We start from the raw sequence: 55,584 nt of genomic DNA, 5'->3' as shown, positions 1-55,584 counted from the left end.
ATAGGAATCTTATCACTCGGTGGCCAGTGGACTGGAAACGAGCAGTTCTTGGTAGCTGCGGCACTTTTGAGTTTAATCCCGATTCTCGTTGTTTTTTGGTTCGCTGAAAAATACTTTGTTCATGGAGCGAATTCATCTGGCGTAAAATAAGTGTCTTATTCAGAAAAAAGGAAAAAAAGGGTGATCCAATGATGTATACTGTCGCTCTCATCGGAGCTGGAAGCATTGCAGAATGGCATTTAAAAGCGATTCCGAAAATAAAAGAGCTGAAGTCCATTGCCATCGCTGATGCGGCATATGAGAAGGCAAAAAAACACTCAGCAATTTACGGATTGACTGCTTATCATGATTACAAAAACATGATTAAATTTGAAAAACCAGACATTGTGGTTATATGTCTCCCCCATTATTTACATAAAGAAGTAGCCGTCTGGTGCGCACAACAGGGTTGTCATCTGCTGTTGGAAAAACCTATGGCCCTCAATGTACAGGAATGCGATGAAATCATTAAAACGGCAGCCTCTCATAAGGTAAAGCTAATGGTAGGCCATATACAGCAATATCAAGCCGTTAACCAAAAGGCAAAGGAAATCATTCAAAGCAGCGAGCTAGGACAGCTGGTTATGATTAATGATTCACGCCATCTCAATTACTTTGCGAAAGAACGTCCTTCCTGGTTTTTTGAACGAGAAAAGGCAGGAGGCGGTATCTTAATGAATATCGGTGTACATTCGGTAAATAAAATCCAATGGTTAACCGAAAGTATGATTACAGGAGTAAAGGCCGCCATAACCTGTTTCGGTGATCGAGGCAATATTGAGGGGAGTGGATTAATCTTTCTGGAAATAGACGGAGGCATTACAGCCACCATCTCTCAATCCGGCTATAAAGGAGCCGCCAAAGATGAAACAGAATTTATCTTCACTAACGGTATGATGAAACTGGTTGGCGGTAAGGAAATTCATGTGAGTAGGGGCGGACCTTATCGCGAGGTATTATTGGAAAAAACAGAAGATCCGTTTTTTCTGCAGTTTAATGACTTATTAAAGTGTATCCAAAAAGACCAGGAACCCGGATGCTCAGGAAGGGACGGGAGAAACGTAGTCGCTGTGATGGAGGCCATCTACCAATCTTGTGAAACACAAAGAGAAGTGATCATGATCAAGGAGGGATATTGTGCAACTTAGCCTGTGTTCTACAGGTTTCAAAGATATGCCGGTCGAGAACGTCATCGATTTAGCGAATAAGCTAGGGCTAGACGGTATCGAACTTTGGATCCAACATATTTTGGACTATGAACAAACTCATGGTGATTTGGATGGTTTATTGCTTTTACTTCGCCGCCATAACCTTCATGTCCCCGTTATAAGCGGGTATACTTACTTCTCTAAAAACGATAGCGAGCGGGAATTAAGAGAGATGGAGAACATGATGCAGAGGGCAGCGATATTAAAATGCAAGCTTATTCGTACCTTTGTTGGCCATATTCCCTCTATTCAAACTAACTTAGTGGAATGGAGTAAGACTCTATCAAGTATAATGGAAGCATTAAAACTCGCTCACGAGTATAAAATGTATATCGGGGTCGAGACCCATAACAACACCTTTGCCGACAGTTTCGATTCCTTACGGTTGCTTATAAAAGAAATTAATGATCCCTACCTCAAAATCATTTATGATGGATTCAATTTTCATATTGATGGTTATGATTCCATGGAGGTTTTAAGGGAATTTTATCCTCATATTTTTCACGTACACCTTAAAAATTACCGTTGGTGTTTTGAAGACTGGGACAAAAGTGTTCCAACTTCGATCTTTGAAGGTGATTTTAATCATCTAGGGCAGATACAACTATTAAAAGACCAACAGTATTCCAATTACCTTTCTCTCGAGTATTTTGGAGATGATGCAAGGCAACTCATTGCTGAGTCCCTACGCGATTTAAGACCTATTGTCGCTTCATAATTTACTGAAGAACTTGTAAAAACTCAATATAAGAGTGTAAGGACCATTTATCTCAAAAAGTAATCACCATCTTTTCTGTTTTTCTGAATTATGTCACACGAACAAGTTCAAGCCAGTACTTTCTATCAGAAAGTACTGGCTTTGATTTTAAATTCATCAACTTGTTGTCTTATCACATGTCTGAGGATTTTTTTTATTTAGTTTATTTTTATTTGCCAATGGGTATCTTTACGGTACAAAACAATAAAACAAAAATTTTTAAAGGAGGAACACACAAATGAGTTTTCTTTGGGCACTTATTATAGGTGGTATTATTGGTTGGTTAGCAGGAGTAATTACAGGACGTGACGTTCCTGGCGGAATCATTGGTAACATTATCGCAGGTTTTGTTGGCGCTTGGCTCGGCGGACTAGTCCTTGGTGACTGGGGTCCTACCGTTGCAGGTTTTGCCATCATACCAGCGATTATCGGTGCGATTGTCGTTGTATTGATTGTCAGTGCAATTATGCGTGGTATGCGAAGAAACGCATAACACTGATAACTAAAAAAACCGTTACGCCAAAAGGCGCAACGGTTTTTTTTATGTTGCAAAATCTTTTTTAAAAACATGGGAGACCCTGGAATATCCCATCTTTGCTTCATAAAACCGGTGGGCGTTTGTTCGTGCTGTGCCGGACGACAGGGCCAAACAATTACAGTTGTTTTGCACCGCAAACGATTCAATGAACGAAAGCAGCGTGTACACATCCCCCAATTCGAAGAAACCCGCATTCTATGATCCATGTTCCGCTTCTTCTTTCCATCAGTTCCCAGTGTCTTTTTGTTATCTATGACAGATCCAGTAATGATACGCTTTACTTGAGGTGTTCTACATGTTCGTTAGTCCGATGCTTCTACATAAGATTGAGAAGCCGTTTAATGGTGAAAATTATATTGCTGAGTTAAAGCTCGATGGGATTCGCGCTATTTTTTCAACTATGGGCGAGAAGCCTAAACTTTACACTCGGCACAAAAATGATATTTCTGCTCGCTTTGGTGAGCTTCTTTCTTATCCGTTACCTGCTGGCACGATTCTGGATGGTGAGCTTGTTGTTACAGATGAGGCCGGCAAGCCCGACTTTGAATCCTGCATGCAAAGGTTCTTTCGTTCTAAAGGTCATATTACGTACTGCGTTTTTGATATTCTCTATTACAAGGGCAAAGATATTACCTCGCTCCCTTTAGAACAACGTAAGCTGCTCTTATTTGATGTGTTGCCGGATGACTCATCTCTTATCGCAAAGGTAAAGTCACTTTCAGGTTTGAACAGTGAACAGCTTTTCTCTTTATGCTGTAGTCAATCGTTAGAGGGAATTGTCCTCAAAAGGAAAGATTCTTCTTATACGGTTGGTCAACGCTCAAGAAACTGGCTTAAAGTAATCAATTACTCTTTCGAGGATGTGCTGATCACCGGTTACCGTAAATCTAAATTTGGGTGGATCCTTAATTTTGACACCGGATTGCCAGCCGGCACACTTGAATTCGCCCCTTCTCACGCACGCCAGAAAGTGTATAGCATGGCACAGAGTTCCAAATATGAAGAGTACGATGATTTTGTTCTTTTTCCAGCCGATCCTATAAAAGCAAAAGTGAAATTCCGGAACTATACAAAAGCTGGTTTATTGAGAACCCCTTCTTTTGTAGAATTTCTCTAAACCCTTTCATCTTTCTTGTCCAACATTTTTGAGTATTCGCGTTCCAATTCATCCAGCCTTAATGTAGTAAGCCGCCTTCCGTCACTTGTTTTCCATACACCCATTTGCAGAAGATTTAAAATAATTACATGCCTTCTTACCTCCAAGCTCTCTCCTCCTTTTCTAAGTCAGTCTCTATCTTGGCCTAGCGGTTGCCTGCTATAGGTTGTCCCCATCTTCTACAGCAAGGAGTGACGAAAAAAATCTTTAGTATAACTGTTTGAATATAGACAACAGACCATTCCGCAGAATACTGAAGTACTTTAATCTATGAAGACTGCATACAAGTTGTGTTTGTTCTTTCAATGGCAACACAAGCATTTCCGCTTGCACATTTGTTTGTGTTTTTAATTTCGAAAGAAATCATTTTTCGCCTCTCCCTAAAAAAAGAGGAAAGGAGACTCCTTCCCTTCCTGTAAATGTACAAATAGCCTTTTTCTTTCAGACTAGTGTATTCGGCCTTCGCATTAATGATAGGTGATCCAGTACATCAATACCGATGAGTTTCCCGGCCGCTGCGAGTCGTCCTATAACTTCATTAGACAAGGAATAATTCTAAGTTCTGTAATAGATGGTTCCAATGATTATGTTCATGTCCTCTTGAAAGGACAAAACCCTTTCTCTTAGCGAAAGGACTAAGAGAAAGGGTCGAAAAGGGGTGTGAAATTCATTTTAACACCTGTGCAAAATAAAAAGGAACAAAAACAGACCTTTTTTAAAAACTCTTTACAATTAACAATTTCTTTTGCCCAAAAAACATTGTAACCAGCTTTACGACTGTCTGTTGTATGAAAATTCCCTTAAGGGCCCACATTCCTTATCTATACGATGGCTTGTATCTTCCGCTGAAGATACACACACAGCCTTCATTCTATTAAGGATTTTGAAACATGGCAGAATGCCTTACAACCTCGGTGTCCCTTCCAAGCTCTAAAATCCCCACAAACTTTAGTATGTTACCTTCCATAACGGAGCAAAGTGATCGAACAGGGAGTTAGAAGAAAATCGGTTATTTTTACATTTTTATGTTTTATACGAACAAATGTTCGTGTATAATTTATTGAACAGGGTGATTACATTAGGATTCGAGATCAGTAGAATCTCCTACTGACATTTTGGTAAATTCAAGGAGGATGAAACATGTCACAACTGTTCTTTTTTGTAGTAATAGGTCTTGTCATTTCTGGTATATTTATGGCATCTTGGATAGAAGGACAACAGCAAAGTGTAAACTATCTTTACTTAACAAATTCTGTATTCCATCCATCTTTCGTTCAAAAATCGATCGATAATGAGAAAAGGGATTAAGTGACATCCATAAAACTATCTTTTGTATTCTCAAAATCTAACGGTGCTCCGAACTCCATTCCTCTAAAGTCTTGGGCACGAGCGAAATGCCTGGATTTAGCTATATCTACCCCTAATTATTTAGAAATAAGGAGAAGGAGTAGATGGTAGGAAGCTAAACCGCCGGGGAAGAGGGTTTTTATAAAAGTTACTAGGTCGACCTAGTGCACATAAAACATTTACATTTTTACCTTTGTAAAGCGTTGAGTACACAAGAACTCAAGCAATCAGCGGCAGTGCGATGACTCACTATATAAAACTTAAATTCAAAAAATTTCTAAAGGGGTAAAAGGTCTTGGGAATAGGAAGATAGACCAATTGAGAGAGAGGATACATACAGAATGCTTTTATTTCAAAAAAATGAACCCTCTGTGCACTGGATTTTATGAGCGTAAAAGCCGGTATTCACCCACCATGTGGATACCGGCTTTTCGTTTCACAATAGTGACCCAGTTAGTTTTTATTACTTTTAGCACCTGCAATTTGAGGTGATTTTTCTTCCCAATGCAACGGTTCGTCTGACATGAATTTTTGAAGTACGTTATCATTTATAATGGAAAAATAGATAGGCCTCGCATGGCTGACCGTGTGCTTACTCGACAAGAGATGGAACAATGTATAGAAAATCCCTTTGTGGATTTGCTAGCAGCATGGGATTTTGCAGCGAATATTGGCCCTAACATTAGTGTCTGGAAGATGAGGAAGAGAAATTTGACCTCTTCCTCAAGGAAGAGGTTTTTTTTGCTGTTCTATATAGTTATTAGGATACTCTAAGTATTTACAAGGAGGCAGAATATGACTGAGGTTGGTTATTGGTTTATAGGTTTTGCGCTGGCTTATACAGGTCGTTAGACAGGGGTGTGATTGCAGAAACCCAAGTCTGAAATGCAAAGTCATAAGCAAGCTTTTTCCATGTGTTCATTAGATGCGCTGAATTTGCTTAACAAAAAGCCAAACATAAAAAAGGACACAGCATGGTGTCCTTTTTGGTTGCAATTTCTTATTTCTTTTTTCGCTTTGGCAGTTTATCGAGAAGCCATCCTTTTCCGATTTCACAAAACCTTATCGGCATCTCCATAGAAATGAGTATCGTATCTTTTCCTATTATATTTAACATGCCGGTTTCTTCGTTCACTTGGCTAACTTCTGCACTTTCTGTCCCAGACACCGGCACGATCATCTTTTCATTGTTTAATCCTTTAATTTTAAAAACCTTTCCATCAAAAGAAACTTTGTGGCAATGCGGAGGGAGACCAAGAGTAATTTTGTTCACATTAAAAACCTCCTATAAAGATTTTCTCCATTGTAACAGAAATTGTGCCAGTACGTTTCCTATTTTTAAAATTTTTTAAAGATTTAATTTATATGCCATGCTTTTCTTTATGATCCTGCTATTTCTGCAAAAAACAGGTTATTTTCTGCGACCGATGGCCTTCTTTTATGAACCAAATCCATTTCTTCAACATATTCTATTAATAAATACTAGATTTCCTACTCTCAAAATATGAGGTGTTTTAAATGAGTAGAGTGCAATTATTCTTTAACAGCGGATCTGCGCTTGCCGGTGCTTCTGCTGGTTATTTTTTTGGCCCCATGTCACCTTTGCTAAAAGCGCTGGTTGTTCTTGCAATCATTGATTATATTTCAGGCATATGTGCATCTGCATACGAAGGAAAATTGTCAAGTTCTGTCGGGTTCAAAGGCATCATAAAGAAAGTCCTTATATTTTGTATTGTAGCGGTAGCGCATTCCCTTGATTCCATTTTCGGCGGAGAATATGTTCGTGACGCCACTATCTTTTTTTATTTATCCAATGAGCTGTTTTCCATCATTGAAAATGCTGGCCGAACCAATATTCCAATACCTGAATTTATCCGAAAAGGATTTCTTGTTTTAAAGCGAAAATCTGGAAAAGATGAAGAATAAAAAAACCAGATTAGCTGCTGCTAATCTGGGTTTTATAGTTGATAGTGAGAAGCGATCTTACAGGCAACTTCATCCGCATCGACCGTGTACTCCCCAGCTTGGATTTTTTGTTTGAGTTCTTCTATTTTAGCACTTCGTTCAGAAGTAAATTTATCATTCATGTATAACTCCTGAGCTTGCTCGGAAATTTCGACCTTATCTTTGAGTTCGTTCTTTTTCTCAGGCTGCTGTTTATGAACCGGTGTTGATTTATATACCTGTTCCACTTTTTGTACGCGGTTAATTTCCACGATAATATCTCCTTTGTCTAGAAGCTGACATTTCCGACGCATACCCAATCATCTTCAATTTCAGAAGGTTCTAGATAACGCATATACAGTTTTTGGCCACTTTTATCATATTTCACTTCAAACTCTTTTTCGTTTTGCCGAGATTCACAAAAAAAGTGGATAAATTCCTGGGTAAACAGATAGGGAGTAAAGTTTTTGAAGTCCTCTAAATGATTTTCTACCCATTGTTGAATATCTTCCTGTTTAATCGTTTTCATATTACTCTTCCCTTGCCCCATTGTTTGTTGTTATGGTTGATGAATGTATGTATGAATCCCCCATGAAAAACTTTCATAGACACTTAAAAAGATATTTTACTAAAAATCTTCGAAGGCTATTCTCATTTTAAGGGGTCACCCCCTAAAAAAATAGAAATAATTTCATAAAAAGACGTTCATCTCCAAGGATGAACATCTATCTTAATTCATTCAGCTTTGGTAAGACGCCCATTTCCTCAACTTCCGCTTTCGTTTTATCGGTGCCCAGTATAAAAATCTGGCGGTAAATTTCGAACATGATCTCATTATCTTCTTTCCGGTCAATGTCAGCATATTCTTCATTAAAATGGACTCTTGAAGAAAACAGATGTTTTCCTTCTTTCTTATTATGTTCGTGCAGATCACGGAATAAACTGCGGAGCCGTTCGATCTCGGCCTCATTCGCGGTAATTTCAAAAAGGTGCATGCTTTCGTCTGCCGGCAGAGTACTAATTTCACCTTTTGGATTCACATAAAAGGTTAACCTGGTCTCATCCATCACTTTTCATGCCTCCTAAGGAACTCTTTCGTATTCCTTTCCCTTGTAACCCGTAAGTCTAAACCTAAGAAAAAAAGTCTGTCCGAAATTGGGCAACACGGTCTATAATAGATTCCGTGCTTAAAGTTTTTAGACAGAAGGTGTTAATAATATGAAAGTTTTCTTTTCATCCTTTCAGTGGATGGTTTTTATACTCGCCGGAAGTATTGTAGCCCCGATTTCCATAGGTACTGCCTTTCATCTGCCTCCGGCCGAAATCGCAGAACTTCTTCAACGGACATTCTTTATTATTGGACTTTCCGGTTTTCTGCAAGCCTTATTTGGCCACCGGCTACCGATTACAGAAGGGCCGGCAGGGTTATGGTGGGGTGTTTTCATGGTATACGCGGGCCTCGTATCTGCAGGCTCTTTAAACGGGCAGGATGTCCTTCATCAGCTGGAAATGGGAATGTTGATATGCGGGTTTCTTTTTATCTTCCTAGGTTTTATGAAGTGGATTGGTCCTTTAAAAAAATTTTTTACTCCGCTTGTCACAGGAACTTATTTAATATTGCTCGTCGCCCAGCTCAGCGGCTCTTTTATTAAAGGAATCCTTGGCATTGGATATTTTTCAAGAAGCGTGAACGGCAAAGTCGCCCTTTCCGCTATCGCCATTTTAATTTTGTCCATGGTGCTTGGAAAAGCAAAAAGCCAGTTTTTACGAAGCTACTCCGTTTTAATCAGCCTGATTGCAGGATGGGGTCTTTTTTCTTTATTAGGATTGATCAAGGACTCAGGCTTTCACGGCAAAACCGTCGCTCTGCCTGAAGTTTTCGCCTGGGGCGCTCCGCAATACAGCGGGGGGATCGTTGTGACATCCATCATCATTGGATTTCTGCTTCTCGCCAATATGGTTGCTAGCGTTAACGTTGTAGAGAATGTATATAAAATGGAAAAACAGCATCACACCGACATCGACTATAATCAAACAACAGGTTTAATGGGTTTAAACACGCTGATCGCTGGATTGTTTTCAGCCGTTGCCTGTGTCCCGATCTCCGGTACAGCAGGGTTCATCCTGACGACCAAAATGTTTCAGCGCCTTCCCTACATCATTGGAAGTCTCCTCATCCTGGCGATCAGCCTGTTCCCAAAGCCTACGTTTTTCTTTGCAAGCATTCCTGCACCTGTTGGCTATGCGACGATTTTCGTTCCGTTCTCAAGTATGATCGGCCTTGCTTTAAAAGAGTATCGGTCACTGAAATTCAATGAAAACACACTTTTTGTCATCGCCACATCGCTTATGGTCGGCCTGGGGTGCTCATTCATCCCGCCAGCCGCTTTAAAGGGGCTGCCGAATATCTTAACGACACTGCTTAACAATGGTTTGATTCTCGGAATGCTGACATGCATGCTGCTCGAACAGCTAAACAAACGCCAGACAACGGTTTTAGAAAACATGAAAAAGCAATCCGTCTCTTAACCGGATTGCTTTTCATATATCCCAATTCTGCCTGCGCAAATTAGATTTTATTTCTTTCTACAAACAGGATGGCGTCCTCCAGTTCATCAAACACCCGTGAACCAACAATCTCTTTTTCCTCATCATAAAACGTGGCTTGAAAAAAACCGTTTTCCCCTTGAGGTACAAAACGGATGCGGACCAAATCGTCCTTTACACCCGGTAAATCAGTTTTCTGCATAAATTCAAACTCTCTTTCCGGATTACCGATAAGAGCCATGACCTGCTCTTTCACTTCCATGCCATTCCCTCCAGCTATCTATTTAGAATAATAATTTCCTAAATCAATCATTGTTAAACTTTTGTGGTGCCTGGCACCAAATAATAAAAGGTTTAAAAGACGAAAAAAAGATAATGTTTAGTTGTGAAGCTATTTTGGGACATATCTTGTCACCTTATAAGAGGAGTGATGTACAATGGATCAAGGTTTATACACAGCAAAGGCAACCGCACAGGGCGGAAGAGAAGGCAGGGTATTAAGCGATGACGGAAAACTTGATTTAAAGCTTAGCATGCCAAAAGAGCTCCAAGGGGCAGGGGGCGATGGAACCAATCCTGAGCAGTTGTTTGCCTGCGGTTATGCGGCCTGTTACCAAAGCGCGCTGCAGCTTGTTGCCCGCAAGCAAAAGGTTGATGTTTCCGACAGCAAAGTCACGGCGAATGTGACAATCGGCAAAGATTCTGAAAATGGCGGTTTTAAGCTTGCAGTCGAGCTGGAAGTTGCCATCCCTGGCCAGGATCAGGAAAATGTTCAAAAGCTTGCCGATGAAGCTCACCAAGTATGCCCGTATTCCAAAGCGACACGCGGCAACATTGATGTAGAGATCAAAGCAGTTCAATAGATATACGCTTTGCCGGTTCCTCATCCTTTAGAGGAACCGTTTTTTTTATGAAAAAATAATTAAAAAAAGCAGTTTTTCAAAGGAATTTTGTTACAGATAGTCGAATATTAGGTGTTCAGTCAGAAAATTTCTAATACATAATCATTTCCGGTAAAACTTCAGGCTGTTTTAAACTTCCTGAGTTTTAATACATAAAAAAGGGGGATTGGTTTGATATCTTTTCGACATGTTAATAAGCACTTCGGTGATTTTCAGGTTCTGAATGATATAAACCTGGAGATCAAGGAAGGAGAAGTTGTTGTTGTTGTCGGTCCATCGGGTTCTGGAAAAAGTACATTGCTCCGATGCATCAACCGGCTAGAAACCATCACGGACGGAGAACTTACCGTCAACAAGCACGCAGTCAACAGCAAGGAAACTAACATCAATGACCTACGCAAAAATATTGGGATGGTATTTCAGCATTTTAATCTATATCCTCATATGACTGTCCTTGAAAACATCACACTCGCACCAATAAAAGCATTAGGGATCTCGCCTTCTGAAGCCAAACAAACAGCCATGTTTTATCTTGAAAAAGTTGGGATACCCGACAAAGCTGATTCCTACCCCTCTCAGCTCTCAGGAGGACAGCAGCAGCGTGTAGCGATAGCCAGAGGCCTCGCATTAAAACCAAATATCATGCTGTTCGATGAGCCGACGTCTGCCCTTGATCCCGAGATGATCGGCGAGGTTCTCGATGTCATGAAAACTCTCGCAAGAGACGGGATGACCATGGTGGTCGTCACTCATGAGATGGGATTCGCTCGTGAAGTCGCGAACCGTGTAGTCTTTATGGATCACGGAAGAATTCTGGAGGACAGTGAACCTTCAGCATTTTTCTCCAATCCAAGGGAAGACCGTGCAAAATTATTTTTAAGCAGAGTTCTAAACCATTAAAGGAGATGAGACATTTGAAATTTAAAAAAAGCTGGTTGATAACCATCATTTTAGTACTTGTAGTCAGCATGCTCTCAGCATGTGGAAGCGATAAAACAGGCGGAGAATCCCAGGATACTCTTTCCGCCATTAAAAAACGGGGGAAACTGGTAGTCGGTGTAAAGTATGATACTAATCTCTTCGGTTACAAAGACCCTTCCAGCGGAAAAGTAGAGGGATTTGATATTGATATCGCAAAAGCCCTTGCCAAAAAGATCTTTGGCGATGAAAAGAAGCTTGAACTGAAAGAAGTGACTTCAAAGACACGCGTCCAGATGCTGAAAAATGGAGATATTGATGCAATCATCGCAACGATGACGATAACCCCTGAACGAAAAAAGGAAGTAAATTTCACAGATGTTTACTTTGAAGCCGGTCAATCCCTTCTCGTTAAAAAAGGCAGCAAAATCCAAGGGATTGATGATGTAAAAAAAGGAACGAAGGTTTTGGCCGTAAAGGGCTCCACTTCTGTTCAAAACATCAAGGATAAAGCTCCAGGTGCTGAAGTTCTTGAATTCGAAAACTATGCAGAAGCATTCACGGCTCTAAAAGCAGGAAAAGGTGATGTATTAACAACCGACAATTCGATACTGTACGGTATGGCTGATCAAGATTCAAACTTTGAATTGGTAGGAGAGCCGTTCACCGATGAACCATATGGCATTGCTATAAATAAGGGTGATGACGAGTTTACGAAGTACGTGAACAAGTTCCTTAAAGAGATTAAGGACAGTGGTGAATATGACAAAATCAAGAGCAAATGGATAAAAGAACAATAAATAATAGTTGGCGATGGATGGGCAGTTTTGCCCATCTATCCTTCTTGTGAAGGAGGGATATCATGCTTGATTTCTCTATACTGCTCAATAATTTTGACACCTATTTAGAAGGCTTCGGCAACACATTGAAAGCTAGCCTCCTGGCTTTGGTCTTTAGCTTTATTATCGGTGTGATAGCGGCTGTTCTGCGAATTTCCCCTGTAAAGATCCTACAGATGATAGGAACGGCATTTGTTGAATTTGTCCGGAACATACCTCTCATTCTGATTTTATTTATTTTTTATTATGGTTTGCCAAGTTTGGGAATGAAGCTAAGCGGGTTTCAAGCAGGGACGATTGCTCTTTCCATCTATACGGCTGCTTTTATTGCGGAAGCGATCCGTGCGGGGATTTTATCCGTAGACAAAGGCCAAATGGAAGCTGGCCGTTCGTCAGGATTGACCTATATCCAAACCATGCGCTACATCATATTGCCCCAAGCCATTAAAATCGTTATTCCTCCGCTTGGAAATCAGTTTATAAATCTGGTGAAAAACTCTTCCATCCTTGGCGTTGTTGCTGGCCTGGATTTAATGTACTTTGGGGATTCGATCTCATCGGCAACCTATGTTGTGTTTGACGTCTATATTTTTGTTGCCCTGTTCTATCTTGTATTGACAATACCACTTAGCTTATTCGTCGGTTATCTGGAACGGCGTCTTGCTGTGAGCGGATAAGGAGGAGACCCGCAATGGATTTTATTGGTGCTTATTCCACAGGGAATCTGCTCTTTTTGCTGAAAGGGCTCATGACTACCCTTTTGGTTGCGTTCATCGCTATTGTTTTCAGCTTTATTGTTGGAAGTATCCTCGGGATTCTCCGGTATGCAAAGATCCCGATAATTTCGAAAATTGTCGCTGTCTGTGTCGAGACGATCAGAAACCTGCCATTGCTGCTGATCATCTTTTTCACTTTTTTCGCTTTGCCGGAAGTCGGTATTAAATTGAGCGTTATGATGGCAGCGATCATTGCTCTTATCATCTTTGAATCTGCCATGCTCTCTGAAATCGTACGGAGCGGTTTAAATTCTATTGAAAAAGGACAGATCGAAGCGGCCAGATCCTCCGGGCTCACATATGTTCAGACGATGCAGCACATTATTTTGCCACAGGCACTAAGAAGAATGGTTCCGCCCATCGTCAGCCAGTTTATCTCGCTTTTAAAGGATACCTCTCTTGCAGTTGTGATCTCTTTGCCTGAGCTGCTGCATAATGCACAGATAGTAAATGGAAAGAATGTAAACTATGTCATTCCCACGTTTATACTGATTGCTGTGCTTTACTTCCTCGTTAACTATTCGTTATCATTACTGGCCAGAAAACTTGAAACGAAAGAACGCAGAAACAGAAAATCTACCGGCAAACTTGTTGCCCAGCATCAAGCGACCGATCAATCCATGTAAATAAACAAGAAAAAAGAGTTCAAACACACTGAGCTCTTTTTTCTATGTTAAAATGGGTGAAACAAAACTTCAGTAATCGTCCAGGATAATAAAAAGGGGTGAAATCATGAATGCCTTCACTTATACAAAACGAGAAGAAATCATAAATGCCATCACCCATGGCATCGGTGCGATATTCAGCATTGTCGCCTTAACACTTCTTATCGTTTTTGCAAGCTCCCATGGGACTCCGCTGCACATTATATGCTTTGCCGTATTTGGCGGCTCCATGCTGCTTCTGTATACTTCTTCAACCCTCGTGCACAGCTTTCCGGAGGGAAAAGTGAAAGATATCTTTGAGATTATGGACCACTCTGCCATCTACCTGTTTATCGCTGGATCCTATACGCCGATTCTCTTGATTGTTGTAAAGGGAGCCCTTGGCTGGGCCTTGTTTGGAACGGTTTGGGGAATTGCGCTGGCGGGTGTAGCGTTTAAAATTTTTTTCACAAAACGCTTCGTCATTCTCTCAACAGTCGGCTATGTTCTCATGGGATGGATGATCATTTTTGCTTTTAACCGGGTAGTGCTTACTCTCCCTCAGCAAGGGCTTGCCTGGCTGATCGGAGGCGGAATCTTGTACACGGTCGGAGCCATCTTCTATGTATGGCGTAAATTCCCTTTCAACCATGCAATCTGGCACCTCTTTGTACTTGCGGGAAGCACCTCTCATTTTATACTTATGTTTTATATTCTCAAGCTTTCATAGTTGAAGACGCTGATACTTATTCAGCGTCTCCTTTTAGTTTCAGCGAATTCCGGACTCCTTCATCATTTCTTTTTTCATATATTTTTCCGGTTCAACCGTCCGGAACCCGTATTGGCTGTAGAGTCCATGAGCATCGTTGGTCGCTAGAAGCATGCCTCTTACTTCCTGAAGCTCTTTGTAGTTGGTGATCGTTTCCATCAGCCATTTGGAAAGCCCTTTGCCCCGTCGTTCCCTAAGAATAAACACATCGCAAACATACGCCGTCGTAACATAGTCCGTAATGATCCTCGCAAATCCAACCTGTGCCAAGCTTTCCCCTTTCTTCTCATAGACTCCAAAACATAGAGAATGATCCACCGCTTTTTGAACCCTTTCCCGTGTAATGCCTTGTGCCCAATACGACTCGCCTGTCAAAAATTCATGAATGAGGCCAATGTTAAGTTTTTCCTTTTCCATCGAGATGACATACGAACCTTTCTCCCATTCTTCCATAAATGAACCTCCCTTTTTATTGACGGTGCCAGGCACCTGATTTTAACAAAAATATACTTTTTTACCATAGGAAACAGTGCTATGCTAGAAGTAATGACTTAACCTCTTTGGAAAAAAGGTGTGGACTTTTTTCGTCATTTTCAAAAGATGCTGCTAGTAAATTATCTCATAGGATCTTATCACAGTGATAGGAGTTGAAAATTATTCGCTCCTCATCTCAACGCTTGAAAAAGGGATCATCTCAGCAATTTTGGGTGTGTCCTTTTGGCCTTAGTCCCTCTGGTGAACAAACAAAGGGTTATCTGTGCCATCAACTTTTACATAAAATTAGGAGTGAATATGCGTTTATTATTTTTCTTCATCAGTATCACATGGATGTTCTATTCTATTTTTGTCATAGCGATCACCAGGATAGACACTGGCGCTCTCGCTATCCTGTTTGTTTCTTTTTTGTTTATGACTATAGCTATTGTTTATCATCCTCTAAGAATACGGTGGAAAAAAAACAAAACGTTCAGGGTATCCACCCTGTCAGCAGTATCCATTGCTCTTATCATTGCCCTATGTCTTGAAGGTCTCATCCTTTCCTCGATTAAAGATGACCATCCAGCTGGTATCGATTATGTGCTTGTTTTAGGTGCTGGCATTAAGGATGGAAAACCATCGAGAGTGCTGAAAGAGCGGCTGGATAAAGCCTCCGAATACCTTCATGAACATCCGCATGCAAAGGTAGCTGTAAGCGGAGGACTAACTGACGGCGAAAGAGAGACAGAAGCAGAGGCCATGGGCACATACTTAAAAAACAAAGGCGTTCCTTCAGGTTCGATTGTTTATGAGAACAAAGCCACGAGTACTTATGAAAATATAAAGTTCTCACAAGAGCTTATGAAAAAATATCTTTCTCCAGAGAAAGAACAGCGTGTGTTGATCATCTCCAGCGATTTTCACCTGCACCGGGCAAAATGCCTGGCAGAAGACATAGGTCTGAAAGCGTTCGGCCAGGGTTCATCTGTCCCGCTTTCTGTGACACCTCAAGTTCATGTCCGAGAAATTCTCGCACTCGCCAAATACTATGTAATTGATAAGAATTACTTTTAAAAGCACCTTTTCCGGGTGCTTTTTCTATTGCAGATTTGAATAGTTATACCATCAATTGGAATCATAAACAAAGAGATACATGAATCGATTCAAATGGAGGCAGCTATGTTCAGACTACGGCAGAAGAAACAACAAAAAACAGCGGGTCAGTCTTCTGGACAAAGCGGAAACCAGCTGACCATTCGTGAACTGATGGAGAAATGCAAAGCTTCCAAGGACTTTGTTTCCTTTACAAAAGGCGATCAGCATCCGTTTACCATTTCCTATTACAAGAGCATGGTGAACCCCGACCTTGTTCATCGGGATCTAATCCCTCATTTGACCAAAAATGCATCGATGTCACTTAAAGAGCTGGCTGTAGAAATTCCAATCGAAAACATTGAGCATACGAAAGACATACAGAAAATTAAAGAGAGCGTGTTAATCGGTTCTGTAATGATACAGCCTGATGCGAAAAAGGCTGACTGCCTGCTGGTTCCAGCGGCCACAGCAGAAAAACGGCAGATTTCAGTTCCTGAAACCGAATTCAGTGTTATAGGTCCGAAGGAAGCATTTGTCGAAGCGATCGAAGTTAACGTTAACATGATACGCAAAAGGCTCCCGATCCCGGAGCTTCATGTGAAAGAAGTCAAGATCGGAAAATTATCAAAAACGAGGGTTACGGTCCTTTATATAGACGGAATTGCCAATCAAGAAAATGTTAACACCCTATTACAGAGAATATCAGACATTGAATATGACCACATCTTAGACAGCACTTATGTACTTCAGATGATTTCTGACAACCAGAATTCACCCTTTCCCCAGTTGATTAATACAGAGCGCCCTGACCGTGTAGCAGCTGTATTGGCAGAGGGAAAAGTGGCCGTTCTCGTTGATGGATCGCCAAGTGCATTGACAGGGCCGACGACCCTTGTAGAGTTTTTCTCCGCTTTTGAGGACTATTTCCTATCCTGGCATGTTGCTTCCGTGTTCAGGATGATCCGCCTGTTCTCGGTGTTGTTTTCTGTGTTATCCACCCCTCTTTACGTTGCCGTTCTTACGTTTCACTACGAAATGATACCGACAGACCTGCTTGGGACATTGATCGCCTCCAGGTCCAATATCCCCTTTCCGCCGATTGTTGAAGCGATCATTTTAGAATTATCCATCGAACTGCTTCGCGAAGCAGGAGCGCGTCTCCCTTCAAAAGTCGGGCAGACGATCGGTATTGTCGGAGGTATCGTTATCGGAACTGCAGCCGTACAAGCGGGTCTGACAAGCAACGTCCTTTTGATCATCGTTGCCTTAGCTGCACTCGCCTCCTTTACGACGCCGGTTTATCAGATGAGCAACACCATCCGTCTGATCCGCTTCCCGTTTTTGATTTTTGCTCAATTCTGGGGATTGCTTGGTGTTTCTATCTGTACCGCTTTTATATTAGCCCATACGCTCCGGCTTACGTCGCTCGGCCGTCCTTACATGGCTCCGTTGTTCCCTTTAAGAATGACCGACCTGAAAGATGCGCTGTTCCGTCTTCCTTTTAGCCGCCAGGGATTGCGCCCCATGCAGATGAGGCCGGCCGATCCGTCAAGAATGAATTTCCAGAAGGCGATTCAAAAGAACGATATTGAAGAATAACTCAACAGAACGAAGGTGAAGAACATGAACATCCATCCTCAAGAGAATAAACAGGTTTCGCCGTATTTTACCTTTTACCTCATCTCGACCATGCAGATCGGTGTCGGGATCCTGGGATTTCAGCGGTATATCGCCAAATCGGCAGGACATGATGCATGGATGGCCGTTATCATCGGCGGCATACTGGTCCATCTCCTCGTCTGGATGATCTATATGATGTTAAAGAGGAGTGACGGCGATATCATCGCCATTCACAATGATGTGTTCGGTGAATGGATTGGAGGCCTCATCAGCTCGGCCATCATGATCTATACTGTATTCTTGGCGCTCACTGTGCTGAGAACGTATATAGAGGTCATTCAAGTTTGGATGTTCCCCCATATCAGCATATGGGGGATCTCACTGATTTTATCTTTGCTTGTCTATTATTTTGTCAGCGGCGGATTCCGGATTGTAACTGCCATCGCCTTTTTCAGCATCGTGATCGGCACCCCGCTGATCCTGTTAAAGTATTTCGCCATCAAGGATTCACACATCTATAACATTCTTCCTTTATTTGATCACTCGATGATCGATTATTTTGCAGGAACGAAGTCAATGACCCTTAATTACCTGGGATTTGAAATGCTGTTATTCTATTACCCATTTATTAAAAATGGAGAAAAATCACACAAGTGGGCACAATGGGGTGTATTTTTCACCATTATTATCTATGGAATAACAGCAGTAGTATCTTTTGCTTACTACAGCCAAGGACAGTTAAAGCATACCATTTGGGCGACACTGACCCTCTGGAAAATAGTTGAGTTTCCTTTTGTGGAACGCTTTGAATATATAGGGATATCCGTCTGGCTGTTCGTTATCCTGCCAAATATCTGTATCGCCATCTGGTGTGCCACAAGGGCCAGCAGGAGGCTCTTTGCCATAAAACAAAAGCACTCTCTCATTATCGTTGTTATTCTTGTCTATATAGGAACATTATTTTTTCAAGACCGCCAGCAAATCGATGAGCTTAACAACAGGGTGTCCCAAGTAGGGTATTATTTTATTTATTTTTATATCCCTCTCCTGTTTTTGCTTCATATGCTGGTTTACAAAGTGAGGAAAAGAAAAAATGCGGAAAATTAAGACTGCCTTTATCAGTTTCCTTTTGCTTGCTGCAGGGTGTACCCCACAAAAACAAGTGCTCGAAGATATTCAGCTCGTTGGAGCAGTCGGCTTTGATTATGTGGATGGGAAGAAGATTGAAGCTACTGTGGCAGTACCGGTTTCAACAGGAGGAAGTCAGCAGGCAACCCTGTCAAGCACAACCTTTTCTGCCAAATCACATACAAGCAAAAACATCCGCCAAGTCCTTCAGTCCGAATCGCCGCGGCCCTTTGCAACAGGCCGTGTTTCTACGATCATGTTCGATGAGGAGCTCGCGGAACACGGGATTACTAAAATCATTGATTCCCTCCAGCGGGACCCTTCGGTCGGAAGAAACATCTATCTTGCCGTGGTGAAAGGAAAAACTAAGGACCTTTTAAATCAGCAGTACCCGGTTGGTGACATTGCTCCGGTTTATTTGAAAAGGCTGATCGAACAAAATACGGAGCTTACCCTGCCCCGCTACAACCTTCATCACTTTAACTACAGTTATTACGGGAAAGGCAGCGATCCTTTTATGGCTTATATTGATCAGAAGGAGGGGCATATCCGGATCGCAGGTTTAGCCCTGTTTGATCATTCCAAATATGTGGGCCACATCACTTTTTCCGATACCTTTATTTTCAAGCTCATGTATGAAAATTTCCGGCAGGGAACCCATGAATTCAAGTTAGGGAAAGAAAACCACCTCACCGTCGAAAACTTAAATTCCAGAGTGAATTATGATATTACGCATAGCAAAACAAACCCAAAAATCAACATAAAAATCCATATCAAAGGTAAGGTTAACGATGCGGCCGCTACCCCTCTTTACGAGAAGAAAAAGATAGATATGATTGAAAGGACCATTAAAAAACAAACCGAGCACCAGGCAGAGGCCATGGTTGACCGGTTTCAAAAAAAGGGAATTGATCCCCTCGGTTTAGGTGACATTACCAGGAGCCGTTACAGACACTTTAATTTTAATGAATGGAAAAAAGCATACCCCGATGTCCCGGTTGATGTTAATGTAGACATCCGTGTAACCCAAGCCGGGATTGTTGAATAAGGAAAAGCGTCAGCAAGCTTTTAGCCGCTTGCTGACGCTTTTTTGCTGCTGAATTTGTATGGATATCCATCAAGCTGGCTTGCAGCCGCCGGAGAATCCAAAACAATCTCCATGGGAAAGATTTTTGCCACCTTATTTGAACCGAGCCAATTGCGGCTATCGTCTGAAACAATCAGCAGCCCGTCTTCGTTTCCAAGGGGAGCAAAAGTTTCGTTTTCTCCGTGATAAGTCCCCGTATTGAGTGCTGCTCTCAACTGTCCTGCAGCTTCACGGACATCTTTCACCGGCATGCCGATCTCGCTGATTGCCAAAATATCCCTGCTCGTAAAAGGATGATCAATGAAATGGTCAATCGTATGTCTTGCAATCAATTCAACGACATTGCCCGCTGGATCATAAAAATAACAGGCATTGGCATCCCAGTTTTTGAAATAAATTTCATTGCTTCCTTCAACAGTGTTTAACGGTACATAGGAGCTGATCCAGTTTTTTGATTCCGAAAAAGCATTGTTCGGTACCGTAAAAGCAAAATGATAGTAGCTTTTCTCGTTTCCTGACCGAAAACTAAGCAATGTTGATCCCACGGCGACTCCAAATGACTGGTCATCATTTTTTACCAATGGCAGACCGAGAACCTGATGATAAAAGTTCCGCTGTTCCTTCAGACAATGTGTAAACAGTTTGATCTCTATGAATTTCATGTTACTTCCTCCCTGTATCCGCAGAGTTAGAAGCTGCTATTCTAGGATAAACCCGCCTCACTCACTTCTTTATTATAATTTTCTCCTACTTTTTTCTGGTGGGCCCTTCCCCACTTTTCCATCATTCTTAGCGTTTCCTCGAGTTCTTTACCGTATGAAGTTAAAGAGTAAACGACCTTTGGAGGCACTTGGGGATAGACGGTTCTTGCGATCAAACCGTCCTCCTCCAGTTCCCGAAGCTGCTGGGTCAGCACTTTCGGTGTGACAGATGAAAGCTGATCTTTTAATTCACCAAAGCGAAAATCTCTCTCCTGAAGAAGGCATAAGATCACGCCTTTCCATTTACCGCATACCACATCCAGCGTTACTTCAATAGGATGAAAATATTTTCTTTTTCTTTCCTTCATTAACCTCAGTCCCCCTGCTCCAAAAGCGTCATTTAGTATCCAAAAAGTAACTATCTATCTTAAAAGTACATACTTTTTTCGATTCCGCCACCCCAGTATACTTAGTATAGAATAGTTTACACGAAAGGAAAATGTATGAAAAAAGAAAAAGAACAGGTGAAGATTGAACTCATTCGCAAAGGTGGACAAACGAGTATTCATTTCCGCGATTTGCCTTCTGTTCTTCAACTGCTCGAAACAGCAGCTGAGGAAGGGATCGCAAAAAAAGTGGAGCACTTTCATGACATTCTGGCTTTTCGTTCTTCACACGGACCGGTGGGAGAAACCATCCTCAGCCTTAATAAGGTAACGAACGAAATATTATTTTTTGCTCCACATACATTTAAAATCATGGCTGACAGTTTAAATATCGCGATTTCTTATGAACATTAATGGTGCGAGACGCGACCATTTTCCTATTTCCTCCAAGAACCACAATGACTTTTGAACGAAATTCAGAGTACGTAAAGGAATCAAAACGCCTTAAACGGAACCTTTTACTATCAAACTAAAGGAGGAGCAAGAATGAAGTACATAAAAAAATGGACAGGAACCGTTTTAACCGCAGGTATCGTATTTTCCTTATTGGCAGGAACAGCAGAGGCTGCAAAACCTGCCCAATCTCAGGGCATTTCACCAGCAAGAGCCTATGTCGATGTAGCCGCTGCAACACTCTGGACAAAGCCGAATGAAACAAGGCCTTTAGATGCACCTTCGTTAAGCAATCCCGTTGATCTCAGAAAATGGACGACAAGCATGACGTACCAAGATAAGCTTTGGCTGGTCGGTCCTCTTGAAACCCAAGCCTTATACGGCAATAAAGTAACCATTACGGATGAGCAGGGCGACTGGGTAAAGGTCGCGGTAGATGGACAGCCGACGCCCAGGCTTGAGGCAGGATACCCTGGATGGATGCCAAAATCACAGCTCGTTTACAACAAGAAGTACGCCAAGGAAGAAAATAAACCTTTTGCATTAATCAAAAGCCCTACGGCATGGCTGTATAAAGAGAAATCGTTAAAACATCAGACCCTTGAGCTAAGTTACAACACAAGGCTGCCGGTCCACAAGATCAGCGGTTCGTCTGTCAGTGTATTTACCCCGGAAGGTAAGACACGGTATATTAACCGTAAGGATGTTCAAGTCTATCTATCAGAAAAATCCATTCCTGTACCCACTGGGGAAGATCTCGTAAATGAAGGGAAAAAGTTCTTAGGACTCCCTTATTTGTGGGCAGGAACGTCCGGATTTGGGTTTGACTGTTCCGGATTCACACATACTCTCTATAAAGCTGCCGGTATTACGATCCCGAGGGATTCCGGACCACAATCCAAGAGTGGTGTCCCTGTAGCCAAAGAAGATTTGAAAAAGGGGGATCTCCTCTTCTTCGCCTATAATTCTGGAAAAGGCAGCGTTCACCACGTGGGGATGTATGCAGGGGACGGCATGATGATCCATTCACCAAACTCCAGCACGACAGTCAGGATTGATAAAATCGAAGGCATATATGCACAGGAATATGCCGGGGCAAGACGATATCTTCCATAAAAGACAGCACGCGGTTATCGATACCGTGTGCGTTTTCTTTGTATCTTAACCTTTTCAGTATGATCCAATGTGAATTCCGGACGGAGATTATTGATTCAGTCTCTCGATCCTTTTCATCAGGCGGCTTATACATTTATTGGATTCATATAGGACGGTCTTTTTATCCATGTTTCTCAGAAGTCGGTGCTCCATCACGATTTCACCGTCAATTATGGTCGTTTCCACGTCAGCTCGCGTAGCCGAATAGACGATGCGGGAGATTGTATCCACCCCATAAGAGGGATACATGTGAAAGCCATTGAGGTTCAGAATGGCAAGGTCCGCTATTTTTCCAGCCTCCAGGCTCCCAATTTCTTGATCCATGCCAACTGCACGGGCCCCTCCAATGGTGGCCATCCGGAACACCGTTTTGGCATTCATGGCAGTCGGCCCGTGAACAGGCTTTTGGATGAGCGCAGCCAGCCTCATTTCGTTCAGCATGTCCAAGTTATTATTACATGGAGCTCCATCTGCCCCTAGACTTAAATCAATGCCTTGCTGCAGCATTTCCGGTACATCGGCAATTCCTGAGGAAAGTTTCAGATTAGACCCAGGGCAATGGCTGACTTTTACCTTGCGTCTTTTTATGATGCTTTTTTCTTCATCATCCAGCCACACACAATGAGCCAGAATGAGCTTCTCATTGGCAAGACCTAAATGATCCAGATAAACAACGTTTCGCATTCCGGTTTCCTGCTCCACCAAGGCAATTTCTCCCCGGTTTTCGGCCGCATGTGTATGAACGCATACACCGTGCCGGTCAGAAAGCTTCCGCACTTCGGTCAGCAGCTCCTCCGTACATGAAACAACAAAACGGGGGCAAAAAGCGTATTGAATCCGCCCGTTCTGTTTCCCATGCCACTTTTCAAGCAGGTCGGCGCTTTCCTGAAGAGACACTGATGTTCTCTCTCTCAGTCCATACGGCACTTTTTCCCCTTTGTCCATCATCACTTTCCCGGAAAGGGCACGGATGCCGCTTTTTGCAATGGCCTGAAAGGCAAAATCGGTATGGCTGACCGTCTCCATATCGACGATCGTTGTTGTCCCGCTCTGAATCAGTTCCCCGATTCCAAGAAGCGCTGAATAATAGAGTGATTCTTCATCATGTGAGGCTTCGAGCGGCCATATTTTTTGTTTCAGCCAATCCATTAATTCAAGGTCATCGGCTTGTCCTCTGAACAAGGTTTGACATAGATGTATATGGGTCTGAATAAACCCTGGGATGATCGTCTTGTTTGTGGCATCTATTGTTTTATCCGCTTGATAATCGAGCGATTGGCCAATATCAATAATGCGGTTTTTTTCGATGTAAAGATCTCCTCGAATGATTTCATCTTTTTCGTTCATCGTCACAATTTCAGCATTCTTTATTAGAATGGACGGCATCGTTATCCTCCTTTTCTTCTTGCAGAAAAGAAGATCGATTTCATAGCGTGGAGAATTTAAGGTTCTCCGGTAGACACTTTCGATCCGTATTACCGAAACTATATGAAATCTTTCTTTTTCTATCATCGCGCTTTCGTTAACACTTGAAGCATTAAAGACGTAACCGAAAAACCGTTAACCGGGGCCATGTCCTGTGAACAGGTGGAACAGGCGATGACCACATCCTCCAATGCCTTCAACCTGATAAAATCCCCTGGCTTCGACAGAGGCTCAGCAATGACATAATCTCCTTTATCATCCAACACATTGTTCATGAACCAGTTGATCGGATCCGGTACAGGAAGCTGGCCAAGCGAATACGTTCCTAACGCTTTAATCAAATTATCATGGCAGTTTGGATGATCTTCAAGCTGGAAGTCTACTTTATAGCGATAATAGTCACATGCCGGAAAAAAGAAATCGTGCTTGCCTACCGTGTCCTGCAAAAGCTGCATGAGCGGCCTGCGGCGGTTGCTGTACAGAAAATCTCCTTCTTTCAGGCGGATGCTGCTTAAGCTCGCCCTCATATGGACCGGTGAGACATGCTCACTTGGATCTTGGAGAGAAAAACAGACAAAGTCACCGACCTGCTTTCCTTCCATGTCGATGATCACGAGCTCCTCACCAGCTTTTACGAGTGTGCTTCTTGCTTCATATGGAGGTATAACCACCTCTTCTTTGATTCGGTATTTGTGGTCAAAAGGCATTTTTTTCCCCCTTTATTCTATAAAAACAGCAACCGCCCGAACCGGCGACCCCGTTCCTTTCCGTATCCTCAGAGGCAGTCCAAAATATAGAAAACGCATGCCCGCAACCTGGTCAAGATTGCAAAGATTTTCAGTGTTGGTGATGCCGTATTCCTTACAGATCAAATGGCCCGAGTAATTCGTGTCGAGCGGATGATCGATAGCCGGGGCATCAATTCCGATGTTAACTACCCCTTTTTCAGCAAGCCAGCGTGCTCCGCTGTAATCGAGGCCTGTATAGCGAGTCAGCCATTCCTCCGTTCCGTATGAACGGTTATAATGGCCGGTATACAACAAGCAAATATCCCCTTTTTGCAAAATTTCGCCCGAAGCATTCAGTGCGTTATCCAACTCTCTGGGGGTAATGTACTCTTCCGGCTTAACTTGAGACAAGTCCAGGCATACGGCAGGGCCATAAAAGAAATCCAATGGCATCTCGTCGATATACTTTCCATCAGGATCGTATTCGTACGTTGCATCACTGTGGGTAGGGCCGTGTTCATTGATCAATAAATTGTTGGTAGCGAAAGGAAATCCGATCTTCCGAATGCTTTCTTCATGAGAAATGTTAGGAAAAATCATCGTTTTTTGATGAAGCGGAAAAACCGGCATACCCTGATAGATTTCTTGAGACAAATCTACAAGCTTCACACCCATAGACACCCCTCCTTACAGTACTGTAGGAATGACCTGGAATCGATCGACATCAATGAGACCCATGTCTGTAATCTTCCACTCCGGGCTCGTAACGAGCGAGAGGAATGAAAGATGCATAAACGGAACATGGATTCCACAGCCAAGTTCTTCTTTAGTAAGCCGGTGGAGCTCTGCAATCTTTTCACTGACCTCCATGCCGGTCATCTCATCCGTCATCAAGCCGCCGATATTGAGAGCCATGTCCCCTACTACTCTTCCTTCATTGATTAATGCGAGGCCTCCGTTCATGGCTATAACTCTGTTGACCGCGGTCACCATGTCTTCATAGTTCGTGCCGCAGACGATAATATTATGTGTATCATGGGCCACGCTTTCTGCTATAGCCCCTCTTTTCAGTTTAAAGCCATGAAGAAACGTTTTCCCGATCCTGCCGCTTCTGCCATGTCGTTCGACGACTGCGAGGGGCAGGACGTCCTGCTGAATACACGGCTGGATGAGGCCGTCCTTGACCTTCAGTTCGAACTCCCTTGCACCTGTAAGATTTTGGTCAGGTATCACTTCGATCGCCCTGACTTTTGCTCTTGACGACTGCGACGGAAGCACCAAATCGTTTGTTTTAAGCGGTTTTCTTTTTACCGAGCGCTTCACACTGTCAGGATACGTGTAGGCAGGGATTTCCACTGTGAGCCTTTGCTGTTCTGCTGCCTTTTTCCCGCTCAGATACACTTTTTCAACCGTCATGTTGATAAGGTCACTGATTACCGCAATATCTGCACGCTTTCCTGGTGTCAGCACCCCAATATCTTTGAACCCAAAATGAGTAGCCGGATTGATCGTCACCATCTGAATCGCTTCCACCGGATCAATTCCCTGTGCGATTGTTCGTTTGACGATCTCGTTCATATGGCCGGTTTTCATCAAGTCCTCCGGAACCATATCATCGGAAACAAGGATAGCACGCCTTGAATCCATTCCTTCTTCTTTAATTGCCCGTATGCACTCTGCCATGTTCCGCTGGGAAGAACCTTCCCGCATAAACACACTCACGCCAAAACGGAGCTTCTCCACCATTTCTTCCTTCGTTGTCGTCTCATGGCACGAGATATGAGTTCCCCCACTGATGATGTGGGCAGCGAGTTCTTCACCAAACAGAGCCGGAGCATTTCCCTCCACTGTCTTACCGACGCTTTTTGCGTAGGATACCGAGGCAATCAGGTCATCGATCAATTCAGGCGCGTTCTCAAACACAGGCCTGACATTGCTGAACCCCTGTATTTCACCGATGCCTTGAACATGTGGATCGTTCAATAGTGTCTTCATTTCGGCCGATGTCACATCCTGGCCTGCCGTCTCCAACCCAGGAGCATCGGGAGTCAGACATGGTACGGTAAACAACACGGTGTTTGGAAGAGTCTTTGCCTCACGCACCATCTCCCGCATACCTTGAACACCGAGAACATTCCCGATCTCATGGGGATCGGCGACCAGTGTTGTCGTTCCTGTTGGAATGGAAAGCTTGGAGAATTCCGTGACAGTAAGCATCGCACTTTCAAAATGCATGTGAGAATCAATAAATCCAGGGGTGATATAGAATCCGGACACGTTCTCAACCTCTGTGGCAGGACCAATCAATTTTTCACAGTCCCCGACCATCAGGATGTACTCCCCTTTCATCGCCACATCGGCCTGATAGATCTCACGGGTTATGACATTAATAAACTGTCCGCCTTTCAGGACGATATCTGCAAATTGATTGGCATCAAGCAGCACATCAATGAGTTTTCGCCACTGGATGGCTTCTTTAATACCCTTTGTATCCATGATCTCAACCTCCCGACCTTTCCCAGTCCAGGCTATCTATAATTCCGACGATGGCTGCATCAATGGGAGCATCCTTGTCGGCTGCAGCGCGTGAAGCCATACTCCCGGTCACATACAAGACTTTTTCGCCAACTCCTGCACCCACCGTATCGACAGCGATGATCGGTAAATGCTTCAGCGTATCATTGGTGCCGATCGGCTGGGTAATCAGCAGCTTCGATCCGATCAGCTTTTCATCTTTTCTGGTCGCTGTGACCCGCCCAACCACTAAACCCATTTGCATGGCGTCCGCTCCTTACTGCCTGCAGATTTTTATACCGTATTGTTTTGCTGCATCCGCCGCCAGCGGAGTGATGATGGTTTGATCACCCGCCAAAAGAAATTTCCTCTGTGTTTTTGCGGCAGCCAATATATCCGCTTCCGTTATGACAGACTGCGGTTGCCTTCCGCCATTCATCCATGAGCCAATACCTTCTCTATCTCTCAGCAAGGTAACACCCAGCTTCTTTAACTCAAACAGTGATTGTTGAAGCTCTGTTTTTAAGTATCCCGGACCTTTATGCAGTTTCTTACTTTTGAACACTTCATGGTAAGGATCGCTGCCGCATGACAGAGCAGCCACTTTTTTACCGCTTAATAAAGCTTGCAGTATGATACGTACAAAATCCCGCTGGTCATTAAAACGCAAGATATCGGCTGCAAGAGAAAAGGAAAGCACAGGTATAAGGATGCCATCCGCCATTTCCAGCCTTTCCTCTGTCAGACTTGAACTCGGATACCAGGCATCATGATTGATATCCACGGCGAGACGATCTTTCGAGTAATGGCGGAACAGCGTTTTCTCAGTGAATACTTCCAGTCTTATTTTGCTCGTTCCTGCTTCACGGAGAAGTGCAAGGCCTTCTTCCATTCCAGCAAAATGATAGGTTAGCAGGGAAAGCACATAGGGGGCTTCTTCTCCAGGCGGGCAAAGCATCTTCAGCAAAATATTCCTGACGAGTGCGCTCTGCCTTGGGTCATGCACCTTTACTCTCCTTTAGAAAGAAGTGCTCTTTCGATTTCACTATGAGGGCGCGGAATGACATGTACAGAGACGAGTTCTCCCACCCGGCTCGCCGCACTGGCACCCGCATCAGTGGCAGCCTTTACTGCTCCTACATCTCCTCTAACCATAACTGTTACAAGGCCAAACCCTACTTTTTCATAGCCGCAGATCTCAACGTTCGCTGCTTTTACCATGGCATCTGCTGCTTCGATCGCCCCGACAAGGCCTTTGGTTTCAATCAAGCCTAGAGCTTCTCCCATTTTCATTCCTCCTCGTCTCTTTGGTTTACTGACGCTAAGGTAAAGGCTGACAGAAGTCTTTCAGCCACATTGGAATGGGTTCTTGGTATAACATGTGATGATATAACGGTACCTACCCTTTCCGCCTCTTTTTTGCCCGCCTCCACAGCAGAAGCCACAGCGGCTACATCTCCGCTCAAATGCAAAGTAACACCAAGAGCGCCCTGGACCCCGATCACCTTCTCGATAGCCGCTATCTTTACATCGGCCGCTTTCACAGCCGCGTCTGCTGCTGAAACGGCTGCGCAATACCCTACTGTTTCAATCATGCCTAATGCATACAATGGTTTCACCGTCCTTCCTCGTTTCTCGAATCCAGCATCCGATAAACATCTGGCAGGAAGCTGGAAAGAAGCTGCTGCGGCCCATAAAGTAAAAAGTAGCCTTCTTCTATTTTGGACCGGATATTCAAGCTTGATAGTTTGGCAGAGATGGGAAGAAGGAGAGCAATAGCCTCGTAACGCGGCATTCCTTCTACGATTGCAAGCGATTCTCTTGTACATGAAACGTCAAGCTGTTTAATGAGCCAAGTTCCCGGCTGTTCGATATAAAATCGTTTGATTTTTTTTTCCGACTGATGGTCCAACGTTTGAAACAGGGTTCGAATGGCTGTTTCAAGTGCCGTGCTTTCGTTAAGATAAAGTTCGAGAAGAAATGGATTCCTGCCGTTTTTATCCCATTGGATATAATATTTTACATCTGGATACTGTGATAGCCATTCCTGGATAAGCACAAGCTGACCCGGTGAACAAGCAACGGAAGAAAAGACGGCTACCGCTTTTGCCGGGATCGGCCGATGGAACCACTCTATCATTTGTGGCTCCAGGTTCGTATAGAGCCAGACAGAGATGCCGTTTTTTGTTTTGCCGAGAGATTTTGCTGATGGTCCAGTATGAAGCGGATCCGCCACATGATTTTTTTCTGTTAGATTACGGGATGGAATCCCTTGGGAAAGAGAAAGGACCTGAAGCCTCGATACGAGCTCATTTGACTGATCCTTGCTAAACGGTCTTTGCCATTGTTTTTCTCTCCCAGCAGGAGGAACAGCAGTGCCCCCCAAACGTTTTTCCTTTTTCAGTCTTTGATAGTTGGGGCGGTAAAGCTCGGGCACATTCTGTTTATAAGAGGTATCCTCCATCACTTCATTCCGCTCTTGTTTCCCTTTAACGGACGAGGGAGTATTGGATTTTAAAACCTCCTGTACAATGGCTCGCATGAATTCTGACATGGGGCCTCACCTCCGCTAAAGAATTTTGGTTAACTCTGGATGAGGCCGGGGGATTACATTTGAAGAGATCAATTCTCCTCCCGTCTGTATGTGGGCCTGCCTCCCTACTTCGATGGCAGACGACACAGCAGCTACATCGCCTTCAATAATAACGGTGACAAGGCCAGATCCTACTTTTTTGAAGGCTGTCATTTGTATGTTTGCAGCTTTTGCCATGGCATCAAGCGCTTCAATCGCAGCGGTCAGCCCTCTTGTTTCAATCATGCCGATTGCATTCACTCACGGTCCCCCCCTTGGTTTATATATAATCTTTAAGATCAATCGGCCCGAACGGTACAGAAGTGCGTTTGAACGATTCCTTATGAGCGAGCGGAACCGTAGCGTCAATTCCCATTTTAGCTGTGACTCCCCGAACATTGTGAGACGACTCGAGTGGAGATCCTTTTGCACCCGGTACAATAAAAATATCCTGATCGGCCTGGACTCTTACCGCCATCGCCCATTCCACATCCTCGGGGTCAAAGATATCGACATCTTCATCGACTACAATCACGTGCTTTAAGTCTTTATCACTCGCAAAAGCTGCAAGCGCTGCTTGCTTTCCGTCTCCATCTGATCTCTTCTCAATCTGAATGACCGCATGGAACCTTGCTACCCCGCCCATCGTAATATGAACTCGTTTGACGTTCGGTACGGTCTGTCTTACCGTACTGAGCAATGTAGCCTCCCGGACAAGCGCCATCGGCAGCCGCTCTTCATAGCTGGAGGGAAAGATGGTCTGACAGATCGCATGGTTGCGATAGGTTACTGCTGAAAACTCAATGACTGGCTGCGGAGCTCTTGCTCCATAAAACCCTGCAAGCTCTCCGAACGGCCCTTCCATTTCCCGTTCATGGGGAATGATCCTGCCCTCCATGACGATTTCCGCTTCTGCCAAAACTTCAAGATCCACCGTTTTGCATCGCACCACTTCAAACGGCTTGCCGATCAACGCCCCAGCAACATCGAGTTTGTCAGCATGATACAGATGGGTGCTGATCTGAGAGCTGAGCACCACCGCCGGCACCACGCCAAACATGACAGCGACCTCCAGCGGTTCATCACGCTCTTCAAACGTATAAAACTGATGCAGAAGTTCAGGTGAAGTAATGAGTACGTTTGTCCTGTTTCCGCCCAAAAATTGCATCCTTCTGATGGAGGTATATCTTTTTCTTCCACTTGGATCCTTTACGACGAGAATACCCGAAACGTAATAGGCGCCCGAATCCTCTCCATGATAGGTCGGAATCGGAAAGAGCGAAGCCAAATCCATCGGCCCAAGCACCACATTTTCCTGAACGGGTCCTGTTTCGATCAGGCGGGTTGGGATGGGAGAGACAATTGAATCAATAATCTTTGGGACGAATTCATCCGGTGTGATGCCGATACTGGCTGCGAGCAGATCCCTGTCTCCGCCGATCCCTCCTGCCATTGGAGATGAATAGCCCTTCACTTTTTCAAAATAGAACGGCTGGCTTCCCTGCCTGGAATTAAGGACCGCACCGAGTTCAAACAGAGGATCCACTTCTTTTTTAATCCGGATGAGTTTCCCCTCCCCTTCCCATTGATCAAGAAGGGAGCGCAGTGAAGAAGGGTTCACGCTTTCTCCCCCCATCTCCTGAGAAGTTCATGATCGATGCCCAACATGTCCAGAATCCGGCCGGACATAAAATTAATCAGCTCCCATATCTCTTTCGGTTTATGGTAGAACCCCGGTGATGCCGGCATGATGCAGGCGCCCGCTTCGGCAAGCCTTGTCATATTCTGAAGATGGATCAGATGAAACGGAGCTTCCCTTGGAACGACGATGAGCTGCCTCTTTTCTTTCAGCATGACAGAGGCGCAGCGGCTCAGGAGTGTGTCCCCGACTCCATTCGCCATCGCTCCCAGCGTGTTCATGGAGCATGGAACAACGACCATCCCATCATTTAAAAAGGATCCGCTCGCCACAGAGGCAAAAAGGTTCTTGTTGCTGTGTACTTCGGCATATTGCTTCACGGTTTCCATCCTGACGCCGCACTCAAACTGCAAGACCTTCTCTCCCATTTCGGTTACGATTAAATGGGTTTCCATCCCGAGCTGGTGGAGGGCACGGACGAGCGAGTATCCGTATAGTGACCCGCTCGCCCCCGTTATTCCTACAACGATCCGTTTGTTTCGTCCCATGGCAGATTAGACGACCTGGCTGTTTTGGGAGAACTTTTTCTTGGCAGCCGCCATGTATTCTTTGGTCGTCATGATATCGCCGAATAGTTCGATATCACGGAGACCGGATTCATGCATGGAATCATCTTTTGAAGCCGTGGAGTCGGACAAACAAATGACATTGTAGCCATGATACAATGCATCAGAGCCTGTGCTTCTTACACAAACATTGGTCCAGACACCGGTAAGGACAACCGTATCAATCTCTTCTTCACGGCAGAACAGGTCAAAATCGGTATAGCTGAACGCACTATGCCGCCTTTTTTGAACGATATAATCTCCCTTGCTCTCATCAGGCTGCAATTCAGGGATAAACTGAGATCCCCATGTCCCTTTGACGGCATGAACCGGCCGTACCCTGAAATCACGGTCGTTCTTACGGTGCGCTTCTTGCACAAAAACGACCTGGATATTTTCTTCATGGCAAAAGTCGACTAGTTCTTTAATGGCCGGTACAATTTTTTCGCCGTTTTTGCATCGGAGGGCCGCTTTTTCTCCGATAAAGTCATTGAGCATATCAATAACAACGACTACATGCTTCTTGCCTCTCAGTTCCATATACGGTCTCCTCTCTTACTTGCTTTTTTCTAGTTCTTGCCGGCCTGACTTTGGAGCTTCTGCTCTGGAAGTTTCATACTTTTCATACTTTAACGTCCGATCAAGGCGCTGGATGCTCTGCCGTTTAACGTACTCTCCATAACCAGCTTCACCAACAATCCCACCATCTTCATAGTGATAGACCATGTTGCCCCGTACAATCGTCTGCACCGGACGCCCTTTGAGCTTGATGCCATGAAGCGGGTTATACTTCGCCATCGATTCGGTCTGTTTCTCATCGATTTCCCACTCGCAATCAAGATCGATGACTGTGAAGTCCGCATCACTGCCGATCTCCATCGCTCCTTTTTTCGGATAGATGCCATAATGGATCGCTGCGTTCTTACTTGTTACTTCAACAAAGCGTGACAATGATAACCGTCCTTTGTTCAAACCTTCACTGACGAGAATCGGCACCATCGTTTCCACTCCTGGAATGCCCGGGAAGCTGTTCCAGATCGTTGAATCCGCTGCAGCTTTTTCAGTTGCAATCTCATAAGGCGCGTGATCAGTACCGACAAAATCAATCGTTCCATCAGCCAGTGCCTGCCAATGTGCCTGATTGTCATCTTTGCCACGCAGCGGCGGAGCGATCTTGGCAAATGTTCCTCTCTCACTCATGGAGTCCTGCGCGTTCAGCATCAGATAGTGCGGACATGTTTCGGCTGTTACCTTTACGCCGCGTTTCTTAGCTTCACGGACGAGCTTGACCCCTTCCTTCGTACTCATGTGAACGACGTGGACCCGTGCATCGGTCGCTTCTGCATAGCTGATGATCAGCTCGATCGCCACTTTTTCAGCAAGAGCCATCCTTGCCTCTGCCCATGCCGGACCGTCTTCCCGCCCCTCCTTCTTCAACTTCTCCGTATAAAAGGTGCAGATGTCATAGTTTTCTGCATGAACACCAATCGGCATGCCGGTTTTCGCAACCTTTTGAAAGATCTCAAGCATCTCTCCATCGGATACCTTTGGGAACGTCGGCACTGACGGCGTCATGTAAACCTTAAACGCCACAACTCCTTCGTCGATCTGCGGATAGATGTTATCGATCCAGCCGTTCCTCGCGTCTTCCCCGGTCATGCCGCCCCAGAAGCAATAATCGATGTATGCCTGTCCCCGAATGGGAGCGATTTTTTTCTGGAAGCTTTCACCGTCCCGAACGGAGGGTTTGGAACAGCAAGGCATATCGATGATCGTCGTAAGCCCGCCCGCCGCGGCAGATCTTGAACCCGTCGCAAACGTCTCACGGTGAGTGAATCCTGGATCCATGAAATGCGTGTGCGGATCAATGCATCCAGGGACGACGAGCTTTCCTTCCATGTCGAGTACCTTGTCCGCTTTTAGAAAATGAATGTCATTGCAAAAGCCTGTGATTTTCCCTTCGTTCACGAGAATATTGGTAATTACCGTACGGTCTCCTTGTGGAATCATTGCATTCTTTAAAATCAAGTCCATTTCTGTCTCTCCTTTTTTACGTATTCAGGACAGAACCAGAGAAAAGGGGGCATTGTTGACATGCCCCTGATCGTGAGCAGCCAACTATTGAGCCTCTGCAGAAGCATCCGTTTTCAGCTGTTCCATCCTTTCCTGCTCATTTATATTCATAGACCTAAAATTAAATACTAGATTTAGCAAAATTGCCGTTAAACTTCCAATCACAATCCCGTTTTCGACGAGAAGCCTGACACTGTCCGGGAGCTGGCTGAACACCATGGGAACCACTGCTGTCCCAAGCCCTATCCCTACAGAACAGGCGACGATCAGCAGGTTCTCATTGCTTGAAAAATCAGCCTGAGAAAGCATCTTTACGCCAGAAGCGATCACCATCCCGAACATCGGAACCATCGCACCGCCAAGGACAGCCGTTGGAATGATCGTCGTCAGCGCTGCGATCTTTGGAAGCAGTCCGAGAATGAGCAGTAACCCTCCCGCCGCAATAACAACGTTTCTCGTTTTTACTTTCGTTAAAGCAACAAGCCCAACATTTTGAGAGAACGACGTATAAGGAAACGAGTTAAAGATGCCCCCGATCATGACCGCCAGCCCTTCGGCACGAAGACCTTTTTTAATATCCTCTGGCTTTAGGTCTCTTTCACAGATGTCACTTAACGCAAGAAAGACACCGGTTGATTCAATCATGCTGACGATTGCAACAATGGTCATCGTCAGGATCGCTGAGAAGTGAAATTCAGGCACACCAAAATAGAACGGCTGCACAAGGTGGAACCAGGAGGCATCCTTTACGGGTGCAGCATCTACGAGACCCATGAAAGAAGCCAGAACCGTTCCCGCAATCAGTGATATAAGAACAGAGATTGCGCGTACATATCCTTTGGAAAACCGGTTGATCAGAATGATGAGCACAAAAGTAAAACTCGCCAAAGATAAATTTTCAAGGCTTCCGAAACCTTTCGAACCAAGGCCCCCAGCTGCATTATTCATCGCTACCGGTATGAGCGATACACCAATAATGAGGACCACGGAACCGGTAACAATCGGCGGGAAAAATTTCAGGATCTTTCCTACAAATTGAGATAGCACCATTACAACGAGCCCTGAAGCAATAATCGCTCCATAAATGGCGGTAATTCCCTCCAGCTTTCCAATGGCGATCATAGGAGCGACGGCCGTAAACGTACAGCCCAGGATAACGGGGAGCCGTATCCCGAAGTGCCTGCCTCCGAGAACCTGCAGCAAGGTAGCGATCCCGCAAGTAAACAGATCAATAGAGATGAGATAAGCAAGCTGCTGCGCGTTCATTCCGATCGCTGGCCCTACGATGAGCGGTACAATGACCGCTCCTGCATACATGGCAAGAACATGCTGAAAACCAAGTACTCCAACTTTCCATTTTTGAAGTGCTGCCATTTTGATGACCTCCTTGATGTAGTTTTGAAGCCAGTCGTTGTTAGTGTCATCACCCCCTTTAAAAAGATGGAATTTTTTTGATGCGGCACATGTAAAGGGCTTGAAGTGGACAGTAAACGCATCAAACGGGCATGTAATCCCCTTGGTAAACTCTCAAAAATTGGATGCAACTATGAAAATAGGAATGTTTTTTTGAAACTCTACTATATTTGTACAAACTGACTTTTAATCAACTACCATCCATTAAGTAAACAAGCCAAATTGTCCATTCATTATATGGGGAGGGTGAACATTGAAGACCATTGATTTTTGCGTAAACGGAAAGGATGTGTCAGTCATTTGCAGTCCGGCAAAGACTTTGCTTGATGTGCTGAGGGAAGACGCCGGATTAACAGGAAGCAAAGAATGCTGCGGAAAAGGAGAATGCGGCTCCTGTACTGTTCTGCTCAATAATGTGCCAGTTTGTTCATGCTTGGTGCTGGCAGGACAGGTTGAAGGAGAACGAGTGGTCACAGTGGAAGGAATTGGAACGAAACAGGCGATGGATCCTGTTCAACAGGCATTTGTGGATGAAGGAGCAACCCAGTGCGGGTATTGCACACCTGGTCTGATTGTAGCTTCACGGGCGTATTTAACTTCCATCGGCCATGTTCCGGGCCTCGATGAAATCAAACGGGCGCTTGGCGGAAATCTATGCCGGTGTACCGGCTATACTAAAATTCTGCAAGCCGTCCAGACGGCCGCTGCCCGACAGCTTTCATCCCGTGAGCTCTAGCACGCCTTCCCTATCAGCCATTGTGCTTGCCGCAGGCCGTTCATCAAGAATGAGGACATTGAAAGCACTGCTTCCATGGAAAGGTACCTCACTCATCCGCTTTCAAACCGAAACACTGTTAAACGCCGGAATATCAGACATTGTGGTTGTTCTAGGATTCAGGGCAGCAGATTTATCAAACGAGCTCAGCTCCTACACTATAAAAACAGTGATGAACAAAGACTATCATTCTGGGAAATGCTCGTCCATCAAAGCTGGATTGGCAGCCGTAACTCAACCTTCTTCAGGTGTCATCATATGTGCGGTCGACCAGCCGTTATCATTGAATGTCGTTAGAAACTTGTACAAGCTCCACACGAAACACCCTGCCGCGATTATCCTTCCCTCCTTTAAAGGAAAACGCGGACATCCCCTGCTTATCCCGAAGTCTCTTTATGATGATCTGCAGGACATTAAGGAGCAGACACAGGGACTGAGGCACTTGGTCAACACCCGCCGGAAAGAAATCGTAACTGTCGAATTGGATGAACCAAGTATTCTTTTAAATCTAAATGAACAAGCCGACTACCAGGAGGCCTGTTGGGAGGATTCGTAATGTTAGTTTCAGAGATTGATATGCTGTCGCCTCGTTCTCTAAAGGAATGTCTTTTTATCCTGGAGAACGAAAAATCAAGCCTCCGCCTCTTAGCCGGGGGAACAGACGCCGTCGTGAGGATGAAGGAAGGAAAATGGCGGCCTGACTACTGGGTAAACCTTAAACATGTGGACGAGCTTCGTTTTATAACCATACAAAAAGATGAAATTCAGATCGGACCTCTCACCACTCATTCTGAAATCATAAACTCCCCTCTTCTACAGGCTCATGCCGACGTACTCGTACAAGCCTGCCAGGAAATTGGAGCCACCCAGATGCAGAACATAGGGACCATTGGAGGCAATATCGCCACAGCCTCTCCTGCAGGTGATACGATTCCTGCTTTATATGCACTTGGAGCGGTGATCGAACTCACCTCATTATCCGGTAAACGAATGATAAACGTGGAGGACTTCTTTATCGGACCCGGAAAAACCGCAGCCCAGCCCAATGAGATCATCTCCAAGATAGCATTTAACGTCCGCGGTAAAAATGACATCGGTATCTTTCAAAAGCTTGGTCCACGGAAAGCGCAGTCGATCTCCATCGTGAATGCAGCTGTTACTCTTTCCATGAAACAAGGCACGAAAGAGTGCACAGGCGGCCGCATCGCCTTCGGTTCAGTAGGCCCTACGGTTATCCGGGCAAAGAAATGCGAGGCGATGCTGACACTGGGCCCGCTTACAGACGAAATGATCGCCAATATTGGCAGGGTCGCCTGGAAAGAAGTCATGCCAATCTCTGATATCCGTGCCTCAGCTTCATACCGAAGGGATATGGCTAGCGCACTTCTTGAACGCGGACTTTACCGTTTATTGAAAAGGTGGGCAGAACATGAAGAATAGCCATTTTAAGTACGTGGGTAAAAGGATTCCCAGGATTGACGGGCCTGAAAAAGTGACGGGCGAACTGAAATACATGACAGACTACCAATTTGAAAACATGGTATGGGGTAAAGTGCTGCGCTCCTCATTTCCCTATGCAAGAATCAAGCATATCGACACCTCCAGGGCAGAAGCTCTGGCGGGAGTCCTTGCTGTTCTGACCCATAAAGACATTCCAGGCTTTAATGGCTTTGGGATTGTCGTGCCTGACCAGCCCGTGCTGGCAAGTGACGTGGTGCGCTGTACAGGTGACGCCATTGCGCTCGTTGCAGCAGAAACTCAGGAAATTGCAGAACACGCTCTCTCGCTCATCCATGTCGATTACGAACCGCTCACTCCTATTACTGATGCCGAGTTTGCAATGACAGACCGAGCCCCTTTTCTTCATGAGAGCGGAAACATCCACAGCCATGTCACCATCAAAAATGGAGACACAGAGAAGGCATTTTCTGAAGCGGATATTATTCTTGAAAACACCTTCTATTCCCCTCGCCAGATGCATGCTTTTATTGAAACAGAAGGTGGCTGGGGTGTGCTTGAGCCGGACGGGATGCTCACCATCCGCTGTCCGGGGCAATACGCATACCGCGACCGACTTCAGATCGCCCGCGCACTCGCTTTAAACCCGGCAAGGATTCGGGTGATTTCAAATCCAATAGGTGGCGCTTTTGGAGGAAAAGATGAGATTACCGTACAAATTTATTTGGCGCTCCTCGCCCTCCATACTGATGGGCGTCCGGTTAAAATCCATCTCAGCCGGGAAGAGTCGGTCATTGCAGGCATCAAGCGCCATCCCTTTAAAGTACAGATGAAAACAGCAGCAAGGAAAGACGGTACAGTCATCGCCAACCAGGTCCGAGCTGTAGCTGACACGGGAGCATATGCTTCATTAGGAGGCGCCGTCATCGCTCTTGCGATTGAACATTGCTGCGGGCCTTACAAGATTCCAAACGTTGACTTAGAAGGATTTTGCGTTTATACGAACAATGGCATCTCAGGAGCCTTCAGAGGCTTCGGTGTCAATCAGGTTTGTGCAGCGATAGAAACCCATATGGATATGCTGGCTGAGAAGCTGAACCTCGATCCTATTGAACTCCGGAAAAAGAATGTGTACCAAAAAGGCGATACATCGAGCATCGGCCATGTACTGAAAACAAGCGTCGGCACACTCCAAACGCTGGAAACTGCAGAAAAATGCGAGTTATGGAAGAACCGCGCTCTCCATAAAAAGGACATAAGCGAGCCTTGGAAAAAACGAGGAATCGGTCTCGCCACCTCTTTTCACGCGGTCGGCATGGGAATTGGACTTCCTGACTATGGTGCAGCCACCCTAGAATTGATGCAGGATGGAACATTTAAAGTGGGAGTCGGCTGTGAGGACATCGGCGGGGGCAACGGCACTGTTTATGCGCAAATAGCCGCAGAACTGCTGAATTGCAGCATCTCCAGTATTTCTGTCGTTCAAGGGGATACCTCTGAAACGATTGACAGTGGTACTGTTACAGCTTCTCGTTCTACCTACACCGGAGGCAAAGCGATTGCCGCTGCTGTTCCTAATATGATTCGTCTTCTGACCGAGGCGGCAGCAGAGATTCATGGAGTCATGCCGGAGAATGTGCTCATGGGGGAAGATGAGCTTTATGCATTGAAAGAAGATGAAGAAAAAACCGTCACCTATAAGGATATCTTTCATTACCTCTATGAAAAACACCGCCCCACTAAAGTGGAAGGCCACTTCATGCTTCCAAAAGAGCAAGAAGAATTCAAAGGTTCCGGCGGAGCACCTCACCATCTGTATGGCTATTTAACACACATTGTCCTTGTGGAAGTAGATACCATGACAGGAGAAACTGACGTCCTGCGGGTCGTATCCATTCCCGATGCCGGAAAAGTTCTTAATCCGCAGGGCCTTGAGGGGCAGGCAGAAGGTGGAGCTGTCATGGGGATCGGCTATACGTTATACGAGGATGTTCTTATGGAAGCCGGATACCATAAGACGACAAATTTCACTAATTATATCCTCCCTACGATAAGGGAAACTCCAATCATTGAAACGTTCCCAGTTGAAAGTGCTGAGGAGACCGGTCCTTTCGGAGCGAAAGGAATTGGTGAGGTAGTCATGATTCCCATAATCGCAGCGATCACGAACGCCATATACGATGCAGCCGGAATTCGCATTAAACATCTTCCTGCTACTCCGGAACGAATTTTTGCTGCATTGAAAGAGCAGGAAGCCTCCACTGCGGTGAACTTAAATGAATAAACAAGAACTCTATCAAGAACTTTCAGCAGCGATTACAAAAAGAAAACAGGTTTCTCTTGTAACGATCACAAGGGCAGCCCGAAAAGAAATGATCGGCAAACGAATGCTGCTCTTTTCACAGGAAGAGATCTACCCAGAAACCGGGATAGAGAGAACGCTTGTTTTAAAGCTCGCTGAACTCTGCCTTCCTTTTTTCCGCAAACAGATCACCAGGTCGGCTGTCCTGTACGGAAAGGATGACCCGATCACGGTCTTTCATGAAGTCTTTGCCCCTCCTCCCCATTTAATTATCGCCGGGGCGGGACATGTGGCAGAACCCGTTGCGCATATGGCAAAAATGCTGCGATTTTATACTACTGTAGTAGATGACCGCCCTGAATTTGCCCGTCAAGGGCGGTTTCCTTCTTCAGATGACGTTCGCTGTCAGTCCTTTCATTCTTATTTCCAGTCCGTCCCTCTCAATGAGTTCACCTACGTTCTACTAGTGACCAGAGGGCACCAATTCGATGTCCTCAGCCTTCAGCAGCTTCTCTCCCGAAACGAGAAACCCGCATATATTGGAATGATTGGAAGCAGACGCAGAATTGCTGGGGTTTTTGAACAGCTTCGAACAGATTTTCCTGATGAATCCTTTTCCCATCTTTATACACCTGTCGGACTTGATATCGGAGCCGAAACTCCTGAAGAGATTGCTGTCAGTATTTTTGCTGAGATCCTTGCCGTAAAGAACCGAAAATCCGGTGCTCCTCTCAGCGCGACAATCCGTGAACTGGCGAAAACTGGTTTCCATGAGAGGCGAAAAAGAAAACGATGAAGGAAATCGAATTTATTCAAACACTGCAAAATATTTTTTTTACTGGGGAGCCTGCGGCTTTAGCTACTATCGTCCGTACAAGAGGATCGACGCCCAGGAAGGCCGGCTCCAAAATGATCATCTATCCATCAGGAAGGATTATTGGCACGGTCGGAGGAGGCTGTGGAGAGGGTGAAGTCATCGAGAAAGCCTTGAAAGTCATCAACACCGGACAGCCTGTTACTCATGAGGTAGATCTAACGACCGGACTTCTTTATGAGGACGGCGGGATCTGCGGAGGGATCATGGACGTTTTTATTGAACCTTTACTTTAACAGAACAGGAGAATATTCCTGTTTTTTTGTTCATAGGATGTACCAATTAACCTGTCTCACCCTATGTGCAGCGGTCCTATTCTCATCTTTGGAATAAACGTTCCCTTTTTTCCGGTTAATTGAAAGGGTCTAAGGATCCTCAAATGAAGAAAAGGGGTGTTTTCCATGTCATCGGCAGGAAAAAGCGCAACAGTCAAAAGTTCCTTGGACAGATTTTTCAAATTAACTCAAAGAAAAACGAACACAAAGACTGAAATTCTCGCAGGCATTACAACCTTTCTGACCATGAGCTACATCATTTTTGTCAATCCCTCCATTCTCGCCGACGCCGGAATTCCAAAGGAAGCCGCTCTTGCCGCAACCATTTACGGCAGTGTCTTCTGTACACTGTTAATGGCTTTATGGGCAAACTTTCCGGTAGCAGTGGCACCAGGCATGGGGTTGAATGCATTCTTCACGTATACCGTAGTGCTTGGTGCCGGATTAAGCTGGCAAACCGCGCTCGGTGCCGTGTTTATTTCCGGTGTGGCATTTTTCCTGTTGACGGTCACCGGGGTTCGGCAAAAGATTGTTGACGGTGTTCCACCGCTATTAAAGTCTTCGATCAGTGTAGGAATCGGATTGTTCATTGCCTTCATCGGCCTGAAAAACTCCGGTATCGTCGTTTCCAATAAAGATACCTTTGTGAGCTTAGGGAAGATTACCGAGACCGGCCCGCTTCTCGCCCTGTTCGGTCTTCTTGTTGCCTCCTACCTAATGGCCAAGAAAAAGAAAGGTGCTTTGCTGATCAGTATTTTACTAACCACAGTGGCCGCTATGATTACAGGCTTTATTGACTATCCGCAAACTTTAAAAGATGTTGCTTCCTTCTCCCTGCCAAGCCTTTCAGAAACTTTCCTTGCGATGGATCTAAAAGGAGCGTTCGCTTATGGCATCTTATCCATTTTATTCTCTTTTACCATTGTTGAGCTGTTCGATAACCTTGCCACATTAATCGGCCTTTCAAGAAAAGCCGGTCTTGCGGATGAAAACGGAAAAATTGAAAATCTTGACCGCGCCCTGCAGGCTGATGCCGTCGGTACGATGGCAAGTGCAGCGATGGGCGGTACGGTAATGAATGCGTATGTTGAGAACGCGACAGGCATTTCTGAGGGTGGGCGCACAGGTCTCACAGCATTAACGGCGGGAGTTCTTTTCTTTTTGACGCTTTTCTTTGCACCACTCATCGCTTTTGTTCCGTCGGTTGCTACAGCGCCGATCTTGATAATTGTCGGAGCCTTAATGCTCAGCGAGATCAAAGCGATCGGTTTTGAAGATTATACCGATGTCATTCCTGCTTTTCTTACCATCATACTCATGCCTCTCACCTTCAGTATCGCGCAAGGCTTGGCGTTTGGCTTTATTTCCTACACGATCTTAAAGCTCATGACTGGCAAGCATAAGGACCTTCACTGGATGATGTACCTGATCAGTATCGCGTTTATAATCAACTTTATATGGGGAAGCCATTAAAGACAAAACCTTTGGGCCGGGATAGCATTAACCCGGCCCATTTCCAAAATCGATTCCGAAAGGGGCTAACATTTTATATGGATATCAATCATCAAGCTCTTTCTCATATCCTTGCCTCCTCTTCTAAGCGTGTTCCAGCTGATCTTGTCATTAAAAACGGGAAAATCATTGATGTATTCAACCTTGCGATCATGGAAGCCGATGTGGCGATCACAGATGGAAAAATCGTTGGCATCGGCCATTATGAAGGGAATAATCAAATCGATGCAGATGGCGCATACATATGCCCAGGACTCATCGATGGCCATGTACATATCGAATCATCCATGGTTACTCCGCAGGAATTCGCCAGGGTTGTCGTCCCTCATGGGGTAACTACAGTCATTGCCGACCCTCATGAAATTGCCAATGTGAGCGGAAAAGAAGGCATTGATTATATGATAAAAACTTCCGAGCAGCTGCCCCTTGATGTATATATCGCTCTTCCTTCCTGCGTGCCGGCTACACCGTTTGAACATGCCGGAGCGGAACTTAAAGCTGCAGATCTTGAACCATATTACTCTTCTCCCCGGGTGATCGGATTAGGAGAAGTCATGAACTACCCCGCTGTTTTTCAAGGCGACAGCGACATGTTGAAAAAATTGGCAGACGCCTCCAATTGCTCCCGGCACATCGACGGACATGCTTCTGGTGTGTCTGCAGAAGGCATCAATGTGTATATGGCCGCCGGAATTCGAACGGACCATGAATGTGTGACACCACAGGAAGTAAAAGAACGGCTGATGCGAGGAATGTATGTGATGCTCAGGGAGGGTTCTGCAGCAAGAGATCTTACTCTTCTGCTGGACGCCGTGGAGGAGAAGAACGCCCGAAGATGTCTGTTTGTCACCGATGACAAACATTTGGATGATTTAATCGAGAACGGCAGCATTGACCATAACATCAGACTGACGATTGAAAAGGGATTTGATCCTTTGCTTGCTATTCAGATGGCCACTCTAAATGCCGCTGAATGCTTTGGTTTAAAACAAAAAGGAGCGATCGCACCGGGATATGATGCAGACCTGGTTCTTTTGACGGATCTCACCAGCTTTAAAATTCAACAGGTGTACAAAAAAGGCATGCTGGCCGCTGCGCAAGGCGTAATGCTCCCTTTTCAGGACGAGCCCTCAGCTCCACCGCCCGTTATCACGAACAGTGTTCATCTGCTTCGGGTGTCTGAAGAATCATTGTCCATTCCAATGAAAAGCGGGATGGCCAACGTCATTAAAATTATTCCAAACAGTATCGTAACAAAACATGTGACAGAGGAAGTCAGTCTTTTGGACAGCTGTTTCAAACCTGATCTCAATAGAGACCTGCTCAAACTGGTTGTCGCAGAACGCCATCACCTGACTGGAAATATCGGCTGCGGAATTCTAAAAGGCCTTGGTATAACTTCTGGAGCCATCGTCTCTACGGTCGCTCACGATTCCCATAATATTGTCGCTGCAGGCACTAATGATCGCGATCTCTTAAAAGCAATTGAAGTGATTGCCGAAATGAGAGGCGGCTTGGCTGTTATTGAAAAAGGTGAGGTACTGGCATCCCTGCCTCTGCCTATTGCCGGTCTTATGTCCGATAAAAATCATAAAGAAGTCTATCAGAAGCTGCAGAAAATTCATTCAGCATTAAAAACCATTGGGTTTACACATGACTTTAACCCGTTTTTGACCTTATCTTTTTTGGCACTTCCCGTCATACCCGAGTTAAAGCTTACAGATATGGGATTGTTTGATGTTATATCCTTTCAGCACATTTCTGCAGAGTATAAAAAACCGCCCGTTTAAGTGAAAAAAGATTCCCAGGAAACATCATGCCTGGAAATCTTTTTTTCAGCTTCTATTACTCTTATTCATCCTCCTGATGGGATGAATGCAGAGAATTGATAAGATCATAATAATCATCCGGTTTTTCAAATTGATCAGGTGCCCAGTTTTGTTTAATCCAAGACGCGACTTCGGGTGCACTTTGAAAAATCCGGCCTGTAGTGTCACTGTCTCGAACGGTATAAATATTGTTATCTACATCGATTGTTACATCGCAAGGAAAGGCTCCATCCTTTTTGTACAAAGAGTACTCCATGGCAACTACCTCCTCCTGAAATAGAATAATTAAGTTATACCCTTTTTCGTTTCTTTTTATGTTGATTTATTGGACGCCTCTCTTCATTCGAATAGAGAATACCTTCTCCGAGCACCCTAATGAGGTCATAGATGAAGGAGGCTTAATCATGGAAAAGAAACAGCAAAAAACAACGGAAACCCTTACAAACGCACCGGAGCAAAAAGAGTTTACCATTGCATCAGGGCTGAACCCAAAACATCCATTGGGGTCAGATGCCTACAGCCCGGGAGATTCGGTGGAAGAACATAAACAGATAGAAAGCACTAACCTTTATCTCAATGAAGGAGAGATCAGCCAGCAGAACAATAATTTATAGTTATTTCAGGCATAATTTCTTTTCAAACGCAGAAAATAATGAAGTGAAAAGGAGGTTATTTGATGCAAAGTCTATTGCTTAAGATTATCAGCATCCCGTTGATTCTTCTTTTGTGTACGTTTTGGTTTGAAAGTGTTACGTTTAACAAACCGCTTCCCTTCCTCATTATTACAATCATTCTTGCGCCGATCGCCGTTCTAATGGAGTATGTGTTTCTTCCGCGTTTATCTTTTTGGTCCGTGATCGCAGCGGACTTCATCGTCTCCTATATTGTGGTCTATACAATTAGTTCCATAATGTCCGGTGCCTATGTGACGCTATGGGGAACTTTTTTAATCTCACTTGCTTTTACATTGGTCGAGCTGCTTATCCACAGACAGATCGTTGCCGATCATATGAGGCATTCTTATAATTGAAAAATGTGTGAAAAGTGCCTTATGCCACGATGGATAGGGTTCTTTTTCTGCCGAGATTTTCCTAAACCGCTCTTCAGGCCAATCCAATTTTAAATATGACTGTAAATAGACTGCTGGCTGATGCAGTCTTTTTTTAAATCGGCAGGTTCAAATAAGTTGCAGTCCCGTCCAGACTTGCCTACAATAACGTTGATTAGGTCACTATTATTCTAAAAGAAAGAGGTAATATGATGCGTACGATGCCTTTAGAGAAACGAGAAATCACTTCAAGCCGTCTGGCATTAGGGTGTATGGGTTTTGGCGGCAATTGGGACCGAAGCCCCATTTCTGACGAGGAAATCTTGAAAACTGAAAAAGCCATTGATGCCGCACTTTCTTCTGGCATCACCATGTTCGACCACGCGGATATATACACGCTTGGAAAAGCAGAAGAAGCGTTTGGCCGAGTATTAAAAGGAAACCCAAGCTTACGTGATCAGATGGTCATTCAAAGTAAATGCGGAATCCGCTTTGCTGATGACACCGGACCCGGCCGTTATGATTTTTCAAAGGAACACATACTGCGTTCGGTGGATGGTATTTTGCAAAGACTTACCGTTGACCATTTAGACATCCTGCTTCTTCACCGCCCTGATCCGCTCATGGAGCCTGATGAAGTAGCAGAAGCGTTTCAGCAATTAAAAACATCCGGTAAAGTCCTCCACTTTGGTGTATCCAATATGAACAAAGCGCAAATACAGTTTCTTGAGGCCTATTCTGATGAGCGTTTAGTTGTAAACCAGTTAGAGATGAGTCTGAACAAGCTCGATTTTGTTGATCAAGGGGTGCATGTTAATCAACAAGAAGGAACATCCGTCAACTTTGCTGATGGACTAATGGAGTATTGCATGATGGAAAACATACAAATTCAAGCATGGTCTCCTCTTGCGCAAGGTATCTTTTCAGGCAATAAATCATTAGAGTTGTCCGATGCAGAAACAAAGACAAAAGAGCTAGTGGAAAAAATGGCTGCAGATAAAAGAACCACAAGGGAAGCGATTGTTCTTGGATGGCTCATGCGCCATCCAGCAAAAATCCAGCCCGTCATCGGTACGTCGAATGTTCAGCGTATCATAGACGCAGGGGATGCTGTCCGACAGTCAGAAATAATGACACGTGAGGAATGGTATGCCCTGTACGTAGCGTCCAGAGGCAATAAACTTCCTTAACATAAAAAGCCAGCCCCGGGATCAACCTGGGGCCTGGCTACTTTCTCCTTCCATTTTCCGGTCCTCATCCAACACAACTTCTCTTCTCATCGTTTCATGTTTTTTCAAATCTTGTTCCAGACGTTTCACCTTATTTCTAAGCTGAACTACCTTTAGTATTCCAAAGAATCCCACAGCCAATCCGCCAACCGCTGCCGAACCTAAAATAATCAGGACAAGCGGCCATTTTACGGTTCCAAAAATATAATTAAATTCTACATCATTGCCATTAACTACAGCGAAAACGGCGATCAGCAGGGCAAAGAGCAGTCCGAAAATCAAATACCCTTGTGCTTTCATATCTCAGCCTCCTTAGCACTCCTATTCCCCAATTCCTGATAATCTAAATAAAAAAATGAAGAAATCCTTAACTGTCTTGATAAAATGGCTAATTCATGTTACAGTAGTAATAGTTATTTTTGTTCGGTACATGACTTCTTCGCAGCGGTTTGCGTCTTGAATGATATTTGAGCAGGAATAGTAATAAATCGTGGTTTTGATCCACACAGGAGGAACATCATATGTTACAAGGTAAAGTTAAATGGTTTAACGCAGAAAAAGGTTTCGGCTTCATCGAGGTTGAAGGCCAAGACGATGTATTCGTACACTTCTCTGCTATTCAAGGCGAAGGTTTCAAATCTCTTGAAGAAGGTCAAGATGTAACTTTTGAAATCACTGAAGGTGCTCGCGGACCTCAAGCTGCAAACGTTCAAAAGTAAGCAGATAAAAAGACTCCTGAAGTCAGGAGTCTTTTTTTATTGTGTTTTTTTCATAAAAGTTTGTATCGCTCGTATGAGTTCACATGGAGATTCGTACATTCCCATATGGCCCGAATCTGTAAGCACGGATTGTGTAATCCATTCCCCCGAGACAGAAAATGTCTTTTCCGCCGGGATCACCTGATCTCGTTCGCCTGCTATAAGAAGCACTGGCATTTTGGAGGATTGGAGAACATCATTGCGGTTCGGACGGTTCTTCATCGCTACCAGTGCGCAAATTGCCCCTTCATCCAGAGTCCCATAGCCAATCTCTCTTGCTCTCTCAATCTTTTCCTTTTGGGCGGATGCGGGTGCAAACAACTTGGGAACGAGCTGATCGATTACCTCTTTCAATCTGCCATCCTTTATTTTTTCAATCGTCTGATCCCTGCCGTTCCTTCCAGCTTCATCATCCGGGAAAGCAGTTGAATGAATGAGCCCAAAAGCTTTCAGCCGGTTACTTTGATGGTCAGCAAAGGCCAGTGTAATATAACCCCCAAGGGAATGCCCGAACATTGTGACTTTTTCCAGCCCCAAATGCTGAAGCAAATCTTTAATATCCTCAGAAAGATCCTCCACTGCGCAAGCAGATTCCCTGACGGATGATTTTCCATGACCCCTCAGATCAGGAGCAATTACCCGATAATCCTTAGCGAGTTCAGGGATAACCTCCTCCCAATACTCATGGCTTCCGCAGAAACCGTGAAGGAGCACGATCGGTTCTCCTTTGCCTTCATCCATATACGACATTCTCACAGTTCCAAGGTCTGCAGTTTTTAATTTCAAGGCTGCTCCACTCCTTCTGCACTTTTATATTGATCAACTTGCCGTTTCAAATCCTCCAGCTCATCCAATAATTTTACCATCATATTATCCGTGCGTCTAAGTTCTTCATTCAGCATGCTTATCGTTTCTTCTTTCCATAACAATGGATCTGCATGAACTGGAGCGATGGGAAGATCTTTATAAACAACGCCTTCTTCCGATTCTAGGAGAAAAGTAAATAACGATTTCATAGCATGGATCACCAAGAGCTATTCTCTTGCGCAGACTTACTTTACTGTAACCAAAATTAGTGGATTGCACTTCTCTTGATAGAAACCTTCCATCCTTTCTCCCGAGCAGATTCCAATTTGCCGAATATACCCATCAGCAACAAATTCCTGCAGATGAGCGTACTGTGCAATCAGCTTAGCCAAAAACGTGGCGATTCAAGCCCTGATCGATCATGATATCAGCTCCAGCCAAATCTGGCCTACTACTCCATACCCTATTATGTTTCATGTCATGTGTCCTTTGTGATGAATTAAAGGTATTTCAGCCAAAAAAAGACCCTAAATGGGTCTTCTGGGAATTCCGTTCTCACATCTTTCGCATCTTTATGCCGGAAACAGAATGGTTTTTTCCTTTTTCCAAGATCAAGTGCGCTCTATACTTGGTAGGAAGAATATTCTCACGCAGGTTTAGGCCGTTGATGGTATTCCAAATATTCAAAGCGAACTGGATCGCTTCATCATCCTTTAAGTCAGCGTACCGGTGGAAATACGAGATCGGACTTTGGAACGCTGTATTCCTTAAAATCTTAAAACGCTCAACGTACCATTTTTTTATCTCTTCTTCGTCTGCATCGACATACAGGGAAAAATCGAAGAAATCTGAGACAAAGATCTGATGGGTTTGTTTATTCCTTTTTTGTTTCGGAACCTGTAGTACGTTTATTCCTTCAACAATAACGATGTCCGGTGCAGAAATGGTTTGTACCTTGTCAGGCAAAATGTCATATTCCAAGTGAGAATAGATCGGCGCCTCAACTACAGGATTGCCGGATTTCAAATCGGAAAGAAAATGTATCAATCCTTTCAGATCATAGCTTTCCGGGAAACCCTTCCGGCCCATAAGACCCTTTTGCTCAAGGACAGCATTCGGGAACAAAAAGCCATCTGTCGTTACAAGCTCAACTTTCGGTGTATTCGGCCAACGTGAAAGAAGAGCCTGAATGATTCGAGATGTCGTGCTTTTCCCTACAGCGACGCTTCCTGCAATGCCTATAATGAACGGCGGTTTTTTCATTTGCTTTCTTAAAAAAGCATTAGACTGCTGATGCAGCTGCTGTGAGGCTGTCACATGGAGGTTCAGTAGGCGGCAAAGCGGCAAGTAGATGGAAGACACCTCATCAAGAGAAACATTTTCATTGATTCCCTGAAGCTCCGATATTTCCCATTCCGTCAACGGCTGTATATCGGCCGAATACAGGCTCGCCCACTCGCTTCTTGAAAAAGAAAGATAGGGCGACAGCGACTCATTCTCTAACATCATCTGGCTCATTGCTGGCATCTCCTTTTTGGATCACTATGCTTAATATTCTATATAAACGGTCATAGGATACTCATACATTTAAAAGTTGGATCTATCGCTTTACAATGTTAACACAATTTTAAAGATAAGATAACCTGATTGTAAACCCAAACGGCTTAAATAAGAAAGCGGTTTCGCCCAAAAAGATAAAAAGGATCCCCAATCACTAGGAAATCCTTTTTATCCATCATCCCTTTACTTACGGAAGAAACGTTTTTTCCAAAAAATAAAAGATACAAGGCCAGAGAGTGTAAATGCCAAGCATAGACTGATGAAAAATGCATGGGGATACTTTTGAAACGGCAAAGGAATGTTCATGCCGTAGAAACTCGCCACCATGGTAGGGAGAGCGAGTATGATCGTAATGGATGTCAGAAAACGCATCTCGACGTTCAAGTTGTTGGATATAACAGAAGAAAAAGCATCCATCAAACTTTTTAAGATATTTCGATAAATCAAGCTCATTTCGATGGCCTGTTTATTTTCAATGATAACGTCCTCTAACAGGTCCTTATCCTCTTCATACATCTTCAAATAGCTGACCTTCAATAATTTTTCAAGAACGGCATCGTTCGACTTAAGCGAGGTCGCAAAATAGACAAGGGACTTTTCAAGTCTGAGCAGCTCAAATAGATCATCATTCTTCAATGATTCTCTCAGTTCATTTTCGATCTGTTCGGTTTTCCGATTGATCTGACGCAGATACCGCAAGTAATAGGTCGCGATCATCTGCAGCAGCTGAAAGACAAAGCGTGTTTTCTTGTACGTATAAAAATTCTTCACTTTATGTTTAGCAAACAACTCAAGAATGGGGTTCTCCCTAAGGCATACCGTAATAAAATGCGTATCCGTTGAAATCATTGCAAGCGGAAACGTATCGTACTGTATTCCATTTTCATCCGATTCAAGGATCGGAAGGTCGACGATAACACTCACGGTGTTTCCTTCTTTCTCCACCCTTGAACGTTCCTCTTCATCCAGAGCATCTCGTAAAAAATCCGGATCGATTCCGATCTTTTCAACGACCCAGTTGATTTCTTCATTGGTAGGCGCAATCAAGTTAATCCAGCAGCCTTTTTGAATATCGTCCATCTCTGATAATTGATTGGCAGTGTCAGTGTAATAAACATTCAGCATATGATCTACCTCTTACATTCAGTCTATTCCTATAATAAAACAAATCCATTTAAAAAAGTAAACAAAAGATTTATTTTTTGCTATAAAAGCAAAAGAGCCTTTACATGTAAAGGCTCTTCTTTCTACGCTAGATCCAATTGTATGCTTACTTTGAAAAGATCACCGTCAGCTTCAACCTCCATATTTCCCTCGTGAAGGTCAATGATCGATTTGGCGATGGCCAGCCCTAGGCCGGAGCCTTCCGTATGCCGGGATGTATCTCCTCGTTTGAAGCGTTCAAACAATTCTTCAGTGTTGCCGCCCAGCTCGTATTTCGAGACGTTTTTGAAAGAGAGATGAGCTTTTCCGTGCTTTTTTTCCACCGCGATATAAACCCGCGTACCTTCAAGAGAATATTTAAGGATGTTTCCGATCAGGTTGTCAAACACTCGCCACATTTTCTGTCCATCCACATGCACATCGATGGGCTGTTCCTTGGCGGACATTCTCACTTGCAGCGTCGATTGTTCGATCGCTTCATCATGCTCAGCCAAAGCCTGCTGCAGCAGCTGAACGATATCCACAGTCGTTTTCACGAGTTCAATATTTCCACTTGCCATCTTTGAAGCTTCAAAAAGATCATCGATCAGAACTTTTAAACGTTTTGACTTTTTATCAATGATTTGTACGTAAGCTTCCCTAGACGCCTCATCCAGACCATGGGTCTTTAGAAGCTCGGTATACGTGATGATGGAAGTAAGAGGAGTCCTGAGATCGTGGCTGACATTCGTGATCAGTTCTGTCTTCAGCCGCTCGCTCTTTGCCTCTGATCGTTGAAGAGACTTTACGCCGTGTTTCAGCGTATTAATGTTCCTGGCCAAACCTGCAAGAACAGAACGTCCTTTCGCCTTCAAATCCGGCTCCATGTTCCCTGCAGCAAGCTCAGTCAAATGATGCACAATCCGGTTGAAATACGATATTTTTTTCAGGGAGAAGATCAGTACTGGGATGGTCACCGCAATAAACATCACAACATATAAAACAGCCAGCTGATTATGATATAAGATAATTCCTACACCAAAACCGGAAGCGAAAATTACAATTAGCAATACGAAATACTGAAAAGCAAGGCTGCGGAAATGGAAGACCTTCTCTAAATCATTCCAGAAACGGTGGATCAAAGCTGTTTTCCAATATTCTTTCGTCCAGGCTTTGCCTTTCCACTCGGTTAAAATCCAGATTAGTTGAATGATGTTCAGGCCTATCATTATACAGAAAAGCACCCTATAGGCAGACTTTTTTTAGTGTCTACACTATAGGGTACACATTACAGATGGGATCAGCTTTTTCTATCATTATGCTCTTTTTCGTTCGGATGAATCCTTTTTTCGGTGAGCGGATGTTTTTTGCTTCTGCGGTTGCGTTCGTCCACCATTCTTATAGTAAGCATGGCAAAACTGATCATTAAGGACAATACCTTATACACCGCCATCACCAACATCCTCCCTTTTAATTTGGGATTGTTATTTACTTTTGGACAGCCATGTCCTTATTTGATCCCTGTCTAGGAGCATTTCCTTTCTCAGGGTTTAAGAAAAGCAATCCATTGCCCTCCCCTTTTTTCGTAAGCCCGATGGTCTCGGTATTTTTACAAAGCTGGGCATATATCTCAGGTTCCGTGAGCTCCCTGCCAAATTCTGCTTCCTCTTTTTGGATCAGTACGGCAACTGCTCCTGAAACGTGCGGTGTGGCCATAGAGGTTCCAGAAAGTTTGGCGTACTTATTACCAGGATACGTTGATAATACTTTCACTCCTGGGGCGACGAGATCGATCTCATCATTCGTATTTGAAAATTCCGCCAGGCGTTTTTGTTCATCCACCGCACCGACCTCGACAACTTCTTTATAGTAGCCTGGATAGGCCTGTTCATCAGAATTTTCATCGGAGTCTCCTTCATTGCCTGCTGCACAAACGACCATCACGTTTTTGTCCACTGCATTCTTGATGGCTTCGTGCATTTCCGGCACATCATCCGGTCCTCCCAGAGACATAGAGATGACCCGGACTTTTTCGCCCTTATCGCCTCTCCACTCTACCGCATAATTCATCGCGTCAATGATTCCCTTGTAGCTTCCGCTGCCGTCCTTGTCAAGCACTCGCAGAATCAGGAGCTTTACTTCTGGTCCAACACCCGTAACCCCCAGTTGATTCACAGACGCTGCAATTGTACCTGCTACATGCGTCCCATGAAAGTGTCCATCGGAATAATCCTCAGGATCACCATCAACAAAATTTCGTCCCCCAATGACCCGGTCTTTTAGATCGGGATGATTTACATCGCATCCTGTATCAAGAACGGCTACAACCACATCAGTTCCCTTATATCCTTGCTCCCAGGCTGCTGGAGCATTGATCATTTGAATACCATACGGAATTTCTTCACCAACAGTCTGCAGAACCTCTTCTAGCTTAAAAGGAATTAAACGAACTTCACTCATACGTCCTTCCTCCTTTATATAGGTGATGGTGCAACGATAAAGATGAAATACCATGGAAAAAGTGACAGGGGACAGTTGAGCTGACAAAAAGCCATGTCTTTAAAAGAAACTGGATTAACCGTTACAGGCTGCCTCCTCTTTTGACATCAAACTGGTATGGGAATAGGTGTTTGCATCATTTTAGCATCCTGTTTGTCCAAAAACAACCTTTTTCAGAAAAATGAGAATTTTGTTCTATTCTATATTAAGATCAGCTGAGGTTTAAAGCATGTTTGATTGTTTTTCTCCCTTTTTACTGGGTCATTCGATTCAGAGCAAAAAATAAGAAGGAGCTATTCGCTCTCCGCCTCTTTTTTCTGTTTGAGTTTATGCTGTTTCCAGCTTGTATAAGAAAACGTGCAGGTAAGTATAAAAAACGATCGAAGCGCTTAGTATCATGAAATCCCACATGCTCCCGTTACAGCTGCCGCGGACTCGAAAATTCCGCCCGTTGTTTTTTCTCCTTAACCGGCAGGCGGGGATAATGAAGCTCTGCAAGCACAAACACTTCTTCTGTGAGTTCTTCCATCGCTTTTAAGCTATGTTAGAGGATTCCCCCGTTAAAATGTCAGCAAACCGTTCATGCAGATTCGGAACGATCATCACTCGGCGCTTTATTCCATAAAATATGCAGTTCAATATCTGAATGCCTGTCCTCCCATCCCCTCGAAACGGAGCCGGCGAGAAATATCCTTTTTTCGGTTGAAAGAAAGTGCGCGTGCCTATACTATGGAATATGGAATTGAGAAAGGAGGCGTTAGTGGAATGAAACTTTTTTCACATAATGACCTTGATGGTAAATCATGCGGCATTGTTGCCATGCTGGCACTTGGAGAAGAGAATGTAGAGACGTTCTACTGTTCGCATGACAATATTAATCGCCGTGTTTCTGACTTCCTGCTTGATGCTGAGCAGGAACATAAAGCGGTATACATAACGGATATTGCAGTAAATGAAGAACTCGCCGAAAAACTTCAGTCACGGTACGAAAGCGGACGGGAAGTACAGCTCATCGATCATCATGTCACTGCAGACCACTTTAACCAATATGACTGGGGCCTTGTTCAAACAAAACAAGAGGACGGCAGACTGACTTCTGCGACCTCTCTCCTTTATGAGCACTTTATTAAGAATGGCCTGCTCAAGGACTCTGGAGCGTTAAAAGAATTTGTAGAGCTCGTCAGACAGTATGACACGTGGGAATGGTTTGAGAATGAAAACGAAAATGCCAAGCGCTTGAACGACTTGTTCTTTTTGCTTCCTCCGGGCGAGTTTGAGAAAAATATGCTGGAGCGATTGAAAACAGAAGATCATTTTCATTTTTCTGAAACAGAAGAAACCATTCTTCAGCTCGAGGAAGACAGCCGAAAAGCGTATATCAAGAAAAAGCAGAGACAAATGGTTGAAACTTGGGATGAGGTTTACAATACGGGAGGGGAACCCTACCGAATCGGAATCGTCCATGCGGAAAGCCACCATTCTGAGCTCGGGAACGAACTGAACCGGGAAAATCCCCATCTTGATCTGATCGTCATCTTAAATATTGGCGGGAAACGAGCCGGTTTCCGAACCATCTATGAACATGTGGACGTATCTAAATATGCCGCCCAGTTTGGAGGCGGCGGACACCCTAAAGCTTCCGGATGCACCCTCACTCCAGAAGGATTCCAGCGCTTTGTCCTGCCTGCCTTTGAAATACCGCCGAGACGGCGCGATGCACAAGACAACGAATGGAACGTCAGGGAAAGCGTGTATGGTACGCTATTCATTAATTACAAGAGAGAAATTACTAACCTTTTTCAGGCAAGCGACCTAAAATGGAAACTGATTCATAACAGCGTCCTAGTTCCGAGGTCGTTTCAGGATTTTCAGTCGGCTGAAAACTATTTGAAACGCCAGTACAATTCATGGCTCATGCCAGATGAAAAGTATTTGGAATATGTAAGCTCAAGCCTCAGTATTCCACTGGAAAAAGTCATGTCAGATTACAGGGAAATTATGGACCAGCATCGTTCCTTCTTTATTAAGGGATAAAAAACTGGGGCTGTCCAGAAAGTCAG

General features: G+C 44.4%; 66 protein-coding genes, 1 pseudogene and 1 riboswitch (1 of these 68 only partly in view). Of the genes and pseudogenes, 33 read left to right on the top strand and 34 right to left on the bottom strand.

Annotated elements, in window-relative coordinates; genetic code table 11:
- From ABHN01_RS10395 to ABHN01_RS10375, 5 genes are all read left to right on the top strand, one after another.
- Positions 1–150 carry the end of a carbohydrate ABC transporter permease gene (locus tag ABHN01_RS10395; protein WP_429875486.1) on the top strand. 663 nt of this gene lie to the left of the window's left edge, so only the last 150 of its 813 coding nucleotides appear in the window; its start codon lies off the left edge, out of view; its stop codon occupies positions 148–150.
- A 41-nt stretch (positions 151–191) separates the two neighbouring features.
- Positions 192–1,187: a Gfo/Idh/MocA family protein gene (locus tag ABHN01_RS10390; RefSeq protein ID WP_429875485.1), complete on the top strand. Its 996-nt coding sequence runs from the start codon at positions 192–194 to the stop codon at positions 1,185–1,187.
- A complete protein-coding gene (locus ABHN01_RS10385) occupies positions 1,177–1,965 on the top strand; it encodes a sugar phosphate isomerase/epimerase family protein (protein WP_429875484.1) in 789 nt (262 codons plus the stop codon). The genes ABHN01_RS10390 and ABHN01_RS10385 overlap by 11 nt, the downstream gene beginning before the upstream one ends.
- A 277-nt stretch (positions 1,966–2,242) precedes the next feature.
- Positions 2,243–2,497, top strand: coding sequence for a GlsB/YeaQ/YmgE family stress response membrane protein (locus tag ABHN01_RS10380; RefSeq protein WP_283889288.1), 255 nt, complete (start codon positions 2,243–2,245; stop codon positions 2,495–2,497).
- Between the two features lie 340 nt (positions 2,498–2,837).
- A complete protein-coding gene (locus ABHN01_RS10375) occupies positions 2,838–3,659 on the top strand; it encodes an ATP-dependent DNA ligase (protein ID WP_429875483.1) in 822 nt (273 codons plus the stop codon).
- Here ABHN01_RS10375 and fbpA read toward each other — a convergent pair.
- Positions 3,656–3,805: a Fur-regulated basic protein FbpA gene (fbpA, locus tag ABHN01_RS10370; protein ID WP_429875482.1), complete on the bottom strand. Its 150-nt coding sequence runs from the start codon at positions 3,803–3,805 to the stop codon at positions 3,656–3,658. The genes ABHN01_RS10375 and fbpA overlap by 4 nt on opposite strands.
- A 1,033-nt stretch (positions 3,806–4,838) precedes the next feature.
- Here fbpA and ABHN01_RS10365 point away from each other — a divergent pair.
- Complete coding sequence (locus ABHN01_RS10365) at positions 4,839–5,006, top strand: hypothetical protein (RefSeq protein ID WP_429875481.1); 168 nt, start codon at positions 4,839–4,841, stop codon at positions 5,004–5,006.
- A gap of 1,039 nt (positions 5,007–6,045) precedes the next feature.
- Here ABHN01_RS10365 and ABHN01_RS10360 read toward each other — a convergent pair.
- Complete coding sequence (locus ABHN01_RS10360) at positions 6,046–6,318, bottom strand: hypothetical protein (RefSeq protein ID WP_429875480.1); 273 nt, start codon at positions 6,316–6,318, stop codon at positions 6,046–6,048.
- Positions 6,319–6,563: 245 nt separating this feature from the next.
- Between ABHN01_RS10360 and ABHN01_RS10355 the strand changes: the two genes are divergently transcribed.
- On the top strand, positions 6,564–6,971 hold the full coding sequence (locus ABHN01_RS10355) for a phage holin family protein (RefSeq protein ID WP_429875479.1): 408 nt from the start codon (positions 6,564–6,566) through the stop codon (positions 6,969–6,971).
- Between the two features lie 32 nt (positions 6,972–7,003).
- Here the strand turns inward: ABHN01_RS10355 and flgM are convergent, their stop codons facing one another.
- From flgM to ABHN01_RS10340, 3 genes are all read right to left on the bottom strand, one after another.
- Complete coding sequence (flgM, locus tag ABHN01_RS10350; RefSeq protein ID WP_429875478.1) at positions 7,004–7,261, bottom strand: flagellar biosynthesis anti-sigma factor FlgM; 258 nt, start codon at positions 7,259–7,261, stop codon at positions 7,004–7,006.
- 17 nt (positions 7,262–7,278) lie between these two features.
- Positions 7,279–7,518 (bottom strand): hypothetical protein, encoded by a 240-nt coding sequence (locus ABHN01_RS10345; protein ID WP_290399995.1) that lies wholly within the window; start codon positions 7,516–7,518, stop codon positions 7,279–7,281.
- 196 nt (positions 7,519–7,714) lie between these two features.
- Positions 7,715–8,059, bottom strand: coding sequence for a hypothetical protein (locus ABHN01_RS10340; protein WP_429875477.1), 345 nt, complete (start codon positions 8,057–8,059; stop codon positions 7,715–7,717).
- A 148-nt stretch (positions 8,060–8,207) separates the two neighbouring features.
- Between ABHN01_RS10340 and ABHN01_RS10335 the strand changes: the two genes are divergently transcribed.
- Positions 8,208–9,518, top strand: a complete 1,311-nt coding sequence (locus tag ABHN01_RS10335) for a purine/pyrimidine permease (RefSeq protein ID WP_429875476.1) — start codon at positions 8,208–8,210, stop codon at positions 9,516–9,518.
- A 40-nt stretch (positions 9,519–9,558) separates the two neighbouring features.
- Here the strand turns inward: ABHN01_RS10335 and ABHN01_RS10330 are convergent, their stop codons facing one another.
- Complete coding sequence (locus tag ABHN01_RS10330; RefSeq protein ID WP_429875475.1) at positions 9,559–9,798, bottom strand: hypothetical protein; 240 nt, start codon at positions 9,796–9,798, stop codon at positions 9,559–9,561.
- Positions 9,799–9,973: 175 nt separating this feature from the next.
- Between ABHN01_RS10330 and ABHN01_RS10325 the strand changes: the two genes are divergently transcribed.
- The 6 genes from ABHN01_RS10325 to trhA all read left to right on the top strand — a co-directional run bounded on the left by ABHN01_RS10325 (position 9,974) and on the right by trhA (position 14,345).
- Positions 9,974–10,399: an organic hydroperoxide resistance protein gene (locus tag ABHN01_RS10325; protein WP_429875474.1), complete on the top strand. Its 426-nt coding sequence runs from the start codon at positions 9,974–9,976 to the stop codon at positions 10,397–10,399.
- Between the two features lie 210 nt (positions 10,400–10,609).
- Complete coding sequence (locus ABHN01_RS10320) at positions 10,610–11,338, top strand: amino acid ABC transporter ATP-binding protein (protein WP_290400000.1); 729 nt, start codon at positions 10,610–10,612, stop codon at positions 11,336–11,338.
- Positions 11,339–11,343: 5 nt separating this feature from the next.
- The gene (locus ABHN01_RS10315; protein WP_429875473.1) at positions 11,344–12,156 is read left to right on the top strand and encodes a glutamate ABC transporter substrate-binding protein; all 813 of its coding nucleotides are present in this window, start codon (positions 11,344–11,346) and stop codon (positions 12,154–12,156) included.
- 62 nt (positions 12,157–12,218) lie between these two features.
- The gene (locus ABHN01_RS10310; protein WP_290400002.1) at positions 12,219–12,872 is read left to right on the top strand and encodes an amino acid ABC transporter permease; all 654 of its coding nucleotides are present in this window, start codon (positions 12,219–12,221) and stop codon (positions 12,870–12,872) included.
- Positions 12,873–12,886: 14 nt separating this feature from the next.
- The gene (locus ABHN01_RS10305; RefSeq protein ID WP_429875472.1) at positions 12,887–13,597 is read left to right on the top strand and encodes an amino acid ABC transporter permease; all 711 of its coding nucleotides are present in this window, start codon (positions 12,887–12,889) and stop codon (positions 13,595–13,597) included.
- A gap of 103 nt (positions 13,598–13,700) precedes the next feature.
- Positions 13,701–14,345: a PAQR family membrane homeostasis protein TrhA gene (gene trhA / locus ABHN01_RS10300; RefSeq protein WP_429875524.1), complete on the top strand. Its 645-nt coding sequence runs from the start codon at positions 13,701–13,703 to the stop codon at positions 14,343–14,345.
- Positions 14,346–14,384: 39 nt separating this feature from the next.
- Here the strand turns inward: trhA and ABHN01_RS10295 are convergent, their stop codons facing one another.
- The gene (locus ABHN01_RS10295; protein ID WP_429875471.1) at positions 14,385–14,837 is read right to left on the bottom strand and encodes a GNAT family N-acetyltransferase; all 453 of its coding nucleotides are present in this window, start codon (positions 14,835–14,837) and stop codon (positions 14,385–14,387) included.
- Positions 14,838–15,176: 339 nt separating this feature from the next.
- Between ABHN01_RS10295 and ABHN01_RS10290 the strand changes: the two genes are divergently transcribed.
- From ABHN01_RS10290 to ABHN01_RS10275, 4 genes are all read left to right on the top strand, one after another.
- Positions 15,177–15,935, top strand: a complete 759-nt coding sequence (locus ABHN01_RS10290; RefSeq protein WP_429875470.1) for a YdcF family protein — start codon at positions 15,177–15,179, stop codon at positions 15,933–15,935.
- A 105-nt stretch (positions 15,936–16,040) separates the two neighbouring features.
- Positions 16,041–17,555 (top strand): spore germination protein, encoded by a 1,515-nt coding sequence (locus ABHN01_RS10285; protein ID WP_429875469.1) that lies wholly within the window; start codon positions 16,041–16,043, stop codon positions 17,553–17,555.
- A 24-nt stretch (positions 17,556–17,579) separates the two neighbouring features.
- Positions 17,580–18,683, top strand: a complete 1,104-nt coding sequence (locus ABHN01_RS10280) for a GerAB/ArcD/ProY family transporter (RefSeq protein WP_429875468.1) — start codon at positions 17,580–17,582, stop codon at positions 18,681–18,683.
- The gene (locus ABHN01_RS10275; protein WP_429875467.1) at positions 18,670–19,752 is read left to right on the top strand and encodes a Ger(x)C family spore germination protein; all 1,083 of its coding nucleotides are present in this window, start codon (positions 18,670–18,672) and stop codon (positions 19,750–19,752) included. Before ABHN01_RS10280 ends, ABHN01_RS10275 begins: the two co-directional genes overlap by 14 nt.
- A gap of 20 nt (positions 19,753–19,772) precedes the next feature.
- On the opposite strand, the gene ABHN01_RS10270 is transcribed toward ABHN01_RS10275, so the two are convergent.
- Positions 19,773–20,453: a VOC family protein gene (locus ABHN01_RS10270; RefSeq protein WP_429875466.1), complete on the bottom strand. Its 681-nt coding sequence runs from the start codon at positions 20,451–20,453 to the stop codon at positions 19,773–19,775.
- A 41-nt stretch (positions 20,454–20,494) separates the two neighbouring features.
- Complete coding sequence (locus tag ABHN01_RS10265; RefSeq protein WP_290400011.1) at positions 20,495–20,860, bottom strand: winged helix-turn-helix transcriptional regulator; 366 nt, start codon at positions 20,858–20,860, stop codon at positions 20,495–20,497.
- Positions 20,861–20,995: 135 nt separating this feature from the next.
- Here ABHN01_RS10265 and ABHN01_RS10260 point away from each other — a divergent pair, with 135 nt between their 5' ends.
- Together ABHN01_RS10260 and ABHN01_RS10255 are read left to right on the top strand one after the other, a co-directional pair.
- Positions 20,996–21,292, top strand: a complete 297-nt coding sequence (locus ABHN01_RS10260) for a hypothetical protein (RefSeq protein WP_429875465.1) — start codon at positions 20,996–20,998, stop codon at positions 21,290–21,292.
- 132 nt (positions 21,293–21,424) lie between these two features.
- The gene (locus ABHN01_RS10255) at positions 21,425–22,447 is read left to right on the top strand and encodes an NlpC/P60 family protein (RefSeq protein WP_429875464.1); all 1,023 of its coding nucleotides are present in this window, start codon (positions 21,425–21,427) and stop codon (positions 22,445–22,447) included.
- An 87-nt stretch (positions 22,448–22,534) separates the two neighbouring features.
- Here ABHN01_RS10255 and ABHN01_RS10250 read toward each other — a convergent pair whose 3' ends face one another.
- From ABHN01_RS10250 to ABHN01_RS10180, 15 genes are all read right to left on the bottom strand, one after another.
- Complete coding sequence (locus ABHN01_RS10250; protein WP_429875463.1) at positions 22,535–23,872, bottom strand: 5'-deoxyadenosine deaminase; 1,338 nt, start codon at positions 23,870–23,872, stop codon at positions 22,535–22,537.
- A gap of 23 nt (positions 23,873–23,895) precedes the next feature.
- A riboswitch (purine riboswitch) is annotated at positions 23,896–23,998 on the bottom strand.
- Positions 23,995–24,618, bottom strand: coding sequence for a DUF1989 domain-containing protein (locus tag ABHN01_RS10245; protein ID WP_429875462.1), 624 nt, complete (start codon positions 24,616–24,618; stop codon positions 23,995–23,997). (Overlaps the previous riboswitch by 4 nt.)
- Positions 24,619–24,630: 12 nt before the next feature.
- On the bottom strand, positions 24,631–25,314 hold the full coding sequence (locus ABHN01_RS10240) for a cyclase family protein (RefSeq protein WP_429875461.1): 684 nt from the start codon (positions 25,312–25,314) through the stop codon (positions 24,631–24,633).
- A 12-nt stretch (positions 25,315–25,326) separates the two neighbouring features.
- Positions 25,327–27,135, bottom strand: coding sequence for an adenine deaminase (locus ABHN01_RS10235; RefSeq protein WP_429875460.1), 1,809 nt, complete (start codon positions 27,133–27,135; stop codon positions 25,327–25,329).
- Positions 27,136–27,139: 4 nt separating this feature from the next.
- Positions 27,140–27,418 (bottom strand): EutN/CcmL family microcompartment protein, encoded by a 279-nt coding sequence (locus ABHN01_RS10230; RefSeq protein ID WP_429875459.1) that lies wholly within the window; start codon positions 27,416–27,418, stop codon positions 27,140–27,142.
- 12 nt (positions 27,419–27,430) lie between these two features.
- A complete protein-coding gene (locus ABHN01_RS10225; protein WP_429875458.1) occupies positions 27,431–28,159 on the bottom strand; it encodes a hypothetical protein in 729 nt (242 codons plus the stop codon).
- 2 nt (positions 28,160–28,161) lie between these two features.
- Positions 28,162–28,440, bottom strand: coding sequence for a BMC domain-containing protein (locus ABHN01_RS10220; protein ID WP_090232655.1), 279 nt, complete (start codon positions 28,438–28,440; stop codon positions 28,162–28,164).
- A 2-nt stretch (positions 28,441–28,442) separates the two neighbouring features.
- The gene (locus tag ABHN01_RS10215) at positions 28,443–28,772 is read right to left on the bottom strand and encodes a BMC domain-containing protein (RefSeq protein ID WP_429875457.1); all 330 of its coding nucleotides are present in this window, start codon (positions 28,770–28,772) and stop codon (positions 28,443–28,445) included.
- Positions 28,769–29,707 carry a hypothetical protein gene (locus ABHN01_RS10210; RefSeq protein WP_429875456.1) on the bottom strand — a complete coding sequence of 313 codons (939 nt, stop codon included), beginning with the start codon at positions 29,705–29,707 and terminating at the stop codon, positions 28,769–28,771. The genes ABHN01_RS10215 and ABHN01_RS10210 overlap by 4 nt, the downstream gene beginning before the upstream one ends.
- Positions 29,708–29,722: 15 nt before the next feature.
- Positions 29,723–29,986: a BMC domain-containing protein gene (locus ABHN01_RS10205; protein ID WP_290400022.1), complete on the bottom strand. Its 264-nt coding sequence runs from the start codon at positions 29,984–29,986 to the stop codon at positions 29,723–29,725.
- A gap of 19 nt (positions 29,987–30,005) precedes the next feature.
- Positions 30,006–31,346, bottom strand: a complete 1,341-nt coding sequence (locus tag ABHN01_RS10200; protein ID WP_429875455.1) for a UbiD family decarboxylase — start codon at positions 31,344–31,346, stop codon at positions 30,006–30,008.
- Positions 31,343–31,912, bottom strand: coding sequence for a UbiX family flavin prenyltransferase (locus ABHN01_RS10195; RefSeq protein ID WP_290400024.1), 570 nt, complete (start codon positions 31,910–31,912; stop codon positions 31,343–31,345). Before ABHN01_RS10195 ends, ABHN01_RS10200 begins: the two co-directional genes overlap by 4 nt.
- A gap of 6 nt (positions 31,913–31,918) precedes the next feature.
- A complete protein-coding gene (locus ABHN01_RS10190) occupies positions 31,919–32,509 on the bottom strand; it encodes a cysteine hydrolase family protein (protein ID WP_290400025.1) in 591 nt (196 codons plus the stop codon).
- Between the two features lie 15 nt (positions 32,510–32,524).
- Positions 32,525–34,003, bottom strand: a complete 1,479-nt coding sequence (locus tag ABHN01_RS10185) for a dihydroorotase (RefSeq protein WP_290400026.1) — start codon at positions 34,001–34,003, stop codon at positions 32,525–32,527.
- An 84-nt stretch (positions 34,004–34,087) separates the two neighbouring features.
- Complete coding sequence (locus ABHN01_RS10180) at positions 34,088–35,416, bottom strand: nucleobase:cation symporter-2 family protein (protein ID WP_429875454.1); 1,329 nt, start codon at positions 35,414–35,416, stop codon at positions 34,088–34,090.
- A 292-nt stretch (positions 35,417–35,708) separates the two neighbouring features.
- Between ABHN01_RS10180 and ABHN01_RS10175 the strand changes: the two genes are divergently transcribed.
- The 8 genes from ABHN01_RS10175 (at position 35,709) to ade (ending at position 44,441) form a co-directional block, all read left to right on the top strand.
- Complete coding sequence (locus ABHN01_RS10175; RefSeq protein ID WP_429875453.1) at positions 35,709–36,191, top strand: (2Fe-2S)-binding protein; 483 nt, start codon at positions 35,709–35,711, stop codon at positions 36,189–36,191.
- The gene (locus ABHN01_RS10170) at positions 36,097–36,786 is read left to right on the top strand and encodes a nucleotidyltransferase family protein (RefSeq protein ID WP_429875452.1); all 690 of its coding nucleotides are present in this window, start codon (positions 36,097–36,099) and stop codon (positions 36,784–36,786) included. The genes ABHN01_RS10175 and ABHN01_RS10170 overlap by 95 nt, the downstream gene beginning before the upstream one ends.
- The gene (locus tag ABHN01_RS10165; protein ID WP_429875451.1) at positions 36,786–37,670 is read left to right on the top strand and encodes an FAD binding domain-containing protein; all 885 of its coding nucleotides are present in this window, start codon (positions 36,786–36,788) and stop codon (positions 37,668–37,670) included. The genes ABHN01_RS10170 and ABHN01_RS10165 overlap by 1 nt, the downstream gene beginning before the upstream one ends.
- Positions 37,660–39,972, top strand: a complete 2,313-nt coding sequence (locus ABHN01_RS10160; protein ID WP_429875450.1) for a xanthine dehydrogenase family protein molybdopterin-binding subunit — start codon at positions 37,660–37,662, stop codon at positions 39,970–39,972. Before ABHN01_RS10165 ends, ABHN01_RS10160 begins: the two co-directional genes overlap by 11 nt.
- Complete coding sequence (locus ABHN01_RS10155) at positions 39,965–40,786, top strand: XdhC family protein (RefSeq protein ID WP_429875449.1); 822 nt, start codon at positions 39,965–39,967, stop codon at positions 40,784–40,786. The genes ABHN01_RS10160 and ABHN01_RS10155 overlap by 8 nt, the downstream gene beginning before the upstream one ends.
- Positions 40,783–41,100, top strand: a complete 318-nt coding sequence (locus tag ABHN01_RS10150; protein WP_429875448.1) for an XdhC family protein — start codon at positions 40,783–40,785, stop codon at positions 41,098–41,100. The genes ABHN01_RS10155 and ABHN01_RS10150 overlap by 4 nt, the downstream gene beginning before the upstream one ends.
- A gap of 165 nt (positions 41,101–41,265) precedes the next feature.
- Positions 41,266–42,612, top strand: coding sequence for an NCS2 family permease (locus ABHN01_RS10145; protein WP_429875447.1), 1,347 nt, complete (start codon positions 41,266–41,268; stop codon positions 42,610–42,612).
- 77 nt (positions 42,613–42,689) lie between these two features.
- Positions 42,690–44,441 (top strand): adenine deaminase, encoded by a 1,752-nt coding sequence (gene ade, locus ABHN01_RS10140; RefSeq protein WP_429875446.1) that lies wholly within the window; start codon positions 42,690–42,692, stop codon positions 44,439–44,441.
- Between the two features lie 61 nt (positions 44,442–44,502).
- Here ade and ABHN01_RS10135 read toward each other — a convergent pair whose 3' ends face one another.
- Positions 44,503–44,736: a hypothetical protein gene (locus tag ABHN01_RS10135; RefSeq protein ID WP_429875445.1), complete on the bottom strand. Its 234-nt coding sequence runs from the start codon at positions 44,734–44,736 to the stop codon at positions 44,503–44,505.
- Positions 44,737–44,884: 148 nt separating this feature from the next.
- On the opposite strand from ABHN01_RS10135, the gene ABHN01_RS10130 reads away from it, so the two are divergent.
- From ABHN01_RS10130 to ABHN01_RS10120, 3 genes are all read left to right on the top strand, one after another.
- The gene (locus ABHN01_RS10130; RefSeq protein ID WP_429875444.1) at positions 44,885–45,094 is read left to right on the top strand and encodes a hypothetical protein; all 210 of its coding nucleotides are present in this window, start codon (positions 44,885–44,887) and stop codon (positions 45,092–45,094) included.
- Between the two features lie 62 nt (positions 45,095–45,156).
- Positions 45,157–45,510 (top strand): DUF2512 family protein, encoded by a 354-nt coding sequence (locus ABHN01_RS10125; RefSeq protein ID WP_429875443.1) that lies wholly within the window; start codon positions 45,157–45,159, stop codon positions 45,508–45,510.
- A gap of 230 nt (positions 45,511–45,740) precedes the next feature.
- Positions 45,741–46,718 carry an aldo/keto reductase gene (locus ABHN01_RS10120; protein WP_429875442.1) on the top strand — a complete coding sequence of 326 codons (978 nt, stop codon included), beginning with the start codon at positions 45,741–45,743 and terminating at the stop codon, positions 46,716–46,718.
- Positions 46,719–46,739: 21 nt separating this feature from the next.
- Here ABHN01_RS10120 and ABHN01_RS10115 read toward each other — a convergent pair whose 3' ends face one another.
- Positions 46,740–47,057 (bottom strand): LapA family protein, encoded by a 318-nt coding sequence (locus ABHN01_RS10115; RefSeq protein WP_429875441.1) that lies wholly within the window; start codon positions 47,055–47,057, stop codon positions 46,740–46,742.
- Positions 47,058–47,278: 221 nt separating this feature from the next.
- Between ABHN01_RS10115 and ABHN01_RS10110 the strand changes: the two genes are divergently transcribed.
- Positions 47,279–47,476, top strand: a complete 198-nt coding sequence (locus ABHN01_RS10110) for a cold-shock protein (RefSeq protein WP_090232622.1) — start codon at positions 47,279–47,281, stop codon at positions 47,474–47,476.
- A 36-nt stretch (positions 47,477–47,512) separates the two neighbouring features.
- On the opposite strand, the gene ABHN01_RS10105 is transcribed toward ABHN01_RS10110, so the two are convergent.
- From ABHN01_RS10105 to ABHN01_RS10070, 8 genes and pseudogenes are all read right to left on the bottom strand, one after another.
- A complete protein-coding gene (locus ABHN01_RS10105; RefSeq protein WP_429875440.1) occupies positions 47,513–48,301 on the bottom strand; it encodes an alpha/beta fold hydrolase in 789 nt (262 codons plus the stop codon).
- Positions 48,298–48,531, bottom strand: coding sequence for a hypothetical protein (locus ABHN01_RS10100; RefSeq protein WP_429875439.1), 234 nt, complete (start codon positions 48,529–48,531; stop codon positions 48,298–48,300). The genes ABHN01_RS10105 and ABHN01_RS10100 overlap by 4 nt, the downstream gene beginning before the upstream one ends.
- A 346-nt stretch (positions 48,532–48,877) precedes the next feature.
- A complete protein-coding gene (gene coaA, locus ABHN01_RS10095; RefSeq protein WP_429875438.1) occupies positions 48,878–49,840 on the bottom strand; it encodes a type I pantothenate kinase in 963 nt (320 codons plus the stop codon).
- Between the two features lie 225 nt (positions 49,841–50,065).
- Positions 50,066–51,007, bottom strand: coding sequence for a magnesium transporter CorA family protein (locus ABHN01_RS10090; protein ID WP_429875437.1), 942 nt, complete (start codon positions 51,005–51,007; stop codon positions 50,066–50,068).
- 122 nt (positions 51,008–51,129) lie between these two features.
- On the bottom strand, positions 51,130–52,254 hold the full coding sequence (locus tag ABHN01_RS10085) for a sensor histidine kinase (protein WP_429875436.1): 1,125 nt from the start codon (positions 52,252–52,254) through the stop codon (positions 51,130–51,132).
- Positions 52,255–52,325: 71 nt separating this feature from the next.
- Positions 52,326–52,478: a hypothetical protein gene (locus ABHN01_RS10080; RefSeq protein WP_429875435.1), complete on the bottom strand. Its 153-nt coding sequence runs from the start codon at positions 52,476–52,478 to the stop codon at positions 52,326–52,328.
- Between the two features lie 35 nt (positions 52,479–52,513).
- Entirely contained in the window at positions 52,514–53,485 is a 972-nt protein-coding gene (locus tag ABHN01_RS10075) for a S8 family peptidase (protein ID WP_429875434.1), read from the bottom strand.
- 628 nt (positions 53,486–54,113) lie between these two features.
- A pseudogene (locus tag ABHN01_RS10070) lies at positions 54,114–54,215 on the bottom strand (DUF4037 domain-containing protein); the annotation flags it as partial.
- A gap of 74 nt (positions 54,216–54,289) precedes the next feature.
- On the opposite strand from ABHN01_RS10070, the gene ABHN01_RS10065 reads away from it, so the two are divergent.
- Positions 54,290–55,558 (top strand): DHH family phosphoesterase, encoded by a 1,269-nt coding sequence (locus ABHN01_RS10065; protein WP_429875433.1) that lies wholly within the window; start codon positions 54,290–54,292, stop codon positions 55,556–55,558.
- Positions 55,559–55,584 lie beyond the last annotated feature (26 nt).

The sequence above is a fragment of the Fictibacillus sp. NRS-1165 genome (assembly GCF_050468105.1).
GTDB classification, from domain to species: domain Bacteria; phylum Bacillota; class Bacilli; order Bacillales; family Fictibacillaceae; genus Fictibacillus_C; species Fictibacillus_C terrinigri.
Note: the sequence above shows the minus strand (reverse complement) of the source record. Positions and strands in the feature narration are given on the sequence as shown.

Coding starts and splice junctions, on each gene's coding strand:
- ABHN01_RS10265 (WP_290400011.1), bottom strand. CDS start 20,860: ATGAAGGAAAGAAAAAGAAAATATTTTCATCCTATTGAAGTAACGCTG.
- ABHN01_RS10210 (WP_429875456.1), bottom strand. CDS start 29,707: ATGTCAGAATTCATGCGAGCCATTGTACAGGAGGTTTTAAAATCCAAT.
- ABHN01_RS10380 (WP_283889288.1), top strand. CDS start 2,243: ATGAGTTTTCTTTGGGCACTTATTATAGGTGGTATTATTGGTTGGTTA.
- ABHN01_RS10090 (WP_429875437.1), bottom strand. CDS start 51,007: ATGCTGAATGTTTATTACACTGACACTGCCAATCAATTATCAGAGATG.
- ABHN01_RS10375 (WP_429875483.1), top strand. CDS start 2,838: ATGTTCGTTAGTCCGATGCTTCTACATAAGATTGAGAAGCCGTTTAAT.
- ABHN01_RS10115 (WP_429875441.1), bottom strand. CDS start 47,057: ATGAAAGCACAAGGGTATTTGATTTTCGGACTGCTCTTTGCCCTGCTG.
- ABHN01_RS10280 (WP_429875468.1), top strand. CDS start 17,580: ATGAACATCCATCCTCAAGAGAATAAACAGGTTTCGCCGTATTTTACC.
- ABHN01_RS10365 (WP_429875481.1), top strand. CDS start 4,839: ATGTCACAACTGTTCTTTTTTGTAGTAATAGGTCTTGTCATTTCTGGT.
- ABHN01_RS10230 (WP_429875459.1), bottom strand. CDS start 27,418: ATGCAAATGGGTTTAGTGGTTGGGCGGGTCACAGCGACCAGAAAAGAT.
- ABHN01_RS10390 (WP_429875485.1), top strand. CDS start 192: ATGTATACTGTCGCTCTCATCGGAGCTGGAAGCATTGCAGAATGGCAT.
- ABHN01_RS10260 (WP_429875465.1), top strand. CDS start 20,996: ATGAAAAAAGAAAAAGAACAGGTGAAGATTGAACTCATTCGCAAAGGT.
- ABHN01_RS10120 (WP_429875442.1), top strand. CDS start 45,741: ATGCGTACGATGCCTTTAGAGAAACGAGAAATCACTTCAAGCCGTCTG.
- ABHN01_RS10275 (WP_429875467.1), top strand. CDS start 18,670: ATGCGGAAAATTAAGACTGCCTTTATCAGTTTCCTTTTGCTTGCTGCA.
- ABHN01_RS10290 (WP_429875470.1), top strand. CDS start 15,177: ATGCGTTTATTATTTTTCTTCATCAGTATCACATGGATGTTCTATTCT.
- ABHN01_RS10155 (WP_429875449.1), top strand. CDS start 39,965: ATGAATAAACAAGAACTCTATCAAGAACTTTCAGCAGCGATTACAAAA.
- ABHN01_RS10355 (WP_429875479.1), top strand. CDS start 6,564: ATGAGTAGAGTGCAATTATTCTTTAACAGCGGATCTGCGCTTGCCGGT.
- ade (WP_429875446.1), top strand. CDS start 42,690: ATGGATATCAATCATCAAGCTCTTTCTCATATCCTTGCCTCCTCTTCT.
- ABHN01_RS10125 (WP_429875443.1), top strand. CDS start 45,157: ATGCAAAGTCTATTGCTTAAGATTATCAGCATCCCGTTGATTCTTCTT.
- ABHN01_RS10245 (WP_429875462.1), bottom strand. CDS start 24,618: ATGCCTTTTGACCACAAATACCGAATCAAAGAAGAGGTGGTTATACCT.
- ABHN01_RS10110 (WP_090232622.1), top strand. CDS start 47,279: ATGTTACAAGGTAAAGTTAAATGGTTTAACGCAGAAAAAGGTTTCGGC.
- ABHN01_RS10075 (WP_429875434.1), bottom strand. CDS start 53,485: ATGAGTGAAGTTCGTTTAATTCCTTTTAAGCTAGAAGAGGTTCTGCAG.
- coaA (WP_429875438.1), bottom strand. CDS start 49,840: ATGAGCCAGATGATGTTAGAGAATGAGTCGCTGTCGCCCTATCTTTCT.
- ABHN01_RS10310 (WP_290400002.1), top strand. CDS start 12,219: ATGCTTGATTTCTCTATACTGCTCAATAATTTTGACACCTATTTAGAA.
- ABHN01_RS10295 (WP_429875471.1), bottom strand. CDS start 14,837: ATGGAAGAATGGGAGAAAGGTTCGTATGTCATCTCGATGGAAAAGGAA.
- ABHN01_RS10195 (WP_290400024.1), bottom strand. CDS start 31,912: ATGGGACGAAACAAACGGATCGTTGTAGGAATAACGGGGGCGAGCGGG.
- ABHN01_RS10330 (WP_429875475.1), bottom strand. CDS start 9,798: ATGGAAGTGAAAGAGCAGGTCATGGCTCTTATCGGTAATCCGGAAAGA.
- ABHN01_RS10150 (WP_429875448.1), top strand. CDS start 40,783: ATGAAGGAAATCGAATTTATTCAAACACTGCAAAATATTTTTTTTACT.
- ABHN01_RS10085 (WP_429875436.1), bottom strand. CDS start 52,254: ATGATAGGCCTGAACATCATTCAACTAATCTGGATTTTAACCGAGTGG.
- ABHN01_RS10185 (WP_290400026.1), bottom strand. CDS start 34,003: ATGGACTTGATTTTAAAGAATGCAATGATTCCACAAGGAGACCGTACG.
- ABHN01_RS10345 (WP_290399995.1), bottom strand. CDS start 7,518: ATGAAAACGATTAAACAGGAAGATATTCAACAATGGGTAGAAAATCAT.
- ABHN01_RS10160 (WP_429875450.1), top strand. CDS start 37,660: ATGAAGAATAGCCATTTTAAGTACGTGGGTAAAAGGATTCCCAGGATT.
- ABHN01_RS10240 (WP_429875461.1), bottom strand. CDS start 25,314: ATGGGTGTGAAGCTTGTAGATTTGTCTCAAGAAATCTATCAGGGTATG.
- ABHN01_RS10145 (WP_429875447.1), top strand. CDS start 41,266: ATGTCATCGGCAGGAAAAAGCGCAACAGTCAAAAGTTCCTTGGACAGA.
- ABHN01_RS10130 (WP_429875444.1), top strand. CDS start 44,885: ATGGAAAAGAAACAGCAAAAAACAACGGAAACCCTTACAAACGCACCG.
- ABHN01_RS10165 (WP_429875451.1), top strand. CDS start 36,786: ATGTTAGTTTCAGAGATTGATATGCTGTCGCCTCGTTCTCTAAAGGAA.
- ABHN01_RS10180 (WP_429875454.1), bottom strand. CDS start 35,416: ATGGCAGCACTTCAAAAATGGAAAGTTGGAGTACTTGGTTTTCAGCAT.
- ABHN01_RS10065 (WP_429875433.1), top strand. CDS start 54,290: ATGAAACTTTTTTCACATAATGACCTTGATGGTAAATCATGCGGCATT.
- ABHN01_RS10220 (WP_090232655.1), bottom strand. CDS start 28,440: ATGGGAGAAGCTCTAGGCTTGATTGAAACCAAAGGCCTTGTCGGGGCG.
- ABHN01_RS10235 (WP_429875460.1), bottom strand. CDS start 27,135: ATGGATACAAAGGGTATTAAAGAAGCCATCCAGTGGCGAAAACTCATT.
- ABHN01_RS10270 (WP_429875466.1), bottom strand. CDS start 20,453: ATGAAATTCATAGAGATCAAACTGTTTACACATTGTCTGAAGGAACAG.
- ABHN01_RS10250 (WP_429875463.1), bottom strand. CDS start 23,872: ATGCCGTCCATTCTAATAAAGAATGCTGAAATTGTGACGATGAACGAA.
- ABHN01_RS10325 (WP_429875474.1), top strand. CDS start 9,974: ATGGATCAAGGTTTATACACAGCAAAGGCAACCGCACAGGGCGGAAGA.
- ABHN01_RS10255 (WP_429875464.1), top strand. CDS start 21,425: ATGAAGTACATAAAAAAATGGACAGGAACCGTTTTAACCGCAGGTATC.
- ABHN01_RS10335 (WP_429875476.1), top strand. CDS start 8,208: ATGAAAGTTTTCTTTTCATCCTTTCAGTGGATGGTTTTTATACTCGCC.
- ABHN01_RS10135 (WP_429875445.1), bottom strand. CDS start 44,736: ATGGAGTACTCTTTGTACAAAAAGGATGGAGCCTTTCCTTGCGATGTA.
- ABHN01_RS10190 (WP_290400025.1), bottom strand. CDS start 32,509: ATGGAACTGAGAGGCAAGAAGCATGTAGTCGTTGTTATTGATATGCTC.
- ABHN01_RS10100 (WP_429875439.1), bottom strand. CDS start 48,531: ATGAAATCGTTATTTACTTTTCTCCTAGAATCGGAAGAAGGCGTTGTT.
- ABHN01_RS10285 (WP_429875469.1), top strand. CDS start 16,041: ATGTTCAGACTACGGCAGAAGAAACAACAAAAAACAGCGGGTCAGTCT.
- ABHN01_RS10305 (WP_429875472.1), top strand. CDS start 12,887: ATGGATTTTATTGGTGCTTATTCCACAGGGAATCTGCTCTTTTTGCTG.
- ABHN01_RS10315 (WP_429875473.1), top strand. CDS start 11,344: ATGAGACATTTGAAATTTAAAAAAAGCTGGTTGATAACCATCATTTTA.
- ABHN01_RS10080 (WP_429875435.1), bottom strand. CDS start 52,478: ATGGCGGTGTATAAGGTATTGTCCTTAATGATCAGTTTTGCCATGCTT.